The sequence below is a fragment of the Paenibacillus sp. NPDC057934 genome, from assembly GCF_042887565.1.
Taxonomy (GTDB): domain Bacteria; phylum Bacillota; class Bacilli; order Paenibacillales; family Paenibacillaceae; genus Paenibacillus_AQ.
On record NZ_JBHVPB010000005.1, the window covers coordinates 288357 to 346027 of the forward strand.

Annotated in this window: 45 protein-coding genes (2 of these 45 cut by a window edge); 38 read left to right on the top strand and 7 right to left on the bottom strand. The window is 47.3% G+C overall.

Annotated elements, in window-relative coordinates:
* Nucleotides 1-1546, top strand: the 3' portion of a protein-coding gene (gene metE / locus ACFVRY_RS13655) for a 5-methyltetrahydropteroyltriglutamate--homocysteine S-methyltransferase (protein WP_387500729.1). Its footprint begins 752 nt before the window's first position; only the last 1546 of its 2298 coding nucleotides appear in the window; its start codon lies off the left edge, out of view; its stop codon occupies nt 1544-1546.
* 404 nt (nt 1547-1950) lie between these two features.
* On the opposite strand, the gene ACFVRY_RS13660 is transcribed toward metE, so the two are convergent.
* Nucleotides 1951-2103: a DUF1540 domain-containing protein gene (locus tag ACFVRY_RS13660; RefSeq protein ID WP_083205020.1), complete on the bottom strand. Its 153-nt coding sequence runs from the start codon at nt 2101-2103 to the stop codon at nt 1951-1953.
* A gap of 326 nt (nt 2104-2429) precedes the next feature.
* Here ACFVRY_RS13660 and ACFVRY_RS13665 point away from each other — a divergent pair, with 326 nt between their 5' ends.
* Nucleotides 2430-3638, top strand: a complete 1209-nt coding sequence (locus ACFVRY_RS13665; RefSeq protein WP_387500730.1) for a DUF4349 domain-containing protein — start codon at nt 2430-2432, stop codon at nt 3636-3638.
* 1011 nt (nt 3639-4649) lie between these two features.
* Here ACFVRY_RS13665 and msrA read toward each other — a convergent pair.
* Nucleotides 4650-5636: a peptide-methionine (S)-S-oxide reductase MsrA gene (msrA, locus tag ACFVRY_RS13670; RefSeq protein ID WP_387500731.1), complete on the bottom strand. Its 987-nt coding sequence runs from the start codon at nt 5634-5636 to the stop codon at nt 4650-4652.
* A gap of 88 nt (nt 5637-5724) precedes the next feature.
* Complete coding sequence (locus ACFVRY_RS13675; protein WP_387500733.1) at nt 5725-6333, bottom strand: TVP38/TMEM64 family protein; 609 nt, start codon at nt 6331-6333, stop codon at nt 5725-5727.
* Nucleotides 6334-6493: 160 nt separating this feature from the next.
* Here ACFVRY_RS13675 and ACFVRY_RS13680 point away from each other — a divergent pair, with 160 nt between their 5' ends.
* The 8 genes from ACFVRY_RS13680 to ACFVRY_RS13715 all read left to right on the top strand — a co-directional run bounded on the left by ACFVRY_RS13680 (nt 6494) and on the right by ACFVRY_RS13715 (nt 14104).
* Complete coding sequence (locus ACFVRY_RS13680; RefSeq protein ID WP_387500734.1) at nt 6494-7429, top strand: Gfo/Idh/MocA family protein; 936 nt, start codon at nt 6494-6496, stop codon at nt 7427-7429.
* Nucleotides 7430-7457: 28 nt separating this feature from the next.
* Entirely contained in the window at nt 7458-7781 is a 324-nt protein-coding gene (locus tag ACFVRY_RS13685) for a hypothetical protein (RefSeq protein WP_387500736.1), read from the top strand.
* A 125-nt stretch (nt 7782-7906) separates the two neighbouring features.
* Nucleotides 7907-8224: a winged helix-turn-helix transcriptional regulator gene (locus tag ACFVRY_RS13690; protein ID WP_175373008.1), complete on the top strand. Its 318-nt coding sequence runs from the start codon at nt 7907-7909 to the stop codon at nt 8222-8224.
* A 328-nt stretch (nt 8225-8552) separates the two neighbouring features.
* Nucleotides 8553-9278: a hypothetical protein gene (locus tag ACFVRY_RS13695; protein WP_387500737.1), complete on the top strand. Its 726-nt coding sequence runs from the start codon at nt 8553-8555 to the stop codon at nt 9276-9278.
* Between the two features lie 284 nt (nt 9279-9562).
* Complete coding sequence (locus tag ACFVRY_RS13700) at nt 9563-10231, top strand: hypothetical protein (RefSeq protein ID WP_387500738.1); 669 nt, start codon at nt 9563-9565, stop codon at nt 10229-10231.
* A 223-nt stretch (nt 10232-10454) separates the two neighbouring features.
* Complete coding sequence (gene nirB, locus ACFVRY_RS13705; protein WP_387500739.1) at nt 10455-12881, top strand: nitrite reductase large subunit NirB; 2427 nt, start codon at nt 10455-10457, stop codon at nt 12879-12881.
* 27 nt (nt 12882-12908) lie between these two features.
* Nucleotides 12909-13256, top strand: a complete 348-nt coding sequence (gene nirD / locus ACFVRY_RS13710) for a nitrite reductase small subunit NirD (protein WP_387500740.1) — start codon at nt 12909-12911, stop codon at nt 13254-13256.
* A gap of 56 nt (nt 13257-13312) precedes the next feature.
* Entirely contained in the window at nt 13313-14104 is a 792-nt protein-coding gene (locus tag ACFVRY_RS13715; protein WP_387500741.1) for a formate/nitrite transporter family protein, read from the top strand.
* A gap of 228 nt (nt 14105-14332) precedes the next feature.
* Here the strand turns inward: ACFVRY_RS13715 and ACFVRY_RS13720 are convergent, their stop codons facing one another.
* Nucleotides 14333-15052: a Crp/Fnr family transcriptional regulator gene (locus ACFVRY_RS13720; RefSeq protein WP_387500742.1), complete on the bottom strand. Its 720-nt coding sequence runs from the start codon at nt 15050-15052 to the stop codon at nt 14333-14335.
* A 434-nt stretch (nt 15053-15486) separates the two neighbouring features.
* On the opposite strand from ACFVRY_RS13720, the gene ACFVRY_RS13725 reads away from it, so the two are divergent.
* The 25 genes from ACFVRY_RS13725 (at nt 15487) to ACFVRY_RS13845 (ending at nt 51894) form a co-directional block, all read left to right on the top strand.
* Complete coding sequence (locus ACFVRY_RS13725) at nt 15487-17793, top strand: glycoside hydrolase family 65 protein (protein WP_387500743.1); 2307 nt, start codon at nt 15487-15489, stop codon at nt 17791-17793.
* Nucleotides 17790-20075: a glycosyl hydrolase family 65 domain-containing protein gene (locus ACFVRY_RS13730; RefSeq protein WP_387500744.1), complete on the top strand. Its 2286-nt coding sequence runs from the start codon at nt 17790-17792 to the stop codon at nt 20073-20075. Before ACFVRY_RS13725 ends, ACFVRY_RS13730 begins: the two co-directional genes overlap by 4 nt.
* A gap of 74 nt (nt 20076-20149) precedes the next feature.
* A complete protein-coding gene (gene pgmB, locus ACFVRY_RS13735) occupies nt 20150-20782 on the top strand; it encodes a beta-phosphoglucomutase (protein WP_387500746.1) in 633 nt (210 codons plus the stop codon).
* 76 nt (nt 20783-20858) lie between these two features.
* Complete coding sequence (locus tag ACFVRY_RS13740; RefSeq protein WP_387500747.1) at nt 20859-21656, top strand: alpha/beta hydrolase; 798 nt, start codon at nt 20859-20861, stop codon at nt 21654-21656.
* Between the two features lie 279 nt (nt 21657-21935).
* Nucleotides 21936-23741, top strand: a complete 1806-nt coding sequence (locus tag ACFVRY_RS13745; protein WP_387500748.1) for a cache domain-containing sensor histidine kinase — start codon at nt 21936-21938, stop codon at nt 23739-23741.
* Nucleotides 23742-23745: 4 nt separating this feature from the next.
* Nucleotides 23746-25074, top strand: a complete 1329-nt coding sequence (locus ACFVRY_RS13750; RefSeq protein ID WP_387500749.1) for a response regulator transcription factor — start codon at nt 23746-23748, stop codon at nt 25072-25074.
* A gap of 161 nt (nt 25075-25235) precedes the next feature.
* Nucleotides 25236-26126: a carbohydrate ABC transporter permease gene (locus ACFVRY_RS13755; RefSeq protein WP_387500974.1), complete on the top strand. Its 891-nt coding sequence runs from the start codon at nt 25236-25238 to the stop codon at nt 26124-26126.
* Nucleotide 26127: 1 nt separating this feature from the next.
* Complete coding sequence (locus tag ACFVRY_RS13760; protein ID WP_387500751.1) at nt 26128-27000, top strand: carbohydrate ABC transporter permease; 873 nt, start codon at nt 26128-26130, stop codon at nt 26998-27000.
* A 131-nt stretch (nt 27001-27131) separates the two neighbouring features.
* Nucleotides 27132-28589: an ABC transporter substrate-binding protein gene (locus ACFVRY_RS13765; RefSeq protein WP_387500752.1), complete on the top strand. Its 1458-nt coding sequence runs from the start codon at nt 27132-27134 to the stop codon at nt 28587-28589.
* A 309-nt stretch (nt 28590-28898) separates the two neighbouring features.
* Nucleotides 28899-31520 carry a bifunctional acetaldehyde-CoA/alcohol dehydrogenase gene (gene adhE, locus ACFVRY_RS13770; protein WP_387500753.1) on the top strand — a complete coding sequence of 874 codons (2622 nt, stop codon included), beginning with the start codon at nt 28899-28901 and terminating at the stop codon, nt 31518-31520.
* A gap of 257 nt (nt 31521-31777) precedes the next feature.
* Nucleotides 31778-34039, top strand: a complete 2262-nt coding sequence (pflB, locus tag ACFVRY_RS13775) for a formate C-acetyltransferase (RefSeq protein ID WP_387500754.1) — start codon at nt 31778-31780, stop codon at nt 34037-34039.
* Between the two features lie 211 nt (nt 34040-34250).
* The gene (gene pflA, locus ACFVRY_RS13780) at nt 34251-34988 is read left to right on the top strand and encodes a pyruvate formate-lyase-activating protein (RefSeq protein ID WP_387500755.1); all 738 of its coding nucleotides are present in this window, start codon (nt 34251-34253) and stop codon (nt 34986-34988) included.
* Nucleotides 34989-35378: 390 nt separating this feature from the next.
* The gene (locus ACFVRY_RS13785; protein ID WP_387500756.1) at nt 35379-36788 is read left to right on the top strand and encodes an extracellular solute-binding protein; all 1410 of its coding nucleotides are present in this window, start codon (nt 35379-35381) and stop codon (nt 36786-36788) included.
* A gap of 100 nt (nt 36789-36888) precedes the next feature.
* Entirely contained in the window at nt 36889-37773 is an 885-nt protein-coding gene (locus ACFVRY_RS13790; protein WP_387500757.1) for a carbohydrate ABC transporter permease, read from the top strand.
* Nucleotides 37773-38600 carry a carbohydrate ABC transporter permease gene (locus tag ACFVRY_RS13795; RefSeq protein ID WP_066363793.1) on the top strand — a complete coding sequence of 276 codons (828 nt, stop codon included), beginning with the start codon at nt 37773-37775 and terminating at the stop codon, nt 38598-38600. The genes ACFVRY_RS13790 and ACFVRY_RS13795 overlap by 1 nt, the downstream gene beginning before the upstream one ends.
* A gap of 25 nt (nt 38601-38625) precedes the next feature.
* On the top strand, nt 38626-40479 hold the full coding sequence (locus tag ACFVRY_RS13800) for a cache domain-containing sensor histidine kinase (RefSeq protein ID WP_387500758.1): 1854 nt from the start codon (nt 38626-38628) through the stop codon (nt 40477-40479).
* Nucleotides 40457-41248: a response regulator transcription factor gene (locus tag ACFVRY_RS13805; protein WP_387500759.1), complete on the top strand. Its 792-nt coding sequence runs from the start codon at nt 40457-40459 to the stop codon at nt 41246-41248. Before ACFVRY_RS13800 ends, ACFVRY_RS13805 begins: the two co-directional genes overlap by 23 nt.
* Nucleotides 41249-41579: 331 nt before the next feature.
* Nucleotides 41580-43832: a stalk domain-containing protein gene (locus ACFVRY_RS13810; protein ID WP_387500760.1), complete on the top strand. Its 2253-nt coding sequence runs from the start codon at nt 41580-41582 to the stop codon at nt 43830-43832.
* A gap of 213 nt (nt 43833-44045) precedes the next feature.
* A complete protein-coding gene (locus ACFVRY_RS13815; protein WP_387500761.1) occupies nt 44046-44507 on the top strand; it encodes a Fur family transcriptional regulator in 462 nt (153 codons plus the stop codon).
* 1 nt (nt 44508) lies between these two features.
* Nucleotides 44509-44772, top strand: coding sequence for a membrane protein insertion efficiency factor YidD (yidD, locus tag ACFVRY_RS13820; protein WP_387500762.1), 264 nt, complete (start codon nt 44509-44511; stop codon nt 44770-44772).
* Nucleotides 44773-45123: 351 nt separating this feature from the next.
* Complete coding sequence (gene metG / locus ACFVRY_RS13825; protein ID WP_387500763.1) at nt 45124-47136, top strand: methionine--tRNA ligase; 2013 nt, start codon at nt 45124-45126, stop codon at nt 47134-47136.
* 387 nt (nt 47137-47523) lie between these two features.
* Nucleotides 47524-48531, top strand: a complete 1008-nt coding sequence (locus ACFVRY_RS13830) for a metal ABC transporter solute-binding protein, Zn/Mn family (protein ID WP_387500764.1) — start codon at nt 47524-47526, stop codon at nt 48529-48531.
* Nucleotides 48532-48597: 66 nt separating this feature from the next.
* Nucleotides 48598-49314 carry a metal ABC transporter ATP-binding protein gene (locus tag ACFVRY_RS13835; RefSeq protein ID WP_483875151.1) on the top strand — a complete coding sequence of 239 codons (717 nt, stop codon included), beginning with the start codon at nt 48598-48600 and terminating at the stop codon, nt 49312-49314.
* A gap of 802 nt (nt 49315-50116) precedes the next feature.
* Nucleotides 50117-50920 (top strand): metal ABC transporter permease, encoded by an 804-nt coding sequence (locus ACFVRY_RS13840; protein WP_387500766.1) that lies wholly within the window; start codon nt 50117-50119, stop codon nt 50918-50920.
* 260 nt (nt 50921-51180) lie between these two features.
* Complete coding sequence (locus ACFVRY_RS13845; protein WP_387500767.1) at nt 51181-51894, top strand: cytochrome c biogenesis CcdA family protein; 714 nt, start codon at nt 51181-51183, stop codon at nt 51892-51894.
* An 89-nt stretch (nt 51895-51983) separates the two neighbouring features.
* Here ACFVRY_RS13845 and splB read toward each other — a convergent pair whose 3' ends face one another.
* On the bottom strand, nt 51984-53060 hold the full coding sequence (gene splB, locus ACFVRY_RS13850) for a spore photoproduct lyase (protein ID WP_387500768.1): 1077 nt from the start codon (nt 53058-53060) through the stop codon (nt 51984-51986).
* A gap of 193 nt (nt 53061-53253) precedes the next feature.
* Here splB and mntR point away from each other — a divergent pair, with 193 nt between their 5' ends.
* The 3 genes from mntR to ACFVRY_RS13865 all read left to right on the top strand — a co-directional run bounded on the left by mntR (nt 53254) and on the right by ACFVRY_RS13865 (nt 56543).
* Nucleotides 53254-53679, top strand: coding sequence for a transcriptional regulator MntR (mntR, locus tag ACFVRY_RS13855; protein ID WP_066363772.1), 426 nt, complete (start codon nt 53254-53256; stop codon nt 53677-53679).
* Between the two features lie 140 nt (nt 53680-53819).
* Nucleotides 53820-55529 carry a family 10 glycosylhydrolase gene (locus tag ACFVRY_RS13860; RefSeq protein ID WP_387500770.1) on the top strand — a complete coding sequence of 570 codons (1710 nt, stop codon included), beginning with the start codon at nt 53820-53822 and terminating at the stop codon, nt 55527-55529.
* A 90-nt stretch (nt 55530-55619) separates the two neighbouring features.
* Nucleotides 55620-56543 carry a patatin-like phospholipase family protein gene (locus tag ACFVRY_RS13865; RefSeq protein ID WP_387500975.1) on the top strand — a complete coding sequence of 308 codons (924 nt, stop codon included), beginning with the start codon at nt 55620-55622 and terminating at the stop codon, nt 56541-56543.
* Nucleotides 56544-56607: 64 nt separating this feature from the next.
* Here ACFVRY_RS13865 and ACFVRY_RS13870 read toward each other — a convergent pair whose 3' ends face one another.
* Together ACFVRY_RS13870 and ACFVRY_RS13875 are read right to left on the bottom strand one after the other, a co-directional pair.
* Complete coding sequence (locus ACFVRY_RS13870; RefSeq protein ID WP_387500771.1) at nt 56608-56940, bottom strand: hypothetical protein; 333 nt, start codon at nt 56938-56940, stop codon at nt 56608-56610.
* A gap of 7 nt (nt 56941-56947) precedes the next feature.
* On the bottom strand, nt 56948-57671 hold the 3' portion of the coding sequence (locus ACFVRY_RS13875) for a DUF1385 domain-containing protein (RefSeq protein WP_387500976.1). It continues 215 nt past the right edge of the window; the window shows 724 of its 939 coding nt (coding positions 216-939); its start codon lies beyond the right edge, outside the window; its stop codon occupies nt 56948-56950.

Below are 57671 nucleotides of genomic sequence, written 5' to 3' on the forward strand. Positions count from 1 at the left end.
AGCGCTGCTCAAACTACCTGTACAAGGTCTGGGTCTGGACTTCGTACACGATGGCGGTACGAACCTTGAATCGATCGAGCGTCTGGGCTGGCCGGAAGACAAGATCCTCGGCGTTGGTATCATCGACGGTCGTAACATCTGGCGCTCCGACTTGGATGCTAAGCTGGCACTGCTGGACAAGCTCGCGACTCATGTTAGCTTGGATCGTGTGTTCCTGCAACCATCCTCCAGCTTGCTGCATGTACCGGTAACCGTAGAAGGCGAAGACAAGGTTAAATCCGTAATCAAGAATGCTCTGGCATTCGCGAACGAGAAGCTGGTTGAACTGAAGCTGATCAGTTCTGCACTGGAAAACCGTGATGCTGTCGCTGTCGAACTGCAAGCTAGCCGTGATGCGCTTGCTACCTTCCGTGCGCTGCCTGAGCGCGGCCGTGAAGATATCGCTGCAGAAGTGCGCAAATTGGCTGAACTTCCTGCAAACCGCAACCTGCCATTCGCAGAGCGCGTGAAAGTACAACAGGAGAAATGGAACCTGCCATTGCTGCCAACAACAACGATCGGCAGCTTCCCGCAAACACCGGAAGTTCGCCAAGCACGCCTCAAATGGCGCAAAGGTGTATGGAGCCAAGAACGTTATGATCAATATGTTCGCGATCAAATCGACGAAGTCATCACATTCCAAGAGAAGCTGGGATTGGATGTACTCGTACACGGTGAATTCGAACGTACAGACATGGTTGAATTCTTCGGTGAGAAGTTGGCTGGATATCTGTTCACTCGCAACGGTTGGGTGCAATCCTACGGCTCCCGCTGCGTGAAGCCGCCAGTAATCTATGCTGACGTTGCTTTCATCGAGCCAATGACGGTTAAAGAGAGCGTTTATGCACAATCTCGCACCAAGCTTCCGGTAAAAGGCATGCTGACTGGACCGGTTACGATCCTGAACTGGTCGTTCGTCCGCGATGATCTAAGCCGTGAAGAAGTTGCGAACCAAATCGCAATTGCACTGCGTCATGAAGTGAAGGCGTTGGAAGATGCTGGTGTTGAGATGATCCAAGTGGATGAGCCAGCGATCCGTGAAGGTCTGCCGCTCAAGCCAGAAGACCGTCAGCATTACCTGGATTGGTCGGTTAAAGCGTTCCGTATCTCCACTTATGATGTCAAAGACACGACTCAAATTCATACGCATATGTGCTATAGTGAATTCAAAAACATGATCGGTTCCATTTCTGATATGGATGCCGACGTTATCTCCATTGAGACTTCCCGCAGTCATGGCGAATTGATCGTGAGCTTCGAAGAGCAGGATTACGATAAAGGCATCGGCCTTGGCGTATATGATATCCACAGCCCGCGTGTCCCAGCTGTAGAAGAAATGACAGTCAACATCGACCGCGCTCTGCGTGTATTGGAGCCAGAATTGTTCTGGATCAATCCAGACTGCGGACTCAAGACCCGCGGATGGGCAGAAACCGAAAGCGCCCTGCGCAACATGGTTGAGGCCGCTTCGATCGCAAGAGCGAAGACTAGCCCAAGCAAAGCATAAATACAGTGCTGTAAGCTATGATATTGCAGCGGAAAAAGATAACCAGCAGGTTTCCCTTCGCGGGAGACCTGCAGTTTTTTGCTATTGGGGAGTTTGAATTGGCTTAGTTCGCTCAGGCGATCTTCGCTGGCTTGAGTTAGGTCCATGTAATAGGAGAGCGAGTGCATGTAGTAGATAAGCAGGAGTATGTGTCAGGTGAGCAGGGGCATTTAGCAGACAAGCAAAAGCCTACTGTATGTTAGCAAGGACTGTACAACCGCAAAGGTGTCCCATACGCCTTCTGGCTTATGAGACACCCTCATTATTGTGGATTATTTTTTTAACGATACACTTGATAATAATTCTCATTCTTGATAGAATAAATGAGAAAAGAAGGAACCGTGGAGGGTTCCTTCCTAGTAGACTTACTTGCTCTCGAATGTTTTACAATCTGTTTCTTCCGCACGTGTTGGCTCGCTGGAGCTGTGGAAAGCAACAAAGATGGAATCAGCCTGACATTTATTCTCCTCTGCCCAGTGGGTGCAGGAGTTGACTTCACAGATTACGTCTTTTGCCATAAGGGTTTCACCTCCCCTTTTGTAAAATGACTGCATCGTTAAATGGAATGCACTGCTCGGCAAGGTGGAGCTTGTCCGAACAGAACCATGCCCTGATCCTAACGGATGTGAGGGTTTTTGGTGTTATTTGTCTGTTAAGACACCGTAATTGTACCAAACAAACGGACTGTTCGCAAACAGAAGCATCCTGATCAGGATGCTTCTGTTTTTGTTTTTACTGACTCTTATATCACTTTATGCAAAACTTTTTAATAACATGCAACTTTCCAGCTTCTGGAATCGTCTGGGTAGAAAGAAGTATTCTACTAAAATATGGGGGTATGGCGATGCGGAAATGGGGGTTGTATGGGATATGGTTATTGATTCTGGTTATTGTTGTCACGGGCTGTGGCTCGGCTGACAAAAACAGCAGTAATAATAAGGCTGCGGATTCCGGAACGACTAGCTCTGAAAGTAAATTTGACAGTGAGGCGCTGATACAAAAATCTGAGATAGCGGACAAGTCTATGTCTAATGTTTCTGCAGATTCGGACGCTAAAGCCGAGGGCGGATCAGGAGACGGTAGTCCGGACACCGCAGGAGATTCTACAGCGTTGAATACCAGCAAGGCTGGTACCGGGTTTACAGGCAGTGACGTAGTGACCGGTCTGAACAAAAAGCTGATCTATCGCGCCAATCTGAACATGGAAGTGGATAACTACGCTAAGGCCCAGACTGAGGTTCGTAACATGGTGACGCTTGCCCAAGGCTATATTATTGAGTTCAACGAAAATATGTCTGAATACGAGCAGGGTGGTACTTTTATTATGAAAGTACCGGCATCTGGCTTCTCTTCTTTTCTGAGTAATCTTGAAAAAGTGAAGCATGCGAAACTCCAGCGTAGTATCCAGGGTCAGGACGTGTCAGAAGAATACGTAGATCTTGAATCCCGGTTGAAGGCTAAGCAAATGATGGAAGCCCAATATAGCGAATTTATGAAAAAAGCGACCAAGCCCGCTGACCTCGTCGCGTTTGCCAACGAACTGGGTTCCATCCAAGAGGAGATTGAACGGATCAAAGGGAGAATGCGTTATATTGACCAGAATGTTTCGTTTTCAACTGTAGAGCTACGTTTGTACCAAACGGACGAAAGTTTAGATGTGCAAAAGAAAAAAGGTCAGGATCCACTTGGCACACGCGCATCGCAGGCCCTGGGCGGCAGTCTGAATGCGTTGTCCATTACCTTTCAGTGGATTGTGGTGATCCTGGCCGGTGCTCTGCCAATATTAATCGGTGCAGCACTTATTCTGATTATAGTCCTAACCTATCGTAGAAGAAGACAGCGCCGCCAGGGTGAACAATCTCCATTGATTCGGGAAGCGAATCGACAGTCGGTGGGGACGCGACCGAATTCGCCAGAAGTCCAGCAGCCGTCACCGCAGGTTCCGCAGAAGCAGGCGAAAGCAGATCAGTCGCAACCGGAAGATGTGCAGGCGCCACAGGGCGGTGCTGATCCTGCTGATGATCGTGAGATTGACAACCAGGATAAGAAGTAAAGTGTGCGGGTGAGAAATTTGTATCTGGAACGTGAACCTGCTTCATTTGATTGATGAAGCTAAATGGAGGTAGAAGGTAATGCGTTTATTGAAAGAACCAATAAATATATAAACAAGCAATCAAGTGTATCGAGCATAAGGATCAGTTCGTGAAGAACAATCGGATGAGAATAACCAGAGTCGTTATAAGCGAACAATGCAGTCCGAGTGGACATAGATGAGCAACCAGAATAAGTTATTTAGAGACCAAGCAGCAAAGCAAGTTAGTCGTTTGGGAGACCAAACAGCAAAGCATGCTGAGGCGATATGGCAGTGCTCACTTGAGAATTAACAGGACGGAGTCCCGTTAATTTGTCTTGGATCGCTAGGTTTTGGGAAATAACAGGAAAACATCCTGTTATTTCTCCCGATTATGCGATTAAATTCACTTTGGGCAGAATTAACAGGAGATAATCCCGTTATTGTGTGAATATCTGGAGAAATGTTTAAATTAGCAGGAGAATTTCCAGTTAGCAACCAGCGCGGGACGATATCAGCTTGTACATTTTGGGCAAAAGCCAGAAGTGAGTAACGGGAATTAGTGACGAGCATTAGTAGTGAAAATTAGGGATGAGAACTAGTAGTAGAAATTAGAAACGGGAATTAGCAGCAGGTGTTAGTAACGAGCATTCTAGTTAGATTTCATTGTTGGGCAACAGATATTCCTTATTTCTTTACTATTTCCATTAATGGTTTACACAGCAAGACCAAAAGAGCCGTCAAGTCTCACGTATTCCGTGAAGCTTGGCGGCTCTGTGCTTTGATATTATTGTAAGGAGCACAGGTGCTGGTCAGCTAAGCGTATTTGAGCTCATTTGACGGTGTTACATAACCAGCAGAATAGTTCCTGAACTTATCTTTTGAAGACTTTAGCTATTGCTGATAACTCGAACTCATTACTCGTTCTGAGACTCTTGTTCGAACCCGTATTAAGCTCCAATCCAAACTCTTACCATAACCATCCCCCGCTAATTAAGCTTGCTGAAAAAGTACCCGGTATTCCCCGTATCCTTCTTCTTCAAGGTCTTCTTTGGGCACAAATCGCAATGCTGCGGAGTTGATGCAGTAGCGCAGGCCGTTAGGGCCGGGGCCGTCGTTAAATACGTGGCCGAGGTGGGAATCGGCTTCTTTACTACGGACTTCCGTACGGACCATCAGGTGGCTGAGGTCGGTCTTTTCTTTGACGGAGTAATCGCGGATCGGCCGGGTGAAGCTCGGCCAGCCACAGCCGGAATCGAATTTGTCCTCAGAGCTGAACAACGGCTCGCCGGATACGATGTCCACATAAATGCCATCCCCGTGATGATCCCAGAATTCGTTGCGGAAAGGCGACTCTGTAGCATTATTCTGTGTCACTTCATATTGGAGTGGAGTCAGACGTCCTTTCAGGCTTTCCTTATCTTCCTTATGGGACCAGTGTTGTTCGATAAAAGCATCCCGGCCGGAGCCAGTGCGGTAGCGTTTGTAATGACCCGGGTTCTTGTGGTGATAGCCTTGATGGTATTCTTCGGCCCGGTAGAACTTGGACGCTGGAAGTATAGGAGTGACAATTGGCTTGGAGAAGCGGCCGCTCTCCTGAAGCTCGGCTTTGGAAGCTTCAGCCTCAGCCCGTTGTTCCTCGGAATGGGTGAAGATAGCTGTGCCGTACGAAGTACCCCGGTCGTAGAACTGTCCGCCATCATCGGTAGGGTCGATTTGTTGCCAGAACAGTTCTAACAGCTTGCGATATGGGAAAATATCCGGATTGAACGTGATTTGCACCGCTTCTACGTGGCCCGTAGTTTCGGAGCATACTTCTTCATAGGTAGGATTCTCTGTATGGCCGCCGGTATAACCTGAGACTACGTCGATAATGCCCGGTAGCTCCTCAAAAGGGGATACCATGCACCAGAAGCATCCGCCTGCGAAGGTGGCTTGTTCCGTCTTGGATTCTATATGATTCTTATGAACTTCACTCATTAATATCCCTCCATTCGAATAATGCAATTAAATAGATCACAATTTAATTATAAAACAAATATGGGCCGCCTGCCAGCAGTGGCCTCCATTAAGCCCCATTTGGACGCGAGCGTAATGATAGCCCTGCCAGGCCAATTACAGCCACGTACAGCAGGATAGCGATAATCGCGTTGCCCGGATTGCTCAGCCCATTTCCGCCAAGATATGCGAACAGGGCGATACCGGGGATTTTGCCTAAGCCCGATGCCAGTAGAAAGCTCCAGAAGGGCAGGCCCGCTGCTCCGGCGTAAGCGTTGACCGCAGTCTGCGGAATGATTGGCAATAGCCGGGCCAATACGACAGAGGCAAAGGGACGGCGCTCGATAGTAGCTGTGAACTTATCAAGTGCTGGAATTGAGGCAAGATAGGCTCTTGCCCTGCCATGGAACCAATACTTCACACCGATGAACATCAAGGCTGCGGCCAGGTTAGTCGCTAACCAGCAGATCAACGCACCTGCAAGACTTCCATATACATAGCCGAATAATCCGATGACAGCCTTGTAGGGCACAACGGGGAATAAGGCGAGCACGGTGGCCATTCCCACCGACAGAATCGGGTTTTGAACATTTCGCATCCAGTCGAGGATGTCATTCCTGTACATAAAAGCTGCGCCTATACCCGCAACATACAACAGAATCGGCAACCATTTTCTCATCTTAATATGCCCTTTCCTCCATCTCTTCATCTCATCATACTGAAAAAATTGAAATTATTGAAGCAAAGGTCATTTGTCGTTGCATCAGATCAAGGTATAATAGCTGGAAGAGTGCATACGTGATGAACAATCAGACTTCAAGAAGGGGAGAGCTCAAGACATGATCGTTCCTGATCGAAAAAGAGTTGCACTGGCCGGAATCGGCGGCATTGCGCGTAAAGTATATCTGCCACTGCTTGCCAACCATCCAGATGTGGAGGTGGCGGGAGTGTTGAGCCGTTCAACGACAACCGTACAAGATACGGTAGAGGCCTATCGTTTTCCCAAAGGTACAACCGATTTGAATGAATTATTGTCCTGGGATGTGGATGCCGTATTTGTGCATAGCCCAACACCCACCCATTATGATATCGTTATGAAATGTCTAGAACGCAGAGTCTCGGTCTATGTAGACAAGCCGCTCTCCTATGACTTGAAGGAGTCGCAGGAAATGACCCGTTTTGCCGAAGAGCAAGGGGTTCTGCTGGCTGTAGGCTTTAATCGCCGGTACGCTCCTTTGTATATGGGGGCGAAGGCTTGGTTAGAGCAGGCGGGTGGCATCAGCCAATGTACTGCTGTTAAGCATCGTACACAGCTTCAGTCCGGCAGCAGTCGCGAGACCGTATATGATGACCTGATTCATATGCTGGATTTGATGCTATGGCTGTGCGGCAATGACTATGAGCTGTTACGCTCCATGCTACAAAGTAACGAAGAGGGGCAACTGCTGCAATCCTCGGGTCTGCTGGATTGGAGTAGTGGAACGTCAGGGATGTTCAGCATGATTCGGGATGCCGGAACAGATCTGGAGAAGCTGGAGCTGCATGGAAACGGTAGATCAGTGGAGGTAGTGAATCTGGAGACGGCGGTATTTTATGAAAAGGGTAGCCTGCCACGTAGCCAAGGCTTTGGAAGCTGGGATACTATACTCCAGAGAAGAGGCTTTAGCGGCGCAGTGGATGATTTTCTAAGCCATATCGACTCTCCAGAGCAATGTGGCATCGCGGCCGCAGCTGTTTTGGCAAGCCACAAGTTGGCGGAAGAGCTTACGGATTGAGGAGAACAGAAAGGGGATATACATAAAAATGGATGACCAGCGTAAACAAATGGAAGAACAGATTATTGAGAGCTATAAGCGTGATGAAGAAATGATGATTCTTGTCTTTGCCCAGTGGTGTGTGAACAATAAGCTGGACCCGCATGCTTTGTATTTGCAGGCTTACCCGCAACAGGAGAACAATGCAGCTCTGCATCATGCGCTCTCCTTGACGGTATCCGAGGAGGAAGCCGGATTTATCTCTAATGATACGGTGCTAGGCGTGTTGTCGCTGTACAGTAATGATGATTTGGCCTTTGTAGTCACCGAGGCAATAGCGGAACGCGCGTCTTTAGAGGGGAATAACGAGTAGCCAATACCGGTCATTGTTATGTCAGTATTAACTTTTTTTTGGCAAACGATGTTCATCGGGGTTGAAGTGTGGTAAAATTTTATATACTAACTAATAGTAAGTTTTATTAGTGAGAGGTGAAAACAATGGAACAACATCAACTGACAATGTGTCCGAGATTTGAGACAGCTTTTTCTTTCCTCGGCAAGCGGTGGAATGGCCTTATTATTCAGACTTTGATGAGCGGGCCGAAACGCTTTAAAGATATTTCGGGTCTGATCCCTTCGATGAGTGACAAGATGCTGTCGGAGCGGATGAAGGATCTGGAATGCGAAGGCATTCTGGTACGTCATGTTTACCCGGAAACTCCGGTACGTATTGAGTATGAATTGACAGACAAAGGCCGTGCGCTTGAGCCTGTCATGAAACAAATTTCTGTATGGGCCGAGAGCTGGGTCGAGTAGCTTGTATCCGGTCAATGCCTTGTAGATAGCCTCTTTCTCCTGTATTGGAGAGGGGCTTTTTTCAACCTCTGATATCTCAGCTATGATGTTCAGGTATTTTTGACTATTAAATTGCTTATTTACTTTAAATTGGATAGTAAATGGTTGCACAAAGTCGAGATTTGTGTAATATAATAGAAAAAAACATTGCCCAGCCTTTGTGGGGATGATTTCCAATCGCTTGTTTTGTCCTGTTGTCCGGCCTAAGTATTCTCTAGCCAGCCCGGGTACCTGGTTGCTGCTTGAGATGCATGTTTTAGATTCAGCACAACTAACAGGAGGCGAGAAGATGAAGACTACCCTGTTTTCCCGGGAAATAATGTATGGAAAAAAGGATGTTGCCGAGCTGGAGGCTGCTTCGATTAAGGTGCAGCTTATTTATGATAAGACACTGTATATGCTTCACAGCCATCTTCCTAAGTCCTTGTGGGATGCGTGGATCGGTGTGCCTTACAATATTATATCTTCCCTTTATAAGGGTGATAATGATGGTGGAACTGTGTTTCAAAAGTGGATTCAAGGTCCGTCAGGCTTTAAATGTATCGGTTGTGAACGTCATTGTCTGGAATCTACGTCACCTCCTGCTGAGCTTCGGCCACCGGGTGTACAGCGGAAGTACAAATTCCACAATGGCATCAGACAAAGCATGGTACTTCAGGCTGTAATCTGGTCCCTGTATGAGAATACGATATTGTTCGAACCTTTTTTGGGCGGGGAACCCTTTTTGACTGAAGAGGATTTGGATACGATCTCCTCTTATTTCGTGCCAACTTATTTGAACCAATTCCCTTTGCTAGAGCTTTCCAAGCCTTGTAAAGAGTATAAGGATCAGCATATTCGCGTGTACCAGGAATGGATATCGGCACCGGATGTGGTCCTGCAATGGGATGGCGGGTTGACGGAAGGTCGATGGATGACTGGTGTTTATATGGATCATGCCCGGTTTGCCGGACTTGGTCCTTACGTGAAGGATGCCAAGGGCAAGCGTACGTATATGCAGGCCTTTGTTCAATAAAAAGAATCAAGTTTACCTGCTGTCTCATAGGCTGAAGGACGAGCCTGGTATCTCTAGGTGATATTCCTAAGTGTGAATAGAAGCAGTGTTTGTAAAGAGTTCCTTAGGGGACTCTTTTTTATCCTATCAGTAGGAATAATCTCCTGATTTTGCATTGAGAACGTGACTGGCTTCGGTTATTCTAAAGGGAGAGGTAATACGAAGTGACTACAGCCTAAGATACTGCTAACGGTTGTTGTCGGGAAGATAAGGCGGTGCCGGGGTTGGGGCGTTTGTTGCTAGGATTGATTATTATTGTGACCTTGGGTGGATGTTCCTCTGCTCTTGGTACCAAAGCAGAAGTGGTTACAGGGCCTGAGGGGCCGACATTTTCCTTAATGGTTGGTGGCAAAGAGCTGGCTGACAGTACGGAAAGGCTGTTAAGCGGGACTTATAGAAAAGGAATCACGATTCTTGAACTGTTGCAGGGCAGCGGTGTTGCTGTATTTGCGGAAGACAGACAGAAGCTTCTGTCTGTAAGCAATGTGTCCCTGGGGCCAGCAATGGAATGGGAAGTACAGATGGACGGCAAGGTAATCAGTAATACGCATTGGAAGAGCAGTCCTGTTAATTCAAGTGCACGTATTGTGATTATGGCAAAGTCGGATGCCGGAGGCAAAGACCCGGATTCAGTCATCCTATACGTGAACGGTGGAAGTGAGCAGGAGACCCTGACACATATGTACGTAATGAGCTTTACGAGCGATCTCTCTGTGAGAAACCTGCTGAAGAGCTGTGGAATGGTTCAACTGTCGGAAGACAACCAGAGAATCAGAACGGTGAAGGGATATACGCCTCTGACCAGTGAAATATGGAATTTGCGAGTGAATGGTAAAAAACTGCTGGACAACGGAATGGATATGAAGCTTCGGCCGATGGATGAGTTGGAGATTTCCTTAGGAATGCGATATTAACAATACATAGCGGCCAGATCACCTATTAGAAAATGGGGGGTCTGGCTATTTTATTTGCGTTCAATTGGGATTTTTATATGGATGATTAATTGCCAATTATATTGTGAAAGTATTCACAATTTCTGTGACTGCAATCACAATCTCGGTTTAAATTTGAAATGTATACTTTCACTAGAAGGAAGTAACATGAGAGCACGCAGAAGCATTGAGGAGGTACCTAACTATGACCGCAAACAGAGAAAAGTTGGTTTTAATCGGCAACGGGATGGCCGGAATTGGCACTGTGGAGCAGATTTTAAAGCTTGGTGGTGCGTATGAGATTACCGTGATCGGTAGTGAACCTCACCCTAATTACAACCGTATCATGCTTTCTTATGTTCTGGAGGGCAGCAAGACTACTGAGGATATTATCCTAAACAATTGGAACTGGTATGAGGACAATCAGATAACGTTGCATACGGGAACAACGGTTACTCGCATGGATACGGCCTCACAGCAAATCTTCACGGATAGCGGATTGATAATTTCATACGACAAAGCGATCATCGCAACTGGATCGAATTCGTTCATTCTGCCAGTACCGGGCAGCGACAAGGAAGGTGTAGTGGGCTTCCGTGATATTGCGGATTGTGAGGCTATGTTGGCAGCAGCCCAGCAGTACAGCAAAGCAGCTATAATTGGCGGGGGACTGCTCGGACTGGAAGCGGCCAAAGGGCTGGTCAACCTTGGCATGGATGTCACTGTTGTTCATCTGATGGAAGATTTGATGGAGCGCCAGCTTGACCGAAGCGCCTCTTCAATGCTGCAAGCAGAACTGGAGCGCCAAGGCGTGAAATTTGAGATGGGCATGCAGACGGTAGAACTGACCGGCGGGCAGAGGGTAAGTGGGCTGCGGTTCAGCGATGGCAGCGAACTGGGTGCTGATTTTGTCGTCATGGCTGTCGGGATTAAGCCGAACGTGCAATTGGCGAAGGATAGTGGCCTTGAAGTTAACCGCGGAATTGTTGTGAATGACTACCTTCAAACCTCTGCAGAGGGCGTATATTCTGTAGGCGAGTGTACGGAGCACCGGGGCGTATGTTATGGTCTCGTCGCGCCGTTGTTTGAGCAGGGGATGGTACTTGCTAAGCATTTGTGCGGTGTGGACACGAAGCCATATGAAGGTTCTGTCGTGTCGACGAAGCTGAAGATTTCCGGTGTGGATGTATTTTCTGCAGGCGAATTCATTGATACCCCCGAACATACAGTGATCTCTTCCAAAAATGAATGGAAACGGACATACAAGAAGATTTTGCTGAAAAATAATATCATCGTCGGTGCAGTCCTGTTCGGAGATGTGATGGAGTCAGCTAATCTTCAGAAGCTTGTGAAGCAGGGTGCGGAGATGACGGATGAGATCTATGCAGAGGTTATGGGAACCGGCTGCTGCGGAAACGGTGAGGCCAAAAAGGGCTTATCTGTGGAGTCCATGACCGATGAAGAAATTGTTTGCGGCTGCAACGGTGTGACGAAGAAAGCCATTGTAGATGCTGTAACCGAGAATGGCTTCACGACGGTGGACGAGATTAAGGCCTGCACAGGTGCAACCCGTTCCTGCGGCGGCTGCAAGCCAGTAGTTGAGCAGATTCTGCAATTTGTACTTGGTGACAGTTTCCAGCAAAGTGCCAAACATGGCATTTGCACCTGTACATCCCTGAGCCGGGATGAGATCGTGGCAGAGATTCACGCTAAAAGTCTAAAGACCAGCAAAGAGGTCATGCATGTGCTGGGCTGGGCCCAGGAGGAGGGTTGCTCCAAGTGCCGTCCCGCTATTAACTATTATTTGGGTATGACATATCCCGACACCTATGAGGATGAGAAGGAATCACGCTTTGTCAATGAGAGAATGGGAGCCAACATCCAGAAGGACGGCACCTACACTGTAATTCCGCGTATGTACGGCGGGGTGACTACACCAGAGGATTTGAAAAAAATCGCCGACGTTTCCCTCAAGTACGATGTTAAAGTGGTCAAAGTCACCGGTGGACAACGTCTCGATCTGATCGGTGTGAAGAAGGAGGATCTGCCCAAGGTGTGGGAAGAGCTGGATATGCCTTCCGGCTATGGGTATGCCAAATCGTTGCGTACCGTCAAGACCTGTGTAGGATCGCAGTTCTGCCGTTTCGGCACCCAGGACTCTATGGGCATGGGCGCTTTGATGGAGCGCAAGTACGAACGACTGGACTTCCCGGCTAAATTTAAAATGGCGGTCAACGGCTGCCCGCGCAACTGTGCGGAATCCTGCACGAAGGATATCGGCATCGTCGGCAATGATGGTGGTTGGGAGGTCTTCATCGGGGGCAATGGCGGGATTATGCCACGAATTGCAGATTCATTCTGCAAGGTCAAGACCGATGAGGAATTGATTGAAGTATGCTCAGCCGTGATGCAGTACTACCGCGAAACCGGCAATTATTTGGAGAGAACCTCGGATTGGGTGGAACGAATGGGGCTTGCAGACATTCAGAACGTCATTCTGAACAATGAGAGCAACCGTAAGGAACTGGCGGCACGAATTGATTTTGCCCTGGCCCAGGTTAGCGATCCTTGGAAAAAAATCCTGAACGACGACAGCACCCGTTCGGCTCTGTTCGAGACAGCAAAGGTCTAGCCGAGCGCATGCTGGCCGGAATAAGGAATGAATAATCTTAAAGGAGCGAGAACGATGGAAATGACGAAGCGGGAATATATGATCGGCGCAGTGCAGGATTTTCTACCACAAATCGGTCGGGCAGTTAGGGTGGGAGAGACTGAGTTGGCTGTTTTCTGCACCTCTGGCGGGACTTTCTATGCTGTGGGGAACCGCAGCCCTCATCCAAAGGGCGGACCGCTCGCAGAAGGAATCGTATCGGGCTATTATCTCTATGATCCCTTGTACGATTGGAAGATTGACCTACGCTCCGGCGAGGTCCAGGCACCGGATCAGGGCAGAGTGGTGACCTACTCCGTTCAGATTGAAGAGAATCAGGTGAAGGTTAGCGTGTAGCCTGATCAATTAAGATTTATAAGCATGGTGAACCAGAAACAGCGGGGTGAATGTTAATGTTTACGCAAAATGTGGAGAACATCGTTGAAGCAGCTGTTCACAAAAGGGACAAAATGAATGAAAGCCTGCCCAAATACTTTCTGGCAGCACTGCTGGCAGGGGCCTATGTAGGTATTGGCATTATCCTTATCTTTTCACTTGGAGCGCCGCTGGCAGCACTTAAGTCGCCATTTCAATCGCTAATTATGGGGGCTTCCTTCGGAATTGCCCTAACACTTGTTGTCTTTGCGGGGTCGGAGCTGTTTACAGGAAATAATATGTTTTTTACAACAAGCACGCTTGCAGGCAGAACTAGCATTGGTGATACGCTAAAGAATTGGGTGATCGTCTTTCTTGGCAATTTGGCAGGTGCGGTTGTTCTTGCTCTTCTAATTCAAGGAACTGGGCTGTTCAAGGCGGCTCCGGCGGAACATCTGATTTTCACGGCTGCAGCTAAAAAAATGAGTCTGCCGTTCTCAGAGCTGTTCTTCCGTGGCATTCTTTGTAATTGGCTAGTCTGTCTGGCCCTGTGGATGTCCTCTCGGGCCAAGAGTGAGACAGCCAAGCTGGTGCTGATCTGGTGGTGCCTGTTCGCGTTCATTGCCAGTGGTTATGAGCACAGTGTAGCGAATATGACGCTGCTGAGCCTGGCGTTGTTGCTTCCAGGTCATCCCGAAACGATCTCGCTGGCAGGCTGGCTGCACAACATGATTCCTGTAACACTCGGCAATATTATTGGCGGCGGCGTCTTTGTCGGCATGGCCTACTGGTTGATTTCACCTGTGCGCAGTGCCGGTGTGAAAAGCTAAAGGGCGTCTTTTGCTGAGCACAGCGTTACTCCACAAAGCTAAACTTTTCTAAACCAGGATCTCTCTCGCAGGACGGGGCTTCCTGGTTTTTGACGTTCGAACTGTCCAGCTCGCGCAGCCATAAAAAAGACGCCCCGCAAGGCGTCTTGACCACTCTATTAAGTTCCGTAAAATTTCTTGGGTCAGGTATGATTCAATGAGGTAAATAGAGGGTATTAGATTAGGGCGTTAGATTCGGCAAATTTCTCCCGGGCACATTTCGCAATGGCAAATTTCCTGAAGCATGCCCAGATCCTTGATGACGATCATGCCGTTCTCATATTCCACAGCGTCTTTCTTCCGAAGATCGCTCAGCATCCGGTTAACGCTCTCACGGGTGGCGCCGATCATATTGGATAGATCTGTGTGCGTAATTTTTTTGTTAATCAGAATGTTCTCGCCGCTCTTCTCACCATAGGTGTTGCCCAGACGGATCAGCGTAGAGCAGAGTGCGCCAGGTTTACCATACATCATTAGATCTCGGAATTTAGTTTGTGTCAGACGATGATGAATACCCATCCACTTCATGAAGTCAATGGCAAAGTCGCAGTGCTGGCAGATGAGAATCTCCAGATCTTTGTGTTCTATGACGCCTACTTCGCTGTCTTCAATGACTTCGGCTGTAAAGCTATGTTTCGTGCTGAAGAAAGGATCGGCTTGACCGACCATATCGCCGGCTTGATACATATAGAGAATGAGTTCTTTACCTTCATCGGTAGATTTGGTTAATTTCACACGTCCACGTTTGATGTAAAATAGTTTATCCGAATAGTCGCCTTCCCAGAACAGGTGCGATCCTTCAGGGACTGTACGTTCTTTCATTGTGACGAGAAGTCTGTTGAAGTTCTGCTCGGAGAAACATTTTGTATTGCCATGGGCTTCGATAGCATTTTGGTATTCCTTGATCATAATCGACATCCCCTTTATTCCCTCAGTTTTTCAGTAAATTTTAAATTAATTATACCTTGAAATTGGCCAGATATGGGTGAAAAAAAGCCTTTAAAAGTGTCAAATTTTTAACATTGTGATTATTTTCACTTCAAATGTGTGAGATTTAATATGATTTTCGCGACATTAGGAGTATAAAGGGTAACTAAGGCCCATAGCAAAACAACCATTACCAGTATACACATATAGTGGGATTTGGTTGTTTTTTTGTTGTCTTTTTTGCAAATGAGGTTGGTTTGTACACTGGTTTCACATAATTTCGTATAAATGCACATAACTCTGTTACAGCCGGACATTGGCGATAATAAAGCCGGACGATATCCTAGAGTTGAGCGTCTGGAGCTCTGTGTTTATGAGGGCGGGCGGACAAAACTCAGGAGAAGGAGAAATCATACATGGCTAAAGTGGCGGACAAATATCTAAAAGTAGACCCGTGGGCAATTATCGAAGAGGGCTTCGACACGGAGCGGAACCGGGTTTCCGAATCTATCTTTTCATTAGGTAACGAATATATGGGCGTACGTGGATACGCTGAAGAAGGATACAGCGGTGACAGTCTTATCGGGAGTTATTTCAACGGTTTAAATGAACAGCTGGACATCGGCAATCATTATAAAGGGATTATTCGCTCCCTGCGGTATATGGTCAATTCCGTGGACTGGCTGCATACACGTATCGCTGTAGACGGCGAACAGCTTGATTTGGCCAAGAGCAAGATTTCGGATTATGTACGCAAACTGGATTTCCGTACGGGCACCTACCGCCGGGAATTTGTATGGCACCTGGAGAATGGGAAAAGCCTGAAGCTTGTTTTCACCCGGCTTGTCAGTATGACTATGTCTCACCTTGGTTTGCAGCAAGTTGAATTTGAGCCGCTAAACTTCTCCGGAAGTGTGGATATCATTTCGGGGCTTGATTTCAATATCATTCATGAAGAGCGCGGGGTGAGCATGTGGAACCCTGTTCGCAGCGGAGAGCAAGATGGAATCTCTGCAATTTTGGCGAGTACCGTAAATACCGGTAACAAGTTGTTCTCCAGCTTCACATTGAAAGCTTCCCAACCGCTTGAAACGGCACGTGTTGAACGGGAGAAATTCATTGGACAGAGCTTCTCATTGGAATTGACCCAAGGTGAAACTGCACACTTTACGAAGTTTGCTATCAACTGCGCAGACAGCACATCCGCAAGAAGTGCCGAAGAACTGTGGAGTGAAGGACTAGGTCTAGCTGTGGCGTCATTAAGTCTGGAAGAGAAGGCTGTACTTGCGGAGCAAGAAGCTTACTGGAACGGAATCTGGGAGACCAGTGATATTAGCATCGAAGGCGATCCAGAGAACCAACAGGGTATCCGGTTCTGTATTTTCCAACTGTATCAGACCTACCATGGCGACCATCCGGGCTTCAATATCGGAGCTAAGGGTCTAACGGGTGAAGTATACCGCGGACTGGCTTTCTGGGATACAGAGTCTTACTGTCTTCCATTCTATATGTTCAACAATCCTAAAGCGGCCAAGAGCTTGTTGGAGTTCCGCTACAGAACGCTTCCTGAAGCTATTCAGCGCGCTAAAGATGTGGATTGCGAAGGTGCATGCTACCCGATCGCTACCATTGACGGAACGGAAAGCTGTGATCTGTGGCAGCACTCCAACCTGCAGTTGCATGTAGGTACGGCGGTATCCTTTGGTATTTGGCACTACGTCAAGAATACTGGAGATAAAGAGTTCCTCTTCAGCAAAGGGGTAGAAATGTTGATCCAAATCAGTCGTTTCTATGCTACGCGCGGTCAATGGGGACAACGTACCGGTGAATACGGTTATTTTGGAGTTATGGGACCTGACGAATTCCAACTGATGGTTAACAATAACTGCTATATCAACCTAATGGCCAAAAAATCCTTCGAATTTGCCCTGGAAGCGATTCAGGAAATGAAGGAAAAGGCTCCGTCCGAGTTCGCTGAACTGTCAGCTAAAGTGGAACTGCGTGAGGAAGAACTAGGCGACTGGAGCAACAAGGCAGAAAAAATGAAGATTCCTGTAGATAAGGAAACTGGAGTATATGAGGAGCATGACGGATTCTTCGATATGCCTCACATTGATATTCACTCCATTCCAGTGACAGAATTCCCGCTGTATTCGAACTGGTCGTACGATCGTTTGTACCGCTATGACATGATCAAACAGCCGGATGTGCTGATGTTCATGTTCTTGTATAGTGAGCAGTTCACCAAGGAAGAGAAGCTCGCCAACTATGAATACTATGAGTCAAGATGTATCCATGAGTCTTCGTTGTCGCCATCAATCCACTCCATTCTTGCCAGCGAAATCGGCAAGCATGAGGAAGCGTACAACTTCTTTGAATTCGCGACTCGCCTTGACCTTGATAACTATAACCGCAATACCCGCGAAGGACTTCACACGACTTCCATTGCTGCGGCATGGATGAACATTGTGTACGGATTTGGCGGCATGCGTTCCGACGGCGAACGTCTGTCATTCCAACCATCGCTACCTGAGCGTTGGACCTCCTACAGCTTCCAGGTGATGTACGAGGGAGTGCTGCTGAAGATTATTGTGAATAAGGATTCGGTTAGTCTGAAAGCCATCAGCGGCGGTAGCACAGAGATTGTTGTATACGGGCAACGAATTAAAGTGGATGCCTCCGGTACGGTGCTTCCGCTGGGCGAAGGGATGATTGCAGGTTGAGCTGGACAGTCAAAGAACAGAGCTTCGACAAGAACCTGATAACGACCAATGGGAACAAATATATGACCGGCAACGGCTATATGGGATATCGCGGCACCCTTGAAGAATTCGGCAAGGAGCAGCTGTCTGCAGTGACTCTGGCTGGTCTCTATGACAGGGCTGGGGACAAGTGGCGTGAGCCTGTGAACGCTCCTAACGGACTATTTACGGTCATCTCCTACAACGGCCAGCCGCTCAGTGTGCTGGATACCGAACCGGTCTCTCACATACAGGAGCTGGATTTCCGCAGTGCAATCCACCGTCGTGAGACTGTATACCGTACGCCTGAGGGAGGCACGGTGACCTTTACGGCTGAACGTTTTGCAAGCATGGATAACCTGCATCTGCTTCTCAGCAAACTAACTGTCAGCAGTACGATCGATTGCCGGATAGATATTGAAACGGGAATCGACGGAGAGGTGTGGGATATCAATGGTCCTCACCTCTTCGAGAAAAAAGAATATGCCGAGGGTGATGTGCTGATCTCTAGTGCGGTTTCCGGCGAATTGAACGTTCCGGTTGCCGTGGCAGAGATCGCTGATTTTGGCTTTGGAGAGCAGCAAATTGTGGATGGCCTGGCCATCCGCAAGCTCTTGCTGGATGCCAAGGCTGGCGAAACCTACGAATGGCATAAGTATGTGTCAGTTTACACTGGCCTTGATGCCGGTAAGGCACCGGTAGACAATGCTGTAGAGGCTGTTAAAGCTGCGGCAAAGCTGGGATATGATGAACTGCTTACGGCACATCGTAAGCGTTGGGAAGATCGTTGGCTTAGCAGTGATGTGATCATTGAAGGTGACGATGAAGCGCAAATGGCACTCAGATACAGCATCTATCAGCTGCTGATCATTGCCCCGACGGAATCGGAGAAGGTCTCCATTCCAGCACGCGGCTTGTCCGGGCAAGTCTATAAGGGAGCAGTGTTCTGGGATACAGAGATGTTCATGCTGCCGTTCTTCCTGCACAGTGATCCAAGCACCGCTCGCAATCTGATGATGTACCGCATCCATACCCTGGATGGGGCCCGCCGCAAGGCAGCGGAATATGGCTTCCTTGGTGCATTCTATGCTTGGGAGAGTCAGGATACGGGTGACGATGCCTGTACCCTGTTCAATGTGAACGATGTGTTCACTGGACGGCCTATGCGTACTTATTTCCGGGATAAACAGGTGCATATCAGTGCGGATGTTGTCCACGGTATTTGGCAGTATGTGCAGTTTACCGGTGATGACAGCTTGCTGGTGGATGGTGGAGCAGAGGTGATCTGGGAGTGTGCCAGATTCTTCTATTCTTACGCCTTCTACAATCCAGTCAAGAAGCGCTATGAAATTCTGGATGTGACCGGACCGGATGAATATCATGAACGTGTCAACAACAACGCATTCACGAATGCACTGGTCAAGGAAAGTCTGGAGATTGCGCTACGGACCGCAGAGTTGCTGAAAGAGAAACATCCTGCTGAGTTTGAAAAGCTGACAACTCAGTTTACAGACGGTCCATTCCTGACCGAGATCGGTTCGATGCTGGAGAGCTTCTATGTTCCACAGCCAGATGAAGAGACACTTGTCATTGAACAATTTGACCGTTATCATACGCTTGAAGAAGTTACGCTGGCCGACCTGAAATCGCGTGTTTTGAACAAAAACGAATATTGGGGCGGCGGCAACGGTTTGGCAACAACAACCAAAATTTTGAAGCAAGCAGATGTTGTACTCATGCTGAACCTGTTTAAGCATTCTTTCTCCAAAGAAGTCAAGAAGGCGAACTGGGAATTCTACGAGCCCCGCACCGAGCATGGCTCCAGTCTCAGCCCGTGCATCTATGCGCTGGTCGCTGCTGATATCGGCTCTCCCGACTGGGGATATCCGTACTTCATGCGGACTGCTACAGTGGATTTGACCGGTGAATCGAAACAATACGTAGGCGATCTTTATATCGGCGGAACGCATCCGGCTGCGAACGGCGGTGCGTGGATGGCAGCGGTGCTTGGTTTTGCCGGCGTGCATTTCGACGGCGATACCGTGCATATCAAACCTTCCTTGCCACAGAAATGGGAGGCAGTTGAGCTTCCTGTGGTACTGCGCGGAGGAAGCTATACGCTGCGAATCAGCCGCGGAGAAGTAACCATTACGGCTGCAGCAGGCAACAGCGGAGCATTATCCTTTGTTGTGGATGGCGCAGAGTCGCAGTTATGCCGGCCGGGTGTGCAGCTGAAGCTTCAGACCGCAGGGGCTGCGGTATAGCTCGATCAGCTTGCAATTATATTTTCGTATACAATAATAGATATATGATTAACCCATAGAGAGGACAGAATATCATGCTGCAAAATATGAAAGGTGCCATCTTCGATTTGGACGGTGTCATCGTAGATACGGCGAAATACCATTTCCTGGCCTGGGCAGAGCTTGCCCGTGAGCTTGGCTTCGAATTCACAGAGGCAGATAACGAACGACTCAAGGGCGTAAGCCGGATGAGATCGCTGGATATCCTGCTGGAGATAGGTGGGCTGGACTTTCCAGAGGAAGAGAAGCTGGCGATGGCGGATAAGAAGAACCGCCTGTATGTAGAGTTCATCACCAAGCTGGATGAGTCCGAGCTGCTGCCGGGCGTGAAGGAATATCTTACAGGTCTTAGAGAACGTGGGGTTGGTATCGCGCTTGGTTCAGCTAGCAAGAATGCGATGTTCATTCTTGACAAGCTAAACATTACCGAACTGTTCGATGCAGTTGTTGATGGCAATAAGGTGTCCAACGCTAAGCCTGACCCTGAAGTGTTCCTTATCGGGGCGGTAGAGCTTAAATTGCAGCCGGAGGAATGCGTTGTGTTTGAAGACGCAGAAGCGGGTGTGGAAGCAGGTAAAGCAGCAGGAATGAAGGTAGTCGGAATCGGCAAGCCGGAAATTCTGAAGGAAGCAGATCTTGTCGTTGCCGGATTGCATGAACTCCTCTAACTTGATAGACTGATGTCATTATGAGGGAGTTCTCTCATGAATGCCAAGTCTACGAAGGAAGTTTGAGGGATGAGAAATGGAGACCACTCTTTTATGGCCTGACGGTGCTCCCGGAGCTGCTGGTACTAGTGACGAGGATTGTCCGGCTATTACACCTTATCTAGTTGATGGAGACGGCAATGCCGCAGTTGTGATCTGTCCCGGTGGTGCTTACGGAATGCGCGCAGATCATGAAGGGGAGCCTATCGCCTTTTGGCTCAACAGCCTAGGCATTTCAGCCTTTGTGCTGCGCTACCGTGTAGCGCCCTACCAATATCCCAGCGCGCTTCTGGATGCTAAGCGGGCGTTGCGTACAGTACGGTTGCAAGCTGAGGAATTCAGAATTGATCCCGCCCGAATCGGGATTCTTGGATTCTCCGCAGGGGGTCATCTGGCCTCCACGGCAGGCGTGTTGTTTGACAAGGGCAATGCAGAGGACCCTGATCCGATAGAACGGGTATCCAGCCGTCCGGATCTCATGATTCTATGTTATCCGGTAATTACTATGGATGATCAGGTGGTACACAAGGGGTCCAAGGAAAATTTGCTGGGTTCTTCCCCGCAAGGTGATCTGGTGGATCTTATGAGTAGCGAGCTTCAAGTAGGAGCAGACACACCACCGACCTTTTTGTGGCATACGTCGGATGACGAAGGTGTGTCGGTTGAGAACAGCCTTCTTTTCGCCACAGCGCTGAGACGTCATGGTATTCCGTTCGATCTGCATGTCTATGCACATGGAAGACACGGCTTAGGTTTGGCTACAGAAGAGCAGCATACGAGTGGCTGGACGGAGACTTGCGCTTCATGGCTTGACTTAAACGGATATTCGCAATAATAATGTACTAATAAGAGTTCAGAGAAGACTGGAGCCGTACTGACGGGCTGTTCCAGTCTTTTTTTGTGCTGTAGCTGTATAACTAAGACTTTCAAATATACTCCATAAATTAATGAATAACTGTAAATTTAGCGTTTTATTTCCTCTGGCTAAATCATGGCGTAGCATATATTTTGCCTGCAGTAGAAAAAAAGATACAAATACTCCTAAAAAACTTTAGAATAGACATATATGACGCATATAGCGTTTGTTATAGTATTGAAGCTGGAGGTGTGCCTAATGTGGTCAAAGCTTGTTAAACCACTTGTGAAACTGAACGTCAAGCAGCAGTTGATCCTGTTGTTCCTGATTATGATCTCTCCCATTCTGATTCTGAACAGCTACGGTAATTTGAAGGCCGAGGGCATTCTCAAGCGCCACGTTACGAATGCATATGTGGAGCTGAACAAACAAAATTTTACCATTATCAACCGAGATATTGAGACCGTTAACAAAATTTCCACCACTATCATTCAGAACCCGCTGATTCAACAGCTCAGTACAACAAACAATGAAATTGTGATGGATTCATTCAAACGTTATGAGGCTATAGAAAAGCTGCTGGTCAGCTACTCCCAGGGGACAGGGAAGGATGATGTTATTTATTACTCGCTCTATGTTTACGATCCGGAGGATAAATATTTCTTTGCCCCGAACTTCCCACAGGTCAAGAAGGCGGGAGTTTATTTTTTTTCCAAGGAAGAGGAGCCTAGCTGGTTCCAATCGGTGGTACAACAGAAGGGTCGTGGCTATCTGCAGTTTATGGACAGGCTCAGTGCTCAAGCCGAGAATAACAAGACACTAACCTATGTCAGGGCGGTCAATAATATTTACCGGGGAGAAGGGACAATTGGGGTATTGGTTGTGAGCAAAATGGAGTCCAAGATCAGTGAATCGCTGAAATCGATATCGCTGCCTGATGGTGAGATCTATCTCACAGATATGAACAATCTTGTGCTTGCTTCTACGATTAGCAATTTAGGTGACCATATTAAACTGCCCGAAGGGGCAGAGGCCGGAGATCCAGAAGGCATTGTGGATGTTATCACGAGCGATTTTATTTATGTGGTCAATAGTAACCATGCCCTGGGGCAGAAGCTTGTCTACAAGGTTCCTGTAAAAGCGCTTTTGCAGCAGCAAAATGAAATGAAGCGGGTCATACAGTATATCACCATCGCCTATGCGGTATTCGGGCTGATCATTCTTACATATTTCTGGCGTTCTCTGATGACGCCTTTGCAGAAGCTGGCTTTTTTTGTACGCAAATACGAGCCCGGCAACCGTGTCCCAGAGACGCCTAGATGGGGCAGCAATGATGAGGTCAGTGTGCTAATCACATCCACCTATGACATGGCCCGAAGGCTTAACGGCCTAATTACTTATAAATATCAGATGGAATTGAAGCAAAAAGAATCGCAACTGCAGCTACTTTACCAACAAATCAATCCCCATCTGCTATATAATACACTTGAGAGCATATATTGGAAAATATCGCTAGAGGGTAATGCCGAATCTGCCGAGATGGTCAAGCAGTTGTCCAAGCTGATGAAGATCAGTCTCAGCCGTGGCAGAGAGTTGATTACACTGGAGGAAGAATTGGAACATGTGTCTGCTTATATCAAGCTCCAGCAGCACCGGCATGATTATGTTTTTCGGGTTGAGATGAATATTGATCCGGATATCAAGAGTAACTTGATTCCGAAGATCACTTTGCAGCCGCTGATCGAGAATGCCATCATCCATGGCGTCAAAAATATGGGGGAAGACGGCGAGATTATTATTACAGCCTGGCTAGAGGAGGATTCTATACTTATCTCCATAGAAGATAACGGTTACAAACTGGTTGATTTTGAGGCAATTATGTGGATTCTCAATGAAGAAAATCCTAACCCTACCAGCGGTTACGGCATCCGCAATGTCAACCAACGTATACATCTGCATTTTGGACCTGAGTATGGCATTAGCTATGCTGCCCGCACAGGTGGCGGAACCCAGGTGATAGTCAAGCTGCCAAAATCGGAGAATCAAGAAATAAAAGGAGATTAACGATATGTTTAATATATTGGTAGTGGATGATGAGCCGTTGATTGTTAAAGGATTGAGCAGCCTACTCGCTTCATCTGGTCTGGATATCGATCATATTTATACGGCAAATAGCGGTTTTGAGGCGCTAGATTGTATTCGTATGGAAGATATCGACCTGCTGGTTACGGATATTCAGATGGGAGCCATGAGTGGCATTGATCTGATGCAGCATGCGAAACTGACTAAGCCCTGGGTTCAGACCATTGTCATCTCAGCTCATGAGACGTTTCAGTATGCCCAAATGGCTGTACGCCTAGGGGCCAAGGATTATTTGATCAAGCCCTTGAACAGCGAACATTTTCTGGATTCTGTGCGCAATGTGCTACTGAAGCTGGATAAGCCTTCACCGGAGCTGGATACGTTCATGTCCGGCATCAGCGAGAGCTTTCGCTTGGAAGAGACGCAGCCAGAGTATAGCCAACTGTTGACTGAATTGCTGGCGAATCCGGATACGGTGCTGGCTGACCCGCGCAGTCTGCAAAAAATAGATGCCTTAAACCTTCAGGGTCCTTTCTTCTCAGTCATAAAGATCAAACTTCCCTTGTCTGATCCGGGGTCAGAGAAGAAATATGGTGCCAATGATAGGCGTCTTCTATGTTATGCGGCCCTGAATATTGCCAAGGAACTGATGGATCAGGAGTGGAACTCTATTGCATTTTACTCTCCGGACGGAGAAATAACGATCATTATCCAGTGGAATGAGAAAAGCTATGAAGAATCTTCTTCCGGCCAGATTAACCGGCTCGATGTTCTGGGTCGCAGTCTGCATTTCAATATTCATAAATATCTGCACCTGCATGCTGTTATCGGCATCAGCCAGATTCTGAAGGGTCTACCTTTTATGAATGTCTTGAACCGTCAGGCTTCGAAGGCCATTCTCTGGAACAAGGAGCATAGTGATCACTATGTGTTCTACTATGGTGATTTTAACTGGAATAATTACGCAATAGACCCTTCTGCCGAAGAATTACATACGCGAAGTAACCTCATTGTCCAGAAGGCCAAGGAATATATCGACGAGAATTATGCACAAAAAGGTCTGACCATTCACGAGGTAGCGAAGAAAAATCATGTGAGTCCCAACTATCTGAGCTACCTGTTCAAGAAGAACACAGGATTTAATCTGTGGGAGTATGTGATCAAGCTGCGGATGGAAGAGAGCCGGGAGATGATTCTGAACACGGATCTGCGAAGATATGAAATTGCAGAGCGGGTGGGCTATGAATCGCCGGAACATTTTAGCAAAATATTCAAAAAATACTATGGAATCAGCCCCAGCGAATTGAAGAAGTAAGAACACTCATGACTTCGATAGATATACACATGTTCAGTACAAGCCTGATTTTCTACAATTTAAGGTAGGAAGCATTTTGTGAAAAAATGCCGAACGAACCATAGGAATGAGGGAGCTTGATGAACCAAACTGTAGTAGTAAACGAAAACCCGGGGGCACAGATGGAGCGTAAATCATCCACGCCACAACGGAATGGCCGCTGGAAGAAAAACTTCTGGGGCTACATGTTCCTTGTACCCGCATTTGTTATTTTCATCCTATTCATGTGGGTTCCCATTTTGAAGGGCTTAGTGTACAGCTTTTATCATGTCGATTTCGTAGCAGGCAATACTTTTGTTGGCTTTGGCAACTATGCAAGAGCGCTCAGTGATCCCGACGTATTAACGGCTATAAAGAACACTCTGTATTATATGGCATTATGTTTTGTTCTTGGATTCTGGGTTCCAATTGCATTCGCGATCGCGATCTCCGAGTTGCGCAGATTTGGAGGCTTTGTGCGGGTAGCTGCTTACTTGCCTTTCGTTGTACCGGGTGTTGTATTGTATGGGTTATGGAGATGGTTGTATGATCCGGTTGGACCTATCAATGCTGTACTAGGTAGTTTTGGGGTTGACCAAATTTCGTTTTTGACCGACACGAAGTGGTCTATGATTTCACTCGTCTTTATGGAGACCTGGCAGCAATTTGGTTCAGGGATGCTAATATATCTGGCAGCGGTGCTGAGCATTCCGCGTGATTGGTATGAAGCGGCAGAAATTGACGGTGCTGGTGTATGGGCACGTATTCGTCATATTACATTGCCTTCAATACGCAATCTGATTATCCTGATGCTTATTTTGCAGGTTATCGGCACATCGCAAGGGTATCAATCACAGATGGCTTTGCTTGATGGTGGACCTAACAACACCACGTTGACCTATGCTCTGCTGATGGTGAAATATGCGTTTACAAGACTTGATTATGGAACGGCTACTGCGCTAGGCATGCTTATGTTCATCGTCCTGGGCGGTTTGGGCGTCTTGCAGTTCAAGCTCAACAAGGAGGACAACTAAGATGAAAAGCGGAGACAGAGGCATATTATCGGAACACGATCTAAAGCAGACCAGTAATAAAATAGCATATGGAATAATGGTTTTGGTTATATGCGCCATGGTGTTTAGCATGTTGTATCCCATACTCATGATGATGTTCAATGGACTCAAGTCCAATACGGAAGTGAACTCGTTCCCGCCACACTTTTTCCCGCAGGAATGGCACTTTAGCAACTTGAAGGATGCTATGAACTACATCGATTTGTTTTCTTACTTAAGAAACACTATCTATATCTTTTTGGGTAACATGCTTATGACCCTGGTGGTACTGGGTATGGCATCGTTCAGTATCTCCCGGATGAATGTGCCTTATAAGAAAGCTATCTATTTCTTCTTCCTGATGACCTTGTTTATTCCGGCGAGCAGTTACATGGTTCCGAACTTTGTCAACCTGAAGGAACTGGGCTTGCTGAACCAATACGCGGCTTTCTGGCTGCCAGCAGGTGCCAATACATTCTATTTCTTGTTGCTTAAGAACTTCTTTGATGGTATTCACCCGGAAATCTTCGAAGCCGCTCGGATCGACGGCGCCTCAGAGCCAAGAAGTTTCTTCTCCATCGCGGTGCCGCTGTCGGTTCCAATTTTTGCAACACTGGCCATTTTTATTTTCTCCACAGCATGGAATGACTGGTTCTGGCCGTCACTCGTTATGCACAGTGATGACAAGTACACACTAGCTACGGCAATTTATAAATATGTTATTGATGTTAAAGCACTTAATACCAATATCAAATTTGCGATTCTCTTCCTTGTCAGTTTGCCGCCGATTGTCGTATTCTTGATCTTCCAGAAGTTCATTATGCGCGGTGTGGCTTTATCGGCTGTCAAAGGTTAATTTTAATATCTGATTCTACTATCAATCGTAAACTTACACATAAAAGGAATATAAATGCACCTCGTTTGTAAACGATTTCTCTTTTATGATCAATGTGTAAGATAATTATGAAATTGAAAAGGGGAGTTTCAATGCGCAAGTATTCCACTATGCTACTAAGCCTCCTGATGGCCGGTTCGTTGCTTTCCGCTTGTGGCGGCAACAACGCTAATACAGCCAGTGACAAGGGCGGGGAAGCAACTACAGCCCCAACGAATGCCGCAACAGACAATTCGAGTGGCACCGATGCAGCTAAGGATGACATCACCCAAAGAAAAATTACGATCAAGATTCACTATCCAACACCTGACCTTACGGAGATAAGAGCTAAGGAAGATGACAAAATTAAGCGTTTCCAAGAGGAATATCCGAATGTAGAAATCATCAAAGACGACTGGCAATACAAGGTCAATGAAATCGGAATTAAGATGGCTGCGAATGAAGCACCAACGTTCTATAATACCTTTGCTACAGAAGCTAAATTTCTGGTTGAAAAGGGCTGGGTAGCCGATATTACTGATCTCTGGAACAAATATGAGCACAAAGACGAAATCAACTCCGTCCTGCAGAATCAGTTCATCATTGATGGAAAAGTATATGGCGTAACACAAAAAGGTTATGTCACCACTACAATGATCAATAAAAAGATGCTTGATGAAAAAGGCGTTGCGGTTCCTCCACTTGACTGGACTTGGGACGATATGCTGAACACTGCCAAGGGCGTAGCAGATACTAAAAAAGGTATCTCCGGTATTGCCCCAATGGGTAAAGGTAATGAAGCAGGCTGGAACTGGACCAACTTCTTATTCGAAGCCGGTGGTGATATCCAAAAAGTTGAAGGTGGAAAGGTTGTAGCTACATTCAACTCCGACGCTGGTGTCAAAGCTTTGGACTTCTACAAGCAGCTTAGATGGGAAGCTAATGCTATTCCTCAAGACTGGGCACTTGGCTGGGGTGATGCTGTAGGCGCGTTCCAACAAAGCCGCACTGCAATGGTTATGGCCGGTTCTGACGGCGTTATCGAGCAAGCTCTGAACCAAGGTGGTCTGAAGCCTGAAGACGTATTGACATATCCAATGCCTGCTGCTGAAAAAGGTGGCAAACACACTGGCGTACTGGGTGGCGACTATCTCGTAATCAACCCGAATGCAACGAAAGACGAGCAAGAAATGGCTTTCCGTTACATCACATTTGACTACTTCTCCGACAAGGGTCTGGAGGCGCTTGATTTGGTCCTCCAACAACGTACACAAGACGGTAAGTACTTCATCCCGCCGCTTCTTGACTACTACTCTGCTGATTCTGAGTTCGGTAAGAAGACCAAAGCTGTCTATGATAAGTACAATAACGTGTACCAATACAATCCTGAAATCATGAACCTGGTGGACGGTAAGCCGGAAGCTCAATACAATACTCAGGACTACTATGCAACGGTATCCAACGTCATTCAAGAACTGTTCTCCAAAAAAGGAACAGATTCCAAAGCTCAGCTTGATGCTGCTGCTAAAACGGTCCAAGAGAAATTCTTCGACGGCATTAAAGTTGAATAATTAGGCGCCATGATCAATCTTTAAGTAATGAAACGATCAAGAGGATGTCCCTACAAGCCATGAAGATGGCGGGGGCATCCTTTTTTTATTGTGTATGTATAGAATTGAAAAAAGTGAGTCGGAGTGTATCGAGGGAGAGAGTGATTTGTGAATCTTCTATGATTCATGGAATGTTGAATGGAAGCGCTTTGAAACACGTCAAAAAAACTTTATACTTTGTGAAAGATTTCACTATACAAGACGGAAAGTATGTGATAATATGAACATGTAGAGAAAAACAACTCAAAAATTGACAGGAGGACGAGGGACATGGCAGTGAAAAATGAAGTGCCCGCCCAAGTGAAGCAACCAACAGCTGAGGAATATATTCAGACTTTGGTAGATAAAGCCAAGAAGGCTCAAGAAGCGTACATGCAATTGGATCAAGAGCAAGTCAACACAATCGTTCATGCAATGGCGTTGGCAGGACTCGACAAGCACATGTATCTGGCGAAACTGGCCGTAGAAGAAACAGGTCGCGGGGTCTATGAAGACAAAATCACGAAGAACATTTTCGCAACAGAATATATCTGGCACGGAATTAAATATGATAAGACCGTAGGGGTCATCGAAGACAACTCCTACGAAAGTTTCCAAAAGATCGCCGAACCGGTCGGGATCGTTATGGGTATCACGCCGGTAACCAATCCAACATCCACCACGATGTTTAAAGCTCTGATCGCCGCAAAGACACGTAACCCTATTATATTCGGTTTTCATCCATCTGCGCAAGAGTGTAGTGCAGCATCCGCCAAAATTCTACATGACGCAGCAGTTAAAGCAGGCGCACCTGAGAACTGTATCCAATGGATCGAATTGCCGACAATGGACAAAACCAACGCACTCATGAACAATCCTGATGTTGCACTGATTCTGGCAACAGGCGGATCGGCGATGGTTAAAGCAGCTTATAGCTGTGGTAAACCGGCTTTGGGTGTAGGTCCTGGTAACGTGCCTGCCTTTATCGAAAAGAGTGCCGATATCGACCAAGCGGTCACTGACATCATTCTTTCCAAGACATTCGATAATGGTATGATCTGCGCATCCGAGCAAGCCGTAATTATTGAAGAAGCTATCTTCGATCAAGTGAAGAAGAAAATGATTGCGAACGGTTGTTACTTTGTTAACAAAGAAGAAGCTGGCAAGCTGACTTCCGGTGCAATGAACGTTGAAAAATGTGCAGTGAATCCGGCAATAGTTGGTCAATCTGCAACGAAGATCGCGGAAATGTGTGGTATTCAAGTTCCAGCAGGCACCAAAATCCTGGTAGCTGAACTTGAAGGTGTAGGAACAAAATTCCCGTTGTCTGCAGAAAAGCTGAGCCCGGTATTGGCTTGTTATAAAGTTAAAAATGCCGATCAAGGTATCGAACGTGCTGCCGAGATCGTTGAGTTCGGGGGCATGGGCCACAGCTCGGCTATCCACTCGAACAATGAAGAAGTCATCATGAAATTCTCGAATCGTCTGCAAACCGGACGTATTCTGGTAAACTCGCCATCGACACATGGTGCCATCGGCGATATTTACAACACTAATATCCCTTCGCTGACCCTGGGCTGTGGATCTTACGGACGCAACTCGGTATCGCAAAACGTGACTGCCATCAATCTGATCAACGTGAAAAGGGTGAATCGTCGTACCGTGAATATGCAATGGTTTAAAGTACCCGACAAGATCTATTTCGAAAAAGGTGCAACTCAATACCTTGCCAAAATGCCTGATATTACACGCATTGCGATTATCACTGACCCTATGATGGTGAAATTGGGCTATGTGGAAAGAGTTGAACACTACCTGCGTCAACGTCAAACACCAGTAGCCATCGAAGTGTTCTCGGAAGTAGAACCAGATCCATCGACAACTACTGTAGAAAAAGGTACGGCTATGATGAACAGATTCCAGCCGGACTGCATCATTGCACTTGGTGGCGGTTCCCCTATGGACGCAGCCAAAGGTATGTGGTTGTTCTATGAACACCCAGACGCTGACTTTAACGGTCTGAAACAAAAATTCATGGATATCCGCAAACGGGTTTACAAGTTCCCTAAACTGGGTAACAAAGCTAAATTCGTTGCCATTCCTACAACTTCGGGTACTGGTTCGGAAGTTACTTCTTTCGCGGTTATCACTGACAAAACAACTGAAACACATACTAAATATCCTTTGGCTGACTATGAGCTCACGCCTGATGTAGCTATCATAGATCCAGAGTTCGTATACAGCTTGCCAAAAACTGCTGTTGCTGACACAGGGATGGATGTATTGACACATGCGATTGAAGCCTATGTATCGGTTATGGCTAGTGACTACTCTGATGGTCTTGCCATCAAAGCTATCCAACTCGTATTCCAATACTTGGAGAAGTCCGCACTGGAAGCTGATCCACTAGCTCGTGAGAAAATGCATAATGCTTCCACACTTGCTGGTATGGCGTTCGCTAACGCATTCCTGGGCATCAACCATAGCTTGGCGCACAAATGGGGTGGTCAATATCATACGGCTCATGGTCGTACCAATGCGATTCTTATGCCGCACGTTATCCGCTACAATGCCAAGAAACCAACGAAGTTTGCTTCGTTCCCTAAATATTCGCACTTCGTTGCGGATGAGCGTTATGCAGAAATCGCTCGTATTCTGGGACTGCCAGCTCGTACCACTGAAGAAGGGGTTACTAGCTTGATCAATGCTATCCGCGACATGAACAAGAAGCTGGGTATTGAGGAGTCGTTCCAACAACTTGGCTTTGATCCTAAGGATTTCGAATCGCGTGTTGACTATCTGGCTGACCGTGCATTCGAAGATCAATGTACAACTGCCAATCCAAAAATGCCGCTTGTCAGCGAACTTGCAGACGTATACCGCAATGCTTTCTACGGCAAATTCGATAACTAATACCACAGTTGTAAGCTAAGGATTCCGTTCCTTGAGAAACTGGATGGTAGTGACAAATATCACCGGAAAGGTGATATTTGTCACAGTCCTTTTTCAGAAAATAAACTAAAATATTTATATAAACAAACAACGATCCCACCTATAAAATCACTTTTGTGAATTTTATAACAACCATTATGATGGGGTCGCGAGACACGGGATTAACCTTCAAGCCCGCGATCTCTACAATACTATAAATATAAATGGAGGGATTTAGCATGTCGGTGATTGAAAAAGATGTACAAGAAGTGAAGTCGGGTTGGCACGGTTTTACAAAAGGTAAATGGTCTAGAAAAGTTAATGTGAATGACTTTATTGAGAAGAACATTACCCCCTACCTGGGTAAGGAAGATTTCCTAGCCGGAGCTACTGAGAATACCAAGGAACTGTGGAAAATTGTTTCTGAAATGACCAAACGGGAAATTGCCAATGGCGGTGTGCTTGACGTAGATGTGAACACCGTATCTACGATCGTATCGCACAATCCTGGTTACATTGACAAGGACAAGGAACAAATTGTCGGCGTTCAGACTGACGCGCCTTTTAAACGTTCCATTCAACCGTTCGGTGGTATTAAAATGATGATTGATGCCTGTAATGCATACGGATTTGAACTTCCGCAAGGCATTGTCGACATGTTCACGAACATTCGCAAAACGCATAACCAAGGCGTATTTGATGCATATACAGATGATATGAGAGCAGCGCGCAGAGCAGGTATTATTACCGGTCTTCCAGATGCTTACGGCCGCGGTCGGATCATTGGCGACTACCGCCGTGTAGCGCTTTACGGAATTGACTTCCTGGTCAATGAAAAGAAACAAGACCTCAAAAATCTTGAAGTGGATGCTATGAGCGAATCTGTAATTCGTCTTCGGGAAGAGGTCTCCGAACAGATCCGCGCACTGGGCGAACTGAAGAAAATGGCGGCTATGCACGGCTTTGATATCTCCAAGCCAGCTAACACTGCCAAAGAAGCTTTCCAATGGGTGTACTTCGGATATCTTGCAGCGATCAAAGAACAAAACGGTGCGGCAATGTCCCTTGGACGCGTATCCTCTTTCCTTGATATCTATGTTGAGCGCGATATCGCAGAAGGCATTTTGACCGAAGAACAAGCACAAGAGTTAACAGACCATTTCGTGATGAAATTGCGTATCGTTAAATTCCTGCGCACTCCTGACTACAATGAACTGTTCAGTGGTGACCCTACCTGGGTTACTGAATCCATTGGTGGTATGTCCGTAGATGGTACAACACGCGTAACCAAGAACAGCTTCCGTTTCCTGCACACCCTGTACAATCTGGGACCAGCACCGGAACCGAACTTGACTGTACTATGGTCCGAGAAATTGCCTGAAGGCTTCAAGAAATATTGTGCCAAGGTATCCATCGAGACTAGTTCCATTCAATACGAGAATGATGATCTGATGCGTCCGATCTATGGCGATGATTACGGTATTGCATGTTGCGTATCAGCAATGCGCATCGGTAAACAAATGCAATTCTTTGGCGCACGTGCCAACTTGGCAAAAGCATTGTTGTATGCTATCAATGGTGGTGTGGACGAGAAATCCGGCGTACAAGTCGGACCTGAGCTTCCGCGCATCACTTCCGAAGTTCTCGATTATGAAGAAGTAATGAAACGTTTCAAACCAATGATGGAGTGGTTGGCTAAGCTGTACATGAACACGCTGAACGTTATCCACTACATGCACGATAAATATTCCTACGAGCGTATTGAAATGGCCTTGCATGACCGCGATATTCTGCGGACTATGGCTTGTGGTATCGCCGGTTTGTCTGTTGCAGCCGACTCCCTAAGCGCCATCAAATATGCCAAGGTTAGACCAGTACGCAACGAACAAGGTATTGCCATTGATTTTGAAATCGAAGGTGAATTCCCTTGCTACGGTAACAATGACGATGCCGTAGACAGCATCGCTGTAGATTTGGTTGAATCTTTCATGACAATGATTCGCAAGAACACTGCATACCGTGATGCTTTGCCGACACAATCCGTACTGACGATCACTTCTAACGTGGTATACGGTAAGAAGACAGGTACTACACCAGACGGACGTAAAAAAGGCGAGCCATTCGCACCGGGTGCGAACCCAATGCACGGCCGTGATAAGAAGGGCGCCCTGGCATCCCTGAGCTCTGTTGCCAAACTGCCTTACGAGGATAGCCTGGACGGAATCTCCAATACCTTCTCCATCGTGCCTAAGGCATTGGGCAAGGAAGAAGAAGGACGTAAATCCAACCTGGTATCCATGCTTGACGGATACTTCGGCAGCAAGGGTCACCACCTGAACGTTAACGTGTTCGCCCGTGAGCAATTGATGGATGCTATGGAACATCCAGAGAACTACCCACAATTGACCATTCGCGTATCCGGCTATGCTGTTAACTTCATCAAGCTGACTCGCGAACAACAATTGGATGTAATCAACCGTACGTTCCATGGTTCGATGTAAGCTGATAACGGAATTACTTTGACTTTAGCTATATCATTATGATATTCGCAAGGAGATGCCGCCCTTGTCACAAGGGCGGCAAAATCTTGCTTCAAATTAGTTTAAATTTTAAATTTCAGGGCCGCGATGTAAGACACAACAGTCTCAGGGGTAGGAATCTTCTTCGTGAAGGAGAGGCTGTTAGTCAGTCGTGGAGAAAGGATGACTCCTAATGATTAAAGGTCGCATACACTCCTTGGAAACCTTTGGAACCGTTGACGGGCCTGGCATTCGATTTGTTTTGTTCATGCAAGGCTGCCTGTTGAAATGCCAATATTGTCATAATCCAGATACATGGGCATTAGATGAGGGAAAGGAAATGAGCCTGGAAGAGGTTCTCGCCGAGATAGAGCCTTACCTGAACTATTACCGTACCTCTGGGGGCGGTTTGACCGTATCCGGCGGAGAGCCAACGCTGCAGGCCCATTTCGTCAAGCAATTGTTTACGGAAGTGAAAAAACGCTGGAATCTGCACACCACGCTGGATACCAACGGCTACAATGAAGGGGACAAGATTAATGATTTGCTGGATGTGACAGATCTCGTGATGCTGGATCTTAAGCATATTGATGACGAAGCCCACATGAAGCTGACGGGCAAATCCAATGAGCGGACACTGAAGCTCGCTCGCTGGTTGTCAGATCACGATCGTAAAATGTGGATCCGGCACGTCTATGTTCCTGGCATTCATGACCGGGAAGAAGATTTGTTGAATCTTGGTCGCTTCATCGGCAGCCTGAATGGGGTAGAGAAGTTCGAGATCCTGCCGTATCACCAGATGGGCGTATACAAATGGGAGATGTTAGGCAAGGCATATGAGCTTGAGGGTGTTCCCAGCCCAACTGAAGAGGAAGTACAGCGGGCTTACCAACTGGTTGAAGAAGGTCGCAAGCAAGTCGAACTGGTATAATATCTTGTCATAAGAACATAAGAAGCCGTCCCAAAATAGCTGCTGCTAAAGGGGCGGCTTCTGTTATGATATAAGAATAATCCGCTTACAAACTCATTGTAGAAGAGTCGCTCCTCTTAGTTTATGTTAAAATACATAACATTAAATTGTTATACGATCAATAAACAGAGCATTTCTTATTGTTTTATGATGATTATTCAAGTTTGTAATTAGCTTTCAGAAACTTTAATGTTATATATACTAACGTTAAAAGTTAAAAAATAACAATGATTTCGCTTACATTAGACAATTTTATCCCTGTTGTAGATGAATCTTAACCTTACGTTAACAATCACCTTTTTTTATAATAGAAACTGTAAACGAAATCATTAAATAGGGAGGGTCACAAAAATGAAAAAAAGTATGACTTTGCTGTTGTCCCTGATTTTCGTAAGCTCTGCGCTGCTTGCCGGTTGTGGAGGAAATAACAACAATAGCACTACCAATGGTGGGGGCAACAAAACTGGAACAAACACGGTGGAAGCTACGAACGCGCCTGCTACTGAGGAACCGGTAAGTGAGGAGCCGTTCGAAATGACGATCCGTCACACACAAGTAGGGGCAGACAAACAAAAACGCTTGGCTATTTTGGAGGATGTAGTTAAGAAAGTAGAAGGGGATGTTCCTGGTTTAACCTTTAAGCTCGACGGCGTTGAATCAGACGTTAACCGCAAAGAAAAACTTCGTGGTGAAATGGCGGCAGGCAATCCACCGCAGGTATTCGATCTGTTCGGTAGCCCTGACTCCAAGATTTATGCAAAAGAAAACAAGCTCCTTGATTTGACGCCTATTCTGGAAGAACTGGGCATCAAAGATAAGTTCTCCAACCTTGATCCGTTTACTTATGAAGGCAAGATCTACGGATTGCCAATCGGCGGTTCCGGCGAAGGATTCTTCTATAACAAAGAGTACTATAACAGCAAGGGTTGGAAGGCTCCTACGACTTTTGCCGAACTGGAACAACAATTGGCAGATATCAAAGCTGACGGCAAAGTGCCATTGGCTGGTGCCTCCAAAGCAGGTTGGGTACCGTTGATGCTGGCTAACCACTTGTGGTCCCGTTATGCTGGACCGGAAGTTACTGCTAAGTTCGCTACTGGCGAAGCTAAATGGACGGATCCACAAGTCGTTGCAGGCTTTGCCAAGTACAAAGACTGGGTAGACAAAGGGTACTTCAAAAAAGGCGAACTGGGCTTCGAGTACGCTGAATATACAACACAATTCACAAGTGGTGAAGCCATCCTGTTGTATGACGGAACATGGAAGTCTTCCGTTTTCAAACCAGGTCAATCTGGTGAAGGCCTGATCGGTAAAGTTGGATTCTTCAATATTCCTCCGGTTGAAGGTGGCGTGGGTGACCAAACTGCTCTGATGCGTGATGTGAATAATGGTTACGGCTTCTCTGCTGCGGTAGCTAATGATCCTCGTCAATTGGCTGCAGTGAAGTCCTTCATCAAAAATCTGTTTAATGAAGAAATGCAGCTTCGCGGACTTGTAGAAGATGGCGTGCTGCCTGCAATGAAGATTGACCAAAACGTATTGAATGAGAATATTACAGACGATCTGATGAGCGAGATCGTGGCTGTACTGAACAACTCCCAATCCTCATTCCCGGCCTTTGACTCTCTTGTGCAAGCGGATGTAACCACCGAGATCAGTAACATTCAAATTCAAAAGCTGATCGGCGGACAGACCACACCTGAGAAGATGGGCGAAGCGCTGCAAAAGGTTCAGGAAGAAGCCAACGCGGCAGTGGAATAAGAAGCAGGAAACTGAATGTACCCTGGCGCTTGTTCCAGGGTACATTTTTTAAAATACTTCCTTAAATCGTTCTCTGATGTCTAAGCAATTGGAGGTAGCCATGAATAAAGCATTAAGAAACCCTGTGGTTTTCACGCTGTTTGTTATTCCTGCTTTAATTCTGTTCCTGATGTTCTTCATTTATCCAATCTTCAGTTCCATCTATTACAGCTTTACCAGTTGGAATGGTGTATCATCGACAGTTAAATTTACTGGCTTAAGTAATTATTCGAAGGCTTTTGGGGATGAAAGGTTCTGGATTTCGGTGAAAAACAACGGTTGGTTCATTCTGTTCTCCGTATTTATCCAAGTTCCTTTGATCGTGATCTTCTCTCTTCTGATCGCAAATGTGAAAAAGCTGAAGGGTCTGTACAAGACAGCGGTATTTATGCCATCGATTATGTCAACGGCGGTTATCGGAATCCTGTGGGGCTTTATCTACGAGCCAAACATTGGACTCCTTAACAAACTGCTGAGTTTGGTCGGAATCAACCCGGTATACTGGCTGTCGGATGAACGGTTCGCGATGCTGTCCATCCTGATCACCAATGCGTGGCAGTGGACCGGATTTTATATTGTCATGGTGCTGGCGGCTATTCTGTCCATTCCAGGCGAACTGGATGAAGCTGCGGCAATTGATGGCGCTACCCGCTTCCAGCGGGCGACCCGGATTACTCTTCCTTTGATTGTCCCTATTATTTCAGTAGTCATCATGCTGTCCATCGCGGGTGCGATGAAGGCGGCGGATATCGTTATCGTCATGACGAAGGGCGGACCAGCAGGTTCTACCGAGGTTATGGCAACTTATATGATTAAATATGCGATTACCAACTTCAAATATGGCTACGGCAATGCCATTGCAGTTCTGATCTTTGCGTTCACGCTGGTGGTCACGGTACTGTATCAAGTGCTTATTGCCCGGCGTACAGAAAGGGTGGAATACTGATGCGCACCCTGAAAAAGAGTCTGCCCCATGTGATCCTGCTGGGTTATCTGCTGGTCATCCTGTTTCCCTTCCTATTCGTGCTGTTCTCGTCTGTGAAGAAGGATAACAACGCGATTGCGCTCAATCCTTTTGGCATTCCGAAAGAGTTTGTCTTCAATAACTATGTTGAGGCATGGGTCAATGCGAAAATAAGCACCTATTTCTTCAACAGCTTGTACATTTCTATCTTATCTTCGGTAGTATCTATCCTGCTGGCCTCGATGTTTGCGTTTGCAATCACGCGTATGCGCCAGGGCAAATGGAATACGATATTGTTCTCTCTGGTTCTGGTAGGGATGCTGATTCCTAACAACGCACTGATGCTGCCAATCTACAACATTGTGCGCAAGCTGGGAATTCTGAACACGCACTGGGCTTTGATCATTCCTTATATTGCGAATGCGATTCCTTTTACCATCATTATTTTGGCTGCTTTTATGCGATCTTTGCCCTCCGAAATTGAGGAAGCAGCCGTTATGGATGGCTTGAATGCCCCTGGTATCTTTGCTAGAATTATTGTACCTCTAACGGTTCCCGCTATGGTTACAGTATTCATTGTGAATTTCCTGGGAAATTGGAATGAATTCTTGCTAGCCAACTACTTCCTTTCCAATGATGAACTGCGTACGCTTCCAGTGGGCATGGTCCAATTCCGCGATCAATATCAGATGAACTATGCACAGATGTCCGCGGGGATTGTCTACAGCGTATTGCCAGTGGTTGTTATCTATGCGATTTTGCAGGAGAAAATCATTGAAGGCGTTACAGCGGGTAGTGTGAAAGGATAATCCCTTAGGGTCAGGAGCATGGCCGATGAATTTGCGTTATAAACTCTTTACGGCATTTGTGGGCCTGATTATCATTCCATTATTTATTCTTGGTATGATCATGTTCTTCGTGACTTATAATTCTATTGAGAAAAAATATAGCCAGCAGTCGGAATATTCCCTGAAGGCGATCAGCTACAGTATCTCCAATGTCTTCAAAGACATGGACAATGTAACAGACAACGGAATTGCCACCTCGGTATTCCATATGGCGCTAAGTGCTGATGATCCATCCAAACAGGATCTGACGGATGCCGAGCAACTGAACCTGAATGCCAGCCAGCGCAATTTCCGGAGTCTGTTATACAATCATCCTTCGATTAGTTATGCGTTTTTGTACAATTTTAATGGAAAAGGCAGCTCGGAGATTGTCTCGGTTTTCACCAAAGAGAATTTCCGCACGATGCCTTATGACAAATTCAAAGAGAGCGACTTGTACAAGCAAGTAATGTCGCTCAATGGTGTGCCCAAATGGCTGGCTCCTCACGAATACCCGGAACTCACGGGGACTGAACCCGTGTTTACGCAAATTCGGCTCGTGAAGGAGCTAAGCTTTTTCCAGAATATAGGCATACTGGTTGTTCAAATTAAAAACTGGGAGTTCGAGTCGATCTTCCGCAATTTGAAGATAGGCGATAGTGATCAGAATGTATCCTTCATGCTGGTCAATGATGACGGTATGATCTTGTTTGATCCGGACCGTAAGCTGGATGGGCAGAATTTTGAATCTTTTACCACTAAGCAAGTAGCCTTCAAAAAAGGATTTCAGAGCTTTAAAACCGAGTTCGACGGCGAGAAAAGTATTCTCTCGGTATACCACCTGAAGGATTATCCGTGGAGTCTTGTATCCGTGACCTCTTGGGAGACATTATCCCGTGAAGTGACAGTGTTTGCGCGCTGGTTCGTGATTGTTGTATTTATCTGTTTCTTGGCAGCCGTTTTCTTCAATCTGTTCTTTATGAACCGGATTACCGGGGCCATTGCGGTCATTGTCCGTTTCATGCGTCGTGTGGAAGATGGAGATCTGACTACCCGTGTCGAGGAAAAAGGGAACGATGAGCTGACCCTGCTGGCGAAGGGCTTCAACGATCTGATGAATAAGATCAATGGTCTGTTCAATCGAATTCAGGTCGAGCAGCGGCGCAAGAATCAGGCCGAAATGCGTGTGCTGCAGGCACAGATCAAGCCTCATTTCTTGTTTAACACGCTGGAGTCAATTAATGTGCTGGCGGTACAGAATGAAGGGCGAAAAGTAAGCGAAATGGTCTACAGGCTGGCCAGTATTTTACGGATCAGCATTCAGGGCAGGGATGAAATTACCGTTGGGGAAGAGACGAAGCATCTGCGCAATTATTTGGATATCCAGAAGTTCCGTTTTGAGGATCTATTCGACTATGAGATCGACATTCCTGAGGAGCTAATGAGCTGCGGGATACTAAAGCTTACGCTACAGCCGCTTGTGGAGAACAGTATTCAACACGGCTTTGAGGGGATTGATTATACAGGCAAGTTGATCATTCAGGGCTGGGAAGAACGAGGGAATCTGATCCTGAGAATCTCAGACAACGGTATCGGCATGACGCCGGCTCAGTTATCACTGTTTCAGTACATGGTGAACGAGAACGCGGAGCAGGAAGTTAAGGACCAACCGGAGAATCGGATGTACCATGAGCGACGGGGACTTGGTGTCCGCAGTGTGGCCGACCGTATTCGTATTGAGTATGGGGACTTATACGGTGTCTTTATCTGCTCCAGCCCGGGTCTGGGAACGATCATACAATGCGTCATACCTAAATACGAGCAGGGGGAAGATCATTATGCTAAAAGTATTATTGGTTGATGACGAGGCGCCGATTCTCAACAATTTGAACCGTGTGCTGCCCTGGGAAGAAATGGGCATGACTGTGTCGGGTATGGCCCGCAGCGGTATGGATGCTTTGCGTATCGCCGAGGAGATACATCCTGATCTTGTGTTGTGTGACATTCGCATGCCCGTCATGGACGGTCTGACATTCGTCGGTAAGCTGCGCGAGCTTGGCAATGAGTGCGAGGTACTGCTGCTCACCGGCTATCAGGAATTTGATTATGCGCGTGAAGCGATCCGACTTGGGGTGAGGGAGTACATCTGCAAGCCGATACACTATGAGGAATTGGGCAACAAGGTGCGTGAGATCGGGGCCCATATTCGCAGCAGAAAATACAAAGATAAATTGTTTAATAGTCTCCCTTTGTTCCAGGAAGTGCCGGATAACGGAAGTGAGAACTCGAAAAAATCATCGGATCAGCTCATGAACATGGCAGTACAGTACATTACAGAAAAGTTGAGTTCCGATATTGGTATTGAAGAGGTAGCTGGCAAGCTTGGTATTAGCAGCAGCTACTTCTGCTTGTTGTTTAAGAATCGCTTCTCTATGACATTTGTCGAATATGTAACGCAGCAGCGGGTCGATGCCGCCAAGTTCATGCTGGCCCACAGCGAGAAAAGTATTGCGGTAATTGGCTCGGGAGTCGGCTATCAGGAACGGCGTTATTTCACCAAAGTATTCCAGAAACAGACGGGAATGTCGCCTAAGGAGTATCGTGAGGCCTGGAAGCGTAGTGCCGAGTAAGCCAAGTAATCATTTGGTGGGGCTTCCAAGAAATCTTAATCCTATAAAAAATGCGTAATGACATACTATAAACACCTCCTGGATCAAGGTTAGCGATTCAGGGAGGTGTTTTCCCATGTTTATGGGAACTAGCGTTAATCTTTTCTTTACATTTCTGAAACTTTTTAAGACCTTATGCGTCTAATACTATGTTTTGTTAAAAAGGTTCGTGGCAGATCTGACCGCCGTCCTTATGGATGGCTGCATTTTTGCAGGGAATGTGGCTGCTGTATATCTAACAAGATCGTAGTGCGCTAATATTCCGTCAAATAGGAGCAGAAGGAGTCATACAATGAATTTTAGAAAACTCGCATTAGTTGCTGTACTGGCCGTTTCCCAGGTCGCTGCAGCCGTTCCGGCATTTGCGTCCTCCGTAAGTGGTACGGTGATCGGCACAGTTGGTGCCGCTGTCACGGATACTGCGCCACAGAGCACGGTCAATCCGGCGGGAGCAACAGACGCATTGCCGCATCAGCCAGAGGCCACAGAACAGCCTCTTAACAACGGAGCGCCTGGAGCAGATCAAGCTTCACCCACGCCACCACCAAGTGACGTACCCGTAACGACAGAAACACCTGTATCTACAACGTTGCCAACAGCAACACCAGTACCGAGTGCAACTCCGACGCCAACCGTTACTCCGGGCTCAGGCGTACAGCCTATTCCTACTGGTGGTCCCAATCAGCTTATTCTGATGATGAACAGCAACAAGATGTATGTTAATGGTGTTCTGTATCTGGCTAACCAGCCAATGGCAGTCAAGAATGGTGTATCCTATGTTTCAATCCGCGCCATGGTGGAGCGGGTAGGGGTCAAATTCGTTTTTGACAACAAAACAAAGGAAACAGTCGTAACTAAAGGTACTGACGTTATGCGGTTCAAGACGGACAGTAATGTCTACACTGTCAATGGTAAGAAGGTAACGATGAAAGGTCCAGCTTACCTGTTCAATGGTACCTTTATGATCCCGCTAACCTCCATTACTGCGGCACTGGGCATTCCTTATACCGTAGATAATGTACAAAAAAGTGTCACTCTGACACTGGATACCAAGCCTAAAGCTTCCTTCACGATTCAGCCGACCGAGATCTATGCAGGCCAGCCTGTAGCCTTTACTACAACCAGCTCTTCCCCGAATGGCACGGCCATCGTTGAAGAACGCTGGGATGGCAAGCAGGATGTATATGATCGACCAGGTTCCTATACCGTTAGCTACTCCGTTAGAGACGCGAATGGAGAATGGAGTAATCCTTACTCTGTAACCATTAATGTCCTGCAGCCCAACCAGCCGCCGGTAGCCAACTTCACGACAGATAAAGATGAATATAAAATGGGTGAGCCAGTGACCATTACTGATCACAGCTACGATCCTGAAGGCGAAGAATTGACGGTCGAATGGTCGAATCGCGCACTTGCCTATTTCAACCCGGGTCCAGTCTCCATTCAATTGAAGGTTACGGACAAACACGGACTCAGCGGAACTTTTGAAAAGACGATTAATATTACAAGTGAGCAGTTGTATACGCAGGACGAAGTAGCCAAGTTGTTCACGCAACCGGGTGATGTTCTGACCATCGATGGAGGTTCTATCCCAAGCTATCCTAATGTGGCGTACAACACCTCTTCCGAGCCATACACACTGATCCGCAGTAACAGTCCTGAGACAGTGAACACCGAAGGGGTGCTGTACCGCGAGACGGCCCTTGGTTCGACACGTTTCCTGGTTCACCATAAGAACAACATGAGCACAAGACAGAAAGTGTATATCATTGCAACCAATAACAATCCGGAACCAGCAACGATTACGACCCAATTTGTCGGATTTGCGGGTCCAGCAGCATCACCTGAGTATACAGGCAAAATTTCTGTTATGAAGTACTATAATTCAATTGTGACTGGTCAGAATTATAGCACGATCACACTACAGCCGGGACAAAGCGTTCCAATCCTGACGGATACTAGCAAAGTCGCTATGAAGCCGGGTGACATCATCTCACTGAGTGCTGACCTGATGAGCGATTATGCCATCCAATATAACGTAATCATGATCGAGCAGACCAAGGATCCGTTGGCTACATTGCCGCTGCTACCTATTCTTGACCGCGACGGTGTGCACAACCGTGGTACGTATCCTGATTCCACCCGCATCATCACTGTGCCGGATGTAGTAGGAACAGTGCCGTCCAGACTTGTTTTGGGAGATAACAAGAACGATTTGAACCTTATCGGTACGGATCCAATGAATGGAACGGAGGCTTCCAATGCGGGAAACTTTGGCGTATTGTACAAGATCAAGATTGATCGCGTAGCACCAAACACTCTGATCACTTTCAACCCGCGCGGAGGCAACTACCTGGGTTCTGTTCTTGTAAATGGTGTGATTGTGAATCTGGCCAATAAAGGAAGCTTGTCGAATTCTGACATGAACGCGGTGCTCTTCCGTACCGGTGAATATGAGGGCTCGGTTGAGATGCTCTTCACCGTTGCATCCGGAAGTAATCTTCCTGTAAACTTTGTCTTCACTCCGCTTCCAGCTAAAAAGTAAGGATATTCACAGTTTAAAGCACTTATAAATAGATTTTCTTATCCAGCCCGAGGGCGTTCTGATATTGAACGTCCTCGGGTTTTTGTATGAATTGAATACATATGGACTGATATTTGATTAGGCAAGGATGAAGCTTCATTGACGGAGCATTTATTTTGGGGCATTATAAAGAGAGTGTTATTGAAATGAACAATTATTATGGGAGATGAGCGTATGCTGTCGACAGATCAAATATTGGAAGTCATGTCGGGGCAGGGACTGCGAATCACCGATCAGCGCAAAACGCTTGCCAAGTTATTCGGCGAGAATACAGGATATTTGTCAGCGAAGGATGTCTATGATCATATGGGTCGCAAGTATAGCGGTCTCAGCTTTGATACCGTCTACCGTAACCTCCGGGTCATGGAGGAGCTGGGTGTGCTTGAGCAGGTCGTCTTTGAAGATGGCGTGAAGTTCAAAGCAAGCTGCGTACACGATCATCATCACCATCATATGATTTGCCTTCAATGCATGAAGACTTATCCAATCCATTTCTGTCCGATGAATTTGACTGATACGCCGGACCAGTTCCGGGTCGTCAAGCATAAATTTGAGGTGTTCGGTTACTGCAAAGATTGTGAAGAGACCCGAGAAGAAGAGTCAGTGTCGGCAAATCTTAGTAAAGCAGGGCATTAAGATGGGAGTCGGACGCAGAACGATTCAGGCGCCAATCCGGGTATACCGCAAGTATATTTCTCCGCTTAAACCAGCTACTTGCCGCTTTTACCCGACCTGCTCAGCTTATGCACTGGAAGCGGTAGAAGTTCATGGTCCTTTGAAGGGTTCATGGCTCGCTGCGAAGCGCATTGCACGCTGCCACCCGTTCCATCCGGGAGGCTTGGACCCGGTCCCTCCACTTAAGGAGGAGCCTCCAAAGGGAGGAACGTCTCAGGTTACTTGACATGACGGCGTCTTTTTGGGTATATTTTGGATAATAACTTGATTTCCGAGGAACGGATGAGTAGATCGGGACACCTGTACAGAGAACCGGGGAAGCTGAGAACCGGCAGGAGACGCCAGATTGAATATGGTCCGGGAGGAACTGTGTTCGAGCGAAGAACCGCATGACCGGGTTCACGTAAGATCACGGCGTGTTCCAGCGTTAATGGGCAGTTCCCGGCAAGGGAACTGGAGAAGCCTGTTCTCTGTGAGGAGACAGGGAATTTTGGGTGGTAACGCGTGAGTTTACTCTCGCCCCATAAAGGGGGCGGGAGTTTTTTGTTTTTTTATGGAGAAGAAAGGGTGACGACAATTGAGCGACAAGAAAACTTTTTATCTGACAACACCAATCTATTATCCGAGTGACAAGCTGCATATCGGGCATGCCTACTCAACGGTAGCTGGAGATGCTATGGCCCGCTACAAGCGCCTTCGTGGCTACGAGGTTCATTACTTGACCGGTACAGATGAGCATGGGCAGAAGATCGAACAAAAGGCCGGAGAAGCTGGCAAGACCCCACAGAAATTCGTTGATGATATTGTTGTTGGCATCAAGGACCTGTGGCGCAAGCTGGACATTTCCAATGATGATTTCATTCGTACAACAGAAGAACGCCACAAAACGGTCGTTCAGGATATTTTTGACCGACTGCTGAAGCAGGGTGACATCTACAAAGGGGAATACGAAGGTTGGTATAGCATTCCTGACGAGACGTTCTACACCGAGACGCAACTCGTTGATGTGGAGCGCGATGGAGATGGTGTCATTATTCGGGCCAAAAGCCCGGACAGTGGTCATGCAGTAGAGCTGGTTAAGGAAGAAAGCTACTTCTTCCGGATGAGCAAATATGCGGACCGTCTGCTGAAATACTATGAGGAGAACCCGGAGTTTATTTTGCCGGAATCCCGCAAGAATGAGATGATTAACAACTTTATCAAGCCGGGTCTGGAAGATTTGGCTGTATCCCGTACGACTTTCGACTGGGGCGTTAAGGTAAAAGGCGATCCGAAGCATGTCGTGTATGTATGGATTGACGCGCTCACCAACTACATTACTGCACTGGGCTATGGCTCGGAAGACCGTAGTCTGTATGATAAATACTGGCCTGCAGATGTGCATATTGTGGGTAAAGAGATCGTCCGTTTCCACACCATCTACTGGCCAATTATTCTGATGGCACTGGGAGAGCCGCTGCCGAAGAAGGTTTTTGCACATGGATGGTTGCTGATGAAGGATGGAAAAATGTCTAAATCCAAGGGCAACGTAGTTGATCCGGTGACCCTGATTGACCGCTACGGCCTGGATGCTCTGCGTTACTATCTGCTGCGCGAAGTGCCATTCGGCTCTGACGGTACTTTCACACCGGAAAGCTTTGTAGACCGTGTTAACTACGATCTCGCGAACGACTTAGGCAACTTGTTGAACCGTACAGGTGCAATGGTTGAGAAGTATTTTGACGGCGTGCTTCCGGCTTATGAGGGTAACGTAACAGCATTCGACGGCGAATTGCAGGCTGCGGCGCAGACCACCTATGCCAAAGTAGAAGAAGCGATGGAAAAAATGGAGTTCTCCGTAGCACTGACTGCCATTGGGGCGTTCATTAGCCGGACGAACAAGTATATTGATGAGACACAGCCTTGGGTGCTTGCCAAGGATGAGAGCAGAACTTCGGAGCTGGCTTCCGTGATGAGACATCTTGTTGAAGGTTTGCGGACGGCTTCCATACTGCTACAGCCGTTCCTTACCGGCGCACCAGCGAAGATCTGGGAGCAGCTTGGTATTGCGTCAGGCGAGCTGACTACATGGGACAGCGGCAAGGTGTTTGGTCTGATTCCAGCCGGCACGAAGCTGGCGAAGGGAGATCCAATCTTCCCGCGTCTCGATGTGGAACAAGAGGTGGCTTACATCGCTGAGGCGATGGGAGGAGGCAAGGCAGCAGCGGCTCAGCAGGCTGAGGCGGCTCCTGTAGCGGAGGCTTCCGAGGTGGAAGAAGAGCACAAGGAAGAAATCGGCATCGACGATTTCGCCAAAGCAGAGCTGCGGGTGGCGCAAGTCATCGCCGCTGAACCTGTGAAGAAGGCTGACAAGCTGCTGAAGCTCCAGCTGGATCTCGGTTACGAGCAACGCCAGGTGGTATCGGGAATTGCTAAATTCTACACACCTGAAGAGCTGGTAGGGCAAAAGGTGATCTGTATTGTGAACCTGAAGCCGGTTAAGCTGCGTGGTGAGTTGTCGCAGGGTATGATTTTGGCAGCTTCCAAAGGCGATCAGCTGACGCTGGCTACAGTGCCGGAGAGCATGCCTAACGGAGCGATTGTGAAGTAGGATGGCACATTATTAAAAAAAAGTGATTGAGGGCAGTGCGGAGCAACAATTTGGAATAATTCCAGTTACTGCAGAGCACAGCGGAGTACAACAAAGTACATCAAAGGGAACATCCTTACAGCTATGAGAGCTGAGGGGATGTTCCTTTTTTTATATACGATAAGAAAGAGGACAAGGAAGAGAAAAGAAAAAAGGATAGTAAGACTATGCTTCGGCAACAGCGTTATTCTATTATCTGCTATAGAAGGGTAAGCTAAAGAAAGAGAAAAGACAATTGAAATATCGAATTAACGATGGGGGTAAAGAGGATAAAGAGTTGACTTATCGTAACCATTACTATTATAATTCGCATAGTAAATATTACGATCTGAGGAGTCGATAGTTATTATGGTTTCACGCATGTCACGCAAAGGGTGGTTCATGGTTGCCCTGATGCTGGTTCTGGTACTCGCCGGATGCGGCGCTAAGAGTGGTGGAAATATTGTGGAGGGCAAGGTAAACGTGGTCACCACATTTTATCCTATATATGAATTTGCCAAAGAAATTGGCGGGGATGACGTTCATGCCATCAATCTATTGCCGGTCGGTGTAGAACCGCATGACTGGACGCCTCGCAGTCAGGATATTATTAATACCTCCAAAGCGCAGCTATTTTTGTATAATGGTGCCGGGCTAGAAGGCTGGGTTCCGAACTTCCTGAAGGGGTTGGATCGCGGAAGCAAAGTGCAGGCGGTGGAAGTGAGCCAAGGTATTAATTTGATCAAAACGAATGAAGATGATGGTCATAACCATGGCGGCAGCGGGAATGCTGATCATGAGAGCGGAGCGGAGGATCATGGTGCGGAGAATGGAAATCCAGGCGGCGATAGCCTGCACACAGACCCGCATACTTGGGTAAGTCCGAAGTCGGCGCTGATTATGGCCGGAAATATTAAAAATAGTCTGCAAACCGCTGATCCTGAGCATAAAGCTGGCTACGAGGAGCGTTACAATAAGCTGGCAGAGCGTCTCAAGGCACTTGACGCCAAGTTCGAAACCGAACTTGCCAAGGTACCGGGTAAAGAAATCGTGGTTTCCCATCAGGCCTTCGGCTATTTGGCTCGTGATTACGGTCTCGATCAACATGCGATCATGGGCTTGTCACCGGATGCAGAGCCCCGCGGGCAGGATATGGTTAAGTTGGCGAAGCTGGTGAAGGATGAAGGGATTAAGTATATTTTCTTCGAGGAATTGGTCTCCGATCGTCTGGCTAAGACACTAGCTAATGAAGCTGGAGTATCGACGCTTGTGCTGAACCCGGTAGAGGGGCTGACTCAGGAACAGGAGAAGAATAACGATAATTATTTCACCCTGATGGAGAAAAATTTGCAAAATCTAATTCTAGCCTTACAATAATAAGGAAAGTATACGTGAAAGGTGGTACTACGCATGCAACCGGTATCCCTGGACTGTCATCAACATATGATTGAGATACAGGATCTTTCCTTTTCCTATGGAGAGCAAAAAGTTATATCCGGACTTAGCTATACTGTAAAAGAGCGTGATTTTCTCGGTATCATTGGCTCCAATGGCGCTGGTAAAACCACGTTGATGAAAATGATCGTTGGTCTGTTGCCTCCGAGTAGCGGCGATATCAAGTTGTTCGGCCAATCCGTGCGCAAGTTTAAGGACTGGGAGCGGATCGGCTATGTTCCGCAGAAAAATGCTTTTAACCCGTTGTTCCCGGCTACCGTACGTGAGGTAGTGCTGTCCGGCCTTTACAACAATAAGAACCTGATCCGCAGAGTATCCAAGGCACAGCATCGGCAGTGTGATGATGCACTCGAAGTGATGGGTATACAGGATATTGCGGATAAAAGAGTGGGTCAGCTTTCCGGTGGTCAGCAGCAGCGTGTGTTCCTGGCGCGGGCGCTGATCAATCACCCGGATCTGCTGATTTTGGACGAACCTACCGTTGGGATCGACGCCGAGACACAGGCCGGATTCTTCGATCTGATCACGCATATGCATGCTCATCATCATATGACCTTCCTGATGGTGTCGCATGATATTGATATGATCCGCAATTATTTGGGGCAGGAGCCTGTCCAGCGCAACGGTAAAATCAATTTCTACTCCCGCCATTCACATGATGTGCAGGATTGTGTCGAGGATAATCTTCAGCACACGATTAGTTGATGGATGCTGTGGTAATCCTCGGCCTGAAAGAAGACATTCAGCAACCGCTGACTAGTACGTGAGAATAACGGGATTTTCTCCCGGTAATCTGATGAATTTCTTACCTAGTGTTAGAATAACAGGAGAAGTTCCTGTTATTTCTTGGCTATCGAGCTCTAATCCATTTAAAATGCTAGATTAACAGGAACAATTCCAGCTAATTTGAGAAAAAGGGGCTTTTATTCTTAAATAACTGGAGTTTTTCCAGTTATGCACCCCAAGTGTTCTAGTATCGGAGAGTTATCGGCGGTGCAGCGTCAGATAACCCGATATGTTTGTCTTGAAGTAAGTTATCCATTGTATAACATAGGATAACCAAGCGCATTGGATCTTGTGGTTATCCATGGTGAAACATAGGATAACCAAAGCATTGGATCTTGTGGTTATCCATGGTGAAACATAGGATAACGAGAGGCACTGGATCTTGTTGTAGTTATCCATTGTATAACATAGGATAATGAGAGGCACCGGATCTTGTTGTAGTTATCCATTGTATAACATAGGATAACATCAGGTCTTTGCCCTTGTTTTTGACCTTATGTCTTGATCTTGTCAGTAGATCATTCAAGTCCCTAAGTCCCGTCCACCGAAAAGCGTGTCCCGTCAGGGACGGAAGCGATCATGCGTCAAACGGTTCTAGTCACAGCAATCCCTTCCACCTACGTCAGTTGCACTTAGCGGTGTCCAGAGGGTGCAGCCCTTTGGGGCCCTCCCTTCGGGAAGGGAGGGTTTGGGAGGGATCGAAAAAAAAGGAGAATTGATTTTGGAAATTCTATTCAGCGATTTTTTCCAGCGGGCGCTTGCGGGCGGTCTGCTGATTGGTATTACTGCGCCGCTTATAGGCGTTTTTCTTGTTCTTAGACGTCTGTCGATGATCGGGGACACGCTGGCGCATGTCACGATTGCCGGTGTGGCGTTGGGCTTTTTGGCGGGATTTTATCCCCTTGGTGCGGGGCTGATATTTGCTGTTGCCGCCTCCTTTGCCATTGAGAAGCTCCGCAAGGCGTACAAAAGCTACGCCGAGTTGTCGATCGCGATCATCATGTCTGGCGGTGTAGCACTGGCCTCGCTTTTCTTCACATTGGGCAAAGGATACAATGCAGATGTTATGAGCTATCTGTTCGGTAGCATCTATACGCTCGATAATACGGATTTGCTCGTTGTTGGACTGGTTACGATAGCCGTTGTGATTGTGGTTGCGCTATTCTTCAAAGAGTTCTTTCTACTCAGCTTTGAAGAGGATGCTGCGAGCGTCAGCGGACTGCCGGTGAAGCTGTTGAACATGTTAATAACGATTCTGACTGCACTCGTAATCAGCACAGCGATCAAAATCGTTGGTTCCCTGCTGGTATCCGCACTGCTGACCATACCTGTAGCCATTAGTCTGCTATTATCTCGAAGCTTTAAGTCATCAGTCATTGTATCGGTGGTTATCGCGGAAATTGCAGTAGTGGGTGGTCTTGTCGTAGCTGGAATCTGGAATCTTGCGCCAGGGGCTACGATTGTCCTGTTACTTATTGCGATGCTGGCTCTGACGCTGATCGGCAAGAAGGGCTTGCCGACATAAGCAAAGCAGGGAGTACGCAGGTAAATACGTCAGGTAGCCCTGCGTAGGCTGATGTTGAACGTGTGAATGCAGCCATGAATGTGTGAAAGTAACAATGAACGTATGAAGGCATTCGTGAACATATGGACGCTCTATGAAAGTGTGGGCGAACAATGACAGTGTGAGAATGAGCATCTTAGCATATACAACGGGAAATCAGAAGTCACCGTACTGAAGATGGTTTGCGGAAGAGACATTAATCGGGAAGGAGCGCTGCTGCTTTGTCCAACATTAATGCAGGGATTGCTTTTGCTGCGGGTCTGGCCTCATTTATCTCTCCATGCTGCCTGCCTTTGTATCCTTCATATTTGTCTTACATAACCGGATTATCTGTTCAGCAATTGAAGAGTGGCGGCAACACCAAAGAGGTCCGTTTCCGGACCTTGAGTCATACTTTGGCTTTTATCCTTGGGTTTTCAGCGGTCTTTTACACATTGGGCTTTGGCGCGGGGTTGTTCGGGCAGTTCTTCAACGGCCAGCGTGATTTGATCCGCCAGTTGTCGGCAATCCTTATTATTGTTATGGGGCTGTTTCTGCTTGGTATTTTTCAGCCGCAATTTCTGATGCGTGAACGAAAGCTGGATCTAAAATGGAAGCCGGCAGGCTATGCCGGATCTTTTATCTTCGGCATTGGTTTTTCTGCCGGCTGGTCACCGTGTATTGGTCCTATTCTGACTGCCATTATTGCGCTTTCAGCCAGCGATCCCGGCACATGGTTCACCCTAATTACGGCATATAGTATCGGATTCGCATTGCCTTTCTTTGCTCTGGCTTTTTTCCTAGGCGGAGCCAGACGCATCTTGAAATACTCCAACGTGCTGATGAAGATCGGTGGCATTCTGATGGTGCTTATGGGCCTGTTGCTCTTTACGGATCAGATGTTCCGCATCACGATTTGGTTGCAAGGACTGACCCCTAATTGGCTTAAATTTTAAGCTGTATTTGTCTGGAATTTATATGGTGCAATGGCTGTGATCCGTTCTGCTGCTTTAGCTAGAAGGTACGCCCTATGCTGCCTATTTCATCAGGTGAAATAATCAATCTTACCTTCTGGAAAATGTTCGAAAATCCGCTCTGTGATGAATTCTCGCAGGGCGGTTTGTTGTTCATCGGGGTAGACGTATTTGTTCTGACCCCACCGTCCCCATTTCTTTTTTCGCTTTTCGATGTCCATCTCCAGCTTCGACTTTGGATATCGCTTCTCAATCACCGTCTTTGCCGTCTTGGTGAAGCGATGCTGAATCATTTCAAAGGTCAAGCCTTTTCCCGCCTCAGGAGGCAGTGCTTCTGCGAGCTTGGATAATAGCTCTGCGTAGCCCTCCTGCCAGCCGTCATGCCAGATGATAGGGGCAATAATGAAGCCCAAGGGATAGCCGGCCCTAGCGACCTTACCAGCGGCCTCTATACGTTCCTCGAACCGGGCGGTGGCCGGCTCAAAATTCTTGATGACATAATCGGCGTTGATACTGAAGCGGATGCGCGTATGACCATTATGCTGGAGCTTTAGCAGCGGGTCCACATGCTGATACTTAGTGACAAATCGCAGCCGTCCCAGAGGCTCCTGGGCCATGAAATTAATCAGTTCCTCTAGGGAACCGGTAATATGCTCCAGACCTAGCGGATCAGAGGTACACGCGGCTTCGAACGTTGTGATTTCGGGTGAGCGCTCTTCGATATATTTTTTGGCGGCATCCATCACATCATTCGTATTAACATATACCCGAATATAAGGCTTGGCTCCAAGGGTGGTTTGAAGATAACAATAATGGCAGTGCCCCATACATCCGGTCGCGATGGGAATAGCATAATCGGCAGAAGGCTTGGACTGATCGAAGGTTAGTGTTTTGCGCAAGCCGACGACAAGTGTTCGTTTGGCAATTTTATATTGTTCGGATTCCGTTTCGCCGGGGAGATTGGTGATACGATTATGCGATGTTGTCATGCGGTAAGGGAGGTTATTGCTCTTGACCCACTCCATAATCCGCTCCCCCTTGGGGTAATTCAGGGCGTTCGGCTCGAAAAAAACAAGCTCAGGCATGAAGGGGGCTGTAGGTCTTTTTTGCCGCCTGACTGCAGGGCGTTTCGGTGTCACGGTTGACATGTATACACGCTCCTTCATATAGGGGATGTCCTTAGTGTGCAGGTTTAGTGGTCATTGAAACCGTGGTAATCCTGTGCAATTTGGGCTGCAAAATGTGGCGGGACTTGCCAAGGAGCGGGAGAAACATGTATCATTGTTAGAGCAAGGTTTGGCCTTATGCGCCACGCTCATTATAGAAAAGAGGTAAAGTTGAATGCCAACACCCAGCATGGAGGATTATTTGGAGCGCATATACAAGCTCATCGATGAGAAGGGATATGCGCGGGTCTCGGATATCGCCGAGGGATTGGAAGTCCACCCTTCATCTGTGACCAAGATGATCCAAAAACTGGATAAGGACGAATATCTCATCTATGAGAAATATCGTGGGCTTGTCCTGACCAATAAAGGAAAAAAAGTGGGAAAACGTTTGGTTGACCGCCATCAGCTTCTGGAGCAATTTCTTGAATTGATCGGTGTGCAGCAGGAGAATATCTATAAGGATGTTGAAGGCATCGAGCATCACTTGAGCTGGGACTCCATCACGCGTATTGAGACACTGGTGGAATATTTCCGCCGGGACCAGGAACGAGTGCAGACACTTTATAATATTCATGATGAACTGGTTAGCGATTCTTAGAAAAAGGGACCCGGATGTTTCTTTTCTGCGAATTTACCGCAACCTTTCCCAGTTTTTTACGTCAAAACGGATACCGTCCTTTTTAGGATGACTCCGTTTTTTTGTTTTTTTACCACACTTTTTGGAATTGGGGAGGAATTATGAAATACCGTAAATGGATGCTTGGACTACTGGTAATCATCCTGAGTCTGCCGTTGTTTTCTGTAGGGGTACGTGCGGCGGGGCTTCAGATTACGATCGAACTGGACGGGCAGGCGCTGGTTAGTGATGTGCCCCCTTATATTACACCGAAGAATGTGACCATGGTGCCCATCAGTGTGATCAGTAAAGGACTAAGCGCAGGTGTTGAATGGAATCAGAACAGCAAGTCGGCTACGATCACGCAAGGAGACACGCTTATCAAGCTGACCAGCGGCCAGAAGAACGCCCTGGTGAATGGAACAGCAGTCACCCTTGAATCCACTGTAGAGGTGAAGCAGGGCCGGGTAATGGTACCGCTGCGTTTTGTAAGTGAACAGCTCGGGTTGCAGGTGGTATGGGATCAAGCAACGAAGCATATCTCCTTGTATACAGGGGTAGAGCCGCCGCAATCCTCAGGTCCGCAGCAGCCGACACCATCGACTGGACCTACCTCTACGCCAGCACCAACGGCGACACCAACACCAATGACGACGCCAACACCAACACCAACAGTAACACCGACGCCAACAGTACCGACAGTTCCGTTTCCTGGTACGGGTGTCAGTAAAGCGATGAAAGGTGCATGGATATCCTCTGTCTTCAATCTGGACTGGCCATCGGTGTCATCTGCCGGGAAAATTGATAAGCAGAAACAGGAGTTCGATAATCTGCTGGACAAGCTGAAGGCAGTAGGCTTCAATGCGGTCTTTGTGCAGGTTAGACCGTCTGCAGATAGCCTGTATCCATCGTCCTTGGTGCCATGGTCGAAGGTGTTGACCGGAACGCAGGGCAAGGACCCGGGCTACGACCCGCTCGCATATATGGTCAGCGCAGCCCACGCTCGGGGTATGCAATTTCATGCTTGGTTCAACCCGTTCCGGGCTACCACAGATGCGTCTACTACAGGCCTCGCTAACAATCATGTGGCAAAAGCCCACCCAGAATGGATTGTAAATGCCGGAGGCAAGCTGTACATAAATCCAGGGGTACCTGAGGCGCGCCAGCATATTATTGACACGGTAATGGAGGTCGTCAACGGTTATGATATTGATGGCGTTCATCTGGACGATTATTTCTATCCATCGAATACTACCTTTGCAGATGATGGCACCTTCAAGACCTATAATGCCAAGGGAATCGTATCTAAGGATGACTGGCGCCGGGACAACATTAATGAGTTCGTTCGTCAGCTCGGATCACAGATTCATAGCGCCAAGCCATCGGTATCGTATGGCATCAGTCCGTTCGGCGTCTGGCGCAACATCAAGATGGACAGCACAGGCTCAGACACCACAGCAGGCGTAACCGCCTATGACAGCATGTATGCCGATGTGCGGACATGGGTCAAGCAGGGCTGGATCGACTATGTCGCTCCGCAGATTTACTGGAGCCTGTCTTTCAATGCCGCGCGGTATGACAAGCTGGTGGATTGGTGGGTGAATGAAGTAGCGAACACTAAGGTGAAGCTCTACATCGGCCTGGCAGCTTATAAAGTAGGGGCCAGCGACCAGAGTGCGGAATGGCAGAGTGGTCAGCAGATCATCAATCAATTGAAATACAATGAGAAATATAATGAAGTGGCGGGAAGCATCATGTTCCGCGCTAATGATATTGTTGTCAGAGATCCGTTTGGGCTTTCAAGTCTACTGACCTTTTATTTTAAGCCCTGATCCTTTAGTTATCCCTTATAGGTCATGAATTTACCCCCGTGCTCATAGATAAGCAGTAAGATCTATGGGAACGGAGGTAATTCTATGGTTATGGCCATTAATGCTGTATTTGAAGGCGGGGGAGTAAAGGGAATTGCACTTGCGGGTGCTGTAGCAGCAACGGAAAGGGCAGGACGTACTTTTAAAAAAGTGGCAGGGACGTCTTCCGGCTCCATTGTAGCCAGCCTGATCGCTGCAGGCTATAACGGGGAAGAGATGAGCAGGATTATTCGGGAGACCACCTTTACTTCGTTCCTGAAACGGGCTCCTGTCTTCAATACCGCGATTGTCGGCCCTGCGCTACGGGTGATGCTGAAGAAAGGGTTGTATTCCGGCGAAGCGCTAGAAGCATGGATGCGTGGCATTCTGGAGCAAAAGGGAGTCCGTACATTCGGCGATCTGCCTCCTGGGAAATTGTTCATTGTCGCTTCGGATATTACGAATGGCCGGATTGTCGTGCTTCCTGATGGGCTCAAGGACTACGGCATATCACCGGAACAGTTTAGTGTGGCGAGGGCGGTGCGCATGAGCTGCAGCATTCCCTATTTCTTCGATCCTGTTATGTTGCGATTAAGTGGAGAGGTTGCGAAAGGCAAGCGATTTGGAGAGCAATTCGTGTACATCGTGGATGGTGGTTTACTCAGCAATTTTCCGTTATGGCTGTTTCAGGAAAATAGCGGTCCGTCTTCAAGTCCGCTGGCCCCTGTTGTCGGCTATAGAATGATAGGCAGGGCAGAGCCTCAGCCGAACCGGATTACCGGTCCCTTCACGATGTTGCAGGCGATGGTATCCACCATGCTATCTGCCCATGATGAGCGGTATATTGAGAAGCAGAAGTTTGACCGCACCGTAAGTATTCCCACACTGGGGGTCGGTACGACCCAATTTGACATTACGCCGGAACTAAGTGACAAGCTGTACGATTCTGGATTCAAGGCAGGCGAGGCATTCTTCAAGGGCTGGCGGCCGCACTGAAGTACAGATTCAATGAAAAAGGCATCCCACACGTGAAATGCTAACGTGGAGATGCCTTTTTACATTAATGATATTTGGGGAGGTGATCGTCGTTCTTGCCCTTGCTACCTTCGATGACCTGGAATGGATAGCTTTTGCGTTTGCCGGGCGAGGTCTGGCTCTTGCGAATGCCAGCTACCTTGGCCATCGTTTTCTGGGAAGGCTTTACCTTGATCTTAGATCCACGTGGACTTCCGCCAAAAGCACGTTTTTTGAAGAAATAATAGATCACAGCGATCAAGAGAACCGGGATGATCAGTTCAGATAACGCCCCCCAATTACTATCAATGATCGCGTGCACCAGTCCGAATGCTGCCAGCAGTATTGCACTCCAAAAAATCAAAGCATGCCTGTTCATAGGCCACTCATCCTTTCGCCGGATCCAATATCCCTGACACACTTGCTTCCGTATATCCCTTTGCTTCGATCTCTGCGTCCAACTCCCGCATGCGGTTGAAGGAAGCGATAGATACCTCTACCTGTTCGTCCTTAGGCTCTTTGGTTGTGAGCAATTGAAGCCACAGACCCGGATAGCCCAGGTACTTCAGTCCCGGTACGTCGCGTACCGCGTTTGTTCCTTTCAATACTTCAAAGGAGACTCCGATAACCACAGGCAGCAAAATAATCCGCTGAATCACACGTTCCCACAGACTATCCCATGGAACTACAGAATAAATAATTACGCCAAGCACAATCGTCAGCATCATGAAGCTGCTTCCGCAGCGGTAATGCAGGCGGCTGTACTTCTGTACGTTACGCACGGTCAATTCCTCACCGGCTTCAAAAGCGCTGATTACCTTATGTTCTGCACCGTGATACTGGAAGAGCCGCTTGATAACCGGTGTCTGAGAAATTGCCCACAGATAGACCAGCAGCAGAATCAGCTTAATAGCGCCTTCTATGATGTTGTGCAAAACATAGTTATCGAATGCATTTTTAAATAAAAAACTTTCAACGAAAACCGGTACGAGGGTGAAAATTACCTTACCAAAGATAAACGAAAGAATACCCATTACAGCGACGCCAAAGATCATTCCAAGGCTCCAGCCCTCTTCCTTATCCTTCTTCTTGGGTTTGGCAGCTTCTTCT

What these genes read in the sequence shown, in the direction of transcription:
- ACFVRY_RS13660 (WP_083205020.1), bottom strand. Translation starts at nt 2,103, where the DNA reads ATGGCAAAAGACGTAATCTGTGAAGTCAACTCCTGCACCCACTGGGCA.
- ACFVRY_RS13665 (WP_387500730.1), top strand. Translation starts at nt 2,430, where the DNA reads ATGCGGAAATGGGGGTTGTATGGGATATGGTTATTGATTCTGGTTATT.
- msrA (WP_387500731.1), bottom strand. Translation starts at nt 5,636, where the DNA reads ATGAGTGAAGTTCATAAGAATCATATAGAATCCAAGACGGAACAAGCC.
- ACFVRY_RS13675 (WP_387500733.1), bottom strand. Translation starts at nt 6,333, where the DNA reads ATGAGAAAATGGTTGCCGATTCTGTTGTATGTTGCGGGTATAGGCGCA.
- ACFVRY_RS13680 (WP_387500734.1), top strand. Translation starts at nt 6,494, where the DNA reads ATGATCGTTCCTGATCGAAAAAGAGTTGCACTGGCCGGAATCGGCGGC.
- ACFVRY_RS13685 (WP_387500736.1), top strand. Translation starts at nt 7,458, where the DNA reads ATGGATGACCAGCGTAAACAAATGGAAGAACAGATTATTGAGAGCTAT.
- ACFVRY_RS13690 (WP_175373008.1), top strand. Translation starts at nt 7,907, where the DNA reads ATGGAACAACATCAACTGACAATGTGTCCGAGATTTGAGACAGCTTTT.
- ACFVRY_RS13695 (WP_387500737.1), top strand. Translation starts at nt 8,553, where the DNA reads ATGAAGACTACCCTGTTTTCCCGGGAAATAATGTATGGAAAAAAGGAT.
- nirB (WP_387500739.1), top strand. Translation starts at nt 10,455, where the DNA reads ATGACCGCAAACAGAGAAAAGTTGGTTTTAATCGGCAACGGGATGGCC.
- nirD (WP_387500740.1), top strand. Translation starts at nt 12,909, where the DNA reads ATGAATAATCTTAAAGGAGCGAGAACGATGGAAATGACGAAGCGGGAA.
- ACFVRY_RS13715 (WP_387500741.1), top strand. Translation starts at nt 13,313, where the DNA reads ATGTTTACGCAAAATGTGGAGAACATCGTTGAAGCAGCTGTTCACAAA.
- ACFVRY_RS13720 (WP_387500742.1), bottom strand. Translation starts at nt 15,052, where the DNA reads ATGATCAAGGAATACCAAAATGCTATCGAAGCCCATGGCAATACAAAA.
- ACFVRY_RS13725 (WP_387500743.1), top strand. Translation starts at nt 15,487, where the DNA reads ATGGCTAAAGTGGCGGACAAATATCTAAAAGTAGACCCGTGGGCAATT.
- pgmB (WP_387500746.1), top strand. Translation starts at nt 20,150, where the DNA reads ATGCTGCAAAATATGAAAGGTGCCATCTTCGATTTGGACGGTGTCATC.
- ACFVRY_RS13740 (WP_387500747.1), top strand. Translation starts at nt 20,859, where the DNA reads ATGGAGACCACTCTTTTATGGCCTGACGGTGCTCCCGGAGCTGCTGGT.
- ACFVRY_RS13745 (WP_387500748.1), top strand. Translation starts at nt 21,936, where the DNA reads ATGTGGTCAAAGCTTGTTAAACCACTTGTGAAACTGAACGTCAAGCAG.
- ACFVRY_RS13750 (WP_387500749.1), top strand. Translation starts at nt 23,746, where the DNA reads ATGTTTAATATATTGGTAGTGGATGATGAGCCGTTGATTGTTAAAGGA.
- ACFVRY_RS13755 (WP_387500974.1), top strand. Translation starts at nt 25,236, where the DNA reads ATGGAGCGTAAATCATCCACGCCACAACGGAATGGCCGCTGGAAGAAA.
- ACFVRY_RS13760 (WP_387500751.1), top strand. Translation starts at nt 26,128, where the DNA reads ATGAAAAGCGGAGACAGAGGCATATTATCGGAACACGATCTAAAGCAG.
- ACFVRY_RS13765 (WP_387500752.1), top strand. Translation starts at nt 27,132, where the DNA reads ATGCGCAAGTATTCCACTATGCTACTAAGCCTCCTGATGGCCGGTTCG.
- adhE (WP_387500753.1), top strand. Translation starts at nt 28,899, where the DNA reads ATGGCAGTGAAAAATGAAGTGCCCGCCCAAGTGAAGCAACCAACAGCT.
- pflB (WP_387500754.1), top strand. Translation starts at nt 31,778, where the DNA reads ATGTCGGTGATTGAAAAAGATGTACAAGAAGTGAAGTCGGGTTGGCAC.
- pflA (WP_387500755.1), top strand. Translation starts at nt 34,251, where the DNA reads ATGATTAAAGGTCGCATACACTCCTTGGAAACCTTTGGAACCGTTGAC.
- ACFVRY_RS13785 (WP_387500756.1), top strand. Translation starts at nt 35,379, where the DNA reads ATGAAAAAAAGTATGACTTTGCTGTTGTCCCTGATTTTCGTAAGCTCT.
- ACFVRY_RS13790 (WP_387500757.1), top strand. Translation starts at nt 36,889, where the DNA reads ATGAATAAAGCATTAAGAAACCCTGTGGTTTTCACGCTGTTTGTTATT.
- ACFVRY_RS13795 (WP_066363793.1), top strand. Translation starts at nt 37,773, where the DNA reads ATGCGCACCCTGAAAAAGAGTCTGCCCCATGTGATCCTGCTGGGTTAT.
- ACFVRY_RS13800 (WP_387500758.1), top strand. Translation starts at nt 38,626, where the DNA reads ATGAATTTGCGTTATAAACTCTTTACGGCATTTGTGGGCCTGATTATC.
- ACFVRY_RS13805 (WP_387500759.1), top strand. Translation starts at nt 40,457, where the DNA reads ATGCTAAAAGTATTATTGGTTGATGACGAGGCGCCGATTCTCAACAAT.
- ACFVRY_RS13810 (WP_387500760.1), top strand. Translation starts at nt 41,580, where the DNA reads ATGAATTTTAGAAAACTCGCATTAGTTGCTGTACTGGCCGTTTCCCAG.
- ACFVRY_RS13815 (WP_387500761.1), top strand. Translation starts at nt 44,046, where the DNA reads ATGCTGTCGACAGATCAAATATTGGAAGTCATGTCGGGGCAGGGACTG.
- yidD (WP_387500762.1), top strand. Translation starts at nt 44,509, where the DNA reads ATGGGAGTCGGACGCAGAACGATTCAGGCGCCAATCCGGGTATACCGC.
- ACFVRY_RS13830 (WP_387500764.1), top strand. Translation starts at nt 47,524, where the DNA reads ATGGTTTCACGCATGTCACGCAAAGGGTGGTTCATGGTTGCCCTGATG.
- ACFVRY_RS13835 (WP_483875151.1), top strand. Translation starts at nt 48,598, where the DNA reads ATGATTGAGATACAGGATCTTTCCTTTTCCTATGGAGAGCAAAAAGTT.
- splB (WP_387500768.1), bottom strand. Translation starts at nt 53,060, where the DNA reads ATGTCAACCGTGACACCGAAACGCCCTGCAGTCAGGCGGCAAAAAAGA.
- mntR (WP_066363772.1), top strand. Translation starts at nt 53,254, where the DNA reads ATGCCAACACCCAGCATGGAGGATTATTTGGAGCGCATATACAAGCTC.
- ACFVRY_RS13860 (WP_387500770.1), top strand. Translation starts at nt 53,820, where the DNA reads ATGAAATACCGTAAATGGATGCTTGGACTACTGGTAATCATCCTGAGT.
- ACFVRY_RS13865 (WP_387500975.1), top strand. Translation starts at nt 55,620, where the DNA reads ATGGCCATTAATGCTGTATTTGAAGGCGGGGGAGTAAAGGGAATTGCA.
- ACFVRY_RS13870 (WP_387500771.1), bottom strand. Translation starts at nt 56,940, where the DNA reads ATGAACAGGCATGCTTTGATTTTTTGGAGTGCAATACTGCTGGCAGCA.